Origin of the sequence: Streptomyces roseolus, from assembly GCF_014649855.1 — a bacterium.
In the GTDB taxonomy this organism is placed as follows: Bacteria; Actinomycetota; Actinomycetes; order Streptomycetales; family Streptomycetaceae; genus Streptomyces; species Streptomyces roseolus.
The window spans coordinates 60,065-114,973 of record NZ_BMTV01000021.1 but is presented as its reverse complement, the minus strand read 5'-3'; the positions used below and the strand labels follow the sequence as shown (position 1 = coordinate 114,973).

56 protein-coding genes and 1 tRNA gene (1 of these 57 running past the window's edge) are annotated in these 54,909 nt (G+C 73.1%); 29 read left to right on the top strand and 28 right to left on the bottom strand.

Annotation, left to right across the window (positions count from 1 at the left end; genetic code table 11):
* A protein-coding gene (locus IE245_RS24230; protein WP_189951058.1) for an NAD(P)-dependent oxidoreductase crosses the window boundary here: on the top strand, window positions 1-723 show its 3' portion. Its footprint begins 162 nt before the window's first position; only the last 723 of its 885 coding nucleotides appear in the window; its start codon lies off the left edge, out of view; it ends in the stop codon at window positions 721-723.
* Between the two features lie 100 nt (window positions 724-823).
* Here the strand turns inward: IE245_RS24230 and otsB are convergent, their stop codons facing one another.
* From otsB to IE245_RS24215, 3 genes are all read right to left on the bottom strand, one after another.
* A complete protein-coding gene (gene otsB / locus IE245_RS24225) occupies window positions 824-1,666 on the bottom strand; it encodes a trehalose-phosphatase (protein ID WP_189951055.1) in 843 nt (280 codons plus the stop codon).
* Window positions 1,667-1,731: 65 nt separating this feature from the next.
* Window positions 1,732-1,989: a DUF3263 domain-containing protein gene (locus IE245_RS24220; RefSeq protein WP_189951053.1), complete on the bottom strand. Its 258-nt coding sequence runs from the start codon at window positions 1,987-1,989 to the stop codon at window positions 1,732-1,734.
* Between the two features lie 67 nt (window positions 1,990-2,056).
* Entirely contained in the window at window positions 2,057-3,340 is a 1,284-nt protein-coding gene (locus IE245_RS24215) for an extracellular solute-binding protein (RefSeq protein ID WP_229851474.1), read from the bottom strand.
* A 229-nt stretch (window positions 3,341-3,569) separates the two neighbouring features.
* Here IE245_RS24215 and IE245_RS24210 point away from each other — a divergent pair, with 229 nt between their 5' ends.
* From IE245_RS24210 to IE245_RS24195, 4 genes are all read left to right on the top strand, one after another.
* Window positions 3,570-4,544, top strand: a complete 975-nt coding sequence (locus tag IE245_RS24210) for an ROK family protein (protein ID WP_189951049.1) — start codon at window positions 3,570-3,572, stop codon at window positions 4,542-4,544.
* Window positions 4,544-5,722, top strand: a complete 1,179-nt coding sequence (gene nagA / locus IE245_RS24205; protein ID WP_189951047.1) for an N-acetylglucosamine-6-phosphate deacetylase — start codon at window positions 4,544-4,546, stop codon at window positions 5,720-5,722. Before IE245_RS24210 ends, nagA begins: the two co-directional genes overlap by 1 nt.
* Window positions 5,723-5,895: 173 nt before the next feature.
* Window positions 5,896-6,822 (top strand): 1-phosphofructokinase family hexose kinase, encoded by a 927-nt coding sequence (locus tag IE245_RS24200; RefSeq protein WP_189951045.1) that lies wholly within the window; start codon window positions 5,896-5,898, stop codon window positions 6,820-6,822.
* Between the two features lie 74 nt (window positions 6,823-6,896).
* Entirely contained in the window at window positions 6,897-7,376 is a 480-nt protein-coding gene (locus IE245_RS24195; protein WP_189951043.1) for a hypothetical protein, read from the top strand.
* An 86-nt stretch (window positions 7,377-7,462) separates the two neighbouring features.
* On the opposite strand, the gene IE245_RS24190 is transcribed toward IE245_RS24195, so the two are convergent.
* From IE245_RS24190 to cdgB, 3 genes are all read right to left on the bottom strand, one after another.
* Window positions 7,463-8,446 (bottom strand): carbohydrate-binding protein, encoded by a 984-nt coding sequence (locus IE245_RS24190; protein ID WP_189951041.1) that lies wholly within the window; start codon window positions 8,444-8,446, stop codon window positions 7,463-7,465.
* 92 nt (window positions 8,447-8,538) lie between these two features.
* Window positions 8,539-9,738 carry an RNA-guided endonuclease InsQ/TnpB family protein gene (locus IE245_RS24185; RefSeq protein WP_189951039.1) on the bottom strand — a complete coding sequence of 400 codons (1,200 nt, stop codon included), beginning with the start codon at window positions 9,736-9,738 and terminating at the stop codon, window positions 8,539-8,541.
* Window positions 9,739-9,897: 159 nt separating this feature from the next.
* Window positions 9,898-11,637 carry a diguanylate cyclase CdgB gene (cdgB, locus tag IE245_RS24180; RefSeq protein ID WP_189951037.1) on the bottom strand — a complete coding sequence of 580 codons (1,740 nt, stop codon included), beginning with the start codon at window positions 11,635-11,637 and terminating at the stop codon, window positions 9,898-9,900.
* 250 nt (window positions 11,638-11,887) lie between these two features.
* Between cdgB and IE245_RS24175 the strand changes: the two genes are divergently transcribed.
* Window positions 11,888-12,451, top strand: a complete 564-nt coding sequence (locus IE245_RS24175) for a flavin reductase family protein (RefSeq protein ID WP_189951027.1) — start codon at window positions 11,888-11,890, stop codon at window positions 12,449-12,451.
* A 53-nt stretch (window positions 12,452-12,504) separates the two neighbouring features.
* Here the strand turns inward: IE245_RS24175 and arfB are convergent, their stop codons facing one another.
* Window positions 12,505-12,969 carry an alternative ribosome rescue aminoacyl-tRNA hydrolase ArfB gene (arfB, locus tag IE245_RS24170; RefSeq protein WP_373305389.1) on the bottom strand — a complete coding sequence of 155 codons (465 nt, stop codon included), beginning with the start codon at window positions 12,967-12,969 and terminating at the stop codon, window positions 12,505-12,507.
* A gap of 90 nt (window positions 12,970-13,059) precedes the next feature.
* Between arfB and IE245_RS24165 the strand changes: the two genes are divergently transcribed.
* Window positions 13,060-13,635: a TerD family protein gene (locus IE245_RS24165; protein ID WP_189951023.1), complete on the top strand. Its 576-nt coding sequence runs from the start codon at window positions 13,060-13,062 to the stop codon at window positions 13,633-13,635.
* 169 nt (window positions 13,636-13,804) lie between these two features.
* On the opposite strand, the gene IE245_RS24160 is transcribed toward IE245_RS24165, so the two are convergent.
* On the bottom strand, window positions 13,805-15,223 hold the full coding sequence (locus IE245_RS24160) for a M1 family metallopeptidase (protein ID WP_229851472.1): 1,419 nt from the start codon (window positions 15,221-15,223) through the stop codon (window positions 13,805-13,807).
* A gap of 90 nt (window positions 15,224-15,313) precedes the next feature.
* A complete protein-coding gene (locus tag IE245_RS24155; protein WP_229851471.1) occupies window positions 15,314-15,856 on the bottom strand; it encodes a GlcG/HbpS family heme-binding protein in 543 nt (180 codons plus the stop codon).
* A gap of 476 nt (window positions 15,857-16,332) precedes the next feature.
* On the opposite strand from IE245_RS24155, the gene IE245_RS24150 reads away from it, so the two are divergent.
* The 4 genes from IE245_RS24150 (at window position 16,333) to IE245_RS24135 (ending at window position 19,945) form a co-directional block, all read left to right on the top strand.
* Entirely contained in the window at window positions 16,333-17,460 is a 1,128-nt protein-coding gene (locus IE245_RS24150) for a sensor histidine kinase (RefSeq protein ID WP_189951144.1), read from the top strand.
* Complete coding sequence (locus tag IE245_RS24145; RefSeq protein WP_189951018.1) at window positions 17,457-18,077, top strand: response regulator; 621 nt, start codon at window positions 17,457-17,459, stop codon at window positions 18,075-18,077. Before IE245_RS24150 ends, IE245_RS24145 begins: the two co-directional genes overlap by 4 nt.
* A 47-nt stretch (window positions 18,078-18,124) precedes the next feature.
* Window positions 18,125-19,351, top strand: a complete 1,227-nt coding sequence (locus IE245_RS24140; protein WP_189951016.1) for an FAD-dependent monooxygenase — start codon at window positions 18,125-18,127, stop codon at window positions 19,349-19,351.
* Between the two features lie 93 nt (window positions 19,352-19,444).
* On the top strand, window positions 19,445-19,945 hold the full coding sequence (locus IE245_RS24135) for a hypothetical protein (RefSeq protein ID WP_189951013.1): 501 nt from the start codon (window positions 19,445-19,447) through the stop codon (window positions 19,943-19,945).
* 19 nt (window positions 19,946-19,964) lie between these two features.
* On the opposite strand, the gene IE245_RS24130 is transcribed toward IE245_RS24135, so the two are convergent.
* On the bottom strand, window positions 19,965-20,621 hold the full coding sequence (locus IE245_RS24130) for a pentapeptide repeat-containing protein (RefSeq protein ID WP_189951011.1): 657 nt from the start codon (window positions 20,619-20,621) through the stop codon (window positions 19,965-19,967).
* A 127-nt stretch (window positions 20,622-20,748) separates the two neighbouring features.
* Between IE245_RS24130 and IE245_RS24125 the strand changes: the two genes are divergently transcribed.
* Complete coding sequence (locus IE245_RS24125) at window positions 20,749-21,747, top strand: zinc-binding dehydrogenase (RefSeq protein ID WP_189951010.1); 999 nt, start codon at window positions 20,749-20,751, stop codon at window positions 21,745-21,747.
* A gap of 17 nt (window positions 21,748-21,764) precedes the next feature.
* On the opposite strand, the gene IE245_RS24120 is transcribed toward IE245_RS24125, so the two are convergent.
* The 3 genes from IE245_RS24120 to IE245_RS24110 are packed head-to-tail and all read right to left on the bottom strand — an operon-like array spanning window position 21,765 to window position 23,511.
* Complete coding sequence (locus tag IE245_RS24120; protein WP_229851470.1) at window positions 21,765-22,127, bottom strand: hypothetical protein; 363 nt, start codon at window positions 22,125-22,127, stop codon at window positions 21,765-21,767.
* Window positions 22,128-22,136: 9 nt separating this feature from the next.
* The gene (locus IE245_RS24115) at window positions 22,137-22,619 is read right to left on the bottom strand and encodes a GNAT family N-acetyltransferase (protein WP_189951008.1); all 483 of its coding nucleotides are present in this window, start codon (window positions 22,617-22,619) and stop codon (window positions 22,137-22,139) included.
* 4 nt (window positions 22,620-22,623) lie between these two features.
* On the bottom strand, window positions 22,624-23,511 hold the full coding sequence (locus IE245_RS24110; protein WP_189951006.1) for an aminoglycoside phosphotransferase family protein: 888 nt from the start codon (window positions 23,509-23,511) through the stop codon (window positions 22,624-22,626).
* Window positions 23,512-23,656: 145 nt separating this feature from the next.
* Here IE245_RS24110 and IE245_RS24105 point away from each other — a divergent pair, with 145 nt between their 5' ends.
* Window positions 23,657-25,051 (top strand): NAD(P)/FAD-dependent oxidoreductase, encoded by a 1,395-nt coding sequence (locus IE245_RS24105; protein ID WP_189951004.1) that lies wholly within the window; start codon window positions 23,657-23,659, stop codon window positions 25,049-25,051.
* Window positions 25,052-25,128: 77 nt separating this feature from the next.
* Here IE245_RS24105 and IE245_RS24100 read toward each other — a convergent pair.
* Both IE245_RS24100 and IE245_RS24095 read right to left on the bottom strand, forming a co-directional pair.
* Window positions 25,129-25,202 (bottom strand) — tRNA-Thr (locus IE245_RS24100).
* 35 nt (window positions 25,203-25,237) lie between these two features.
* On the bottom strand, window positions 25,238-26,116 hold the full coding sequence (locus IE245_RS24095) for a helix-turn-helix domain-containing protein (RefSeq protein WP_189951002.1): 879 nt from the start codon (window positions 26,114-26,116) through the stop codon (window positions 25,238-25,240).
* A gap of 196 nt (window positions 26,117-26,312) precedes the next feature.
* Here IE245_RS24095 and IE245_RS24090 point away from each other — a divergent pair, with 196 nt between their 5' ends.
* From IE245_RS24090 to IE245_RS24080, 3 genes are all read left to right on the top strand, one after another.
* A complete protein-coding gene (locus IE245_RS24090) occupies window positions 26,313-27,410 on the top strand; it encodes an ABC transporter ATP-binding protein (RefSeq protein WP_189951000.1) in 1,098 nt (365 codons plus the stop codon).
* A 235-nt stretch (window positions 27,411-27,645) separates the two neighbouring features.
* A complete protein-coding gene (locus IE245_RS24085) occupies window positions 27,646-28,062 on the top strand; it encodes a hypothetical protein (protein WP_189950998.1) in 417 nt (138 codons plus the stop codon).
* Window positions 28,063-28,108: 46 nt separating this feature from the next.
* Window positions 28,109-28,825 carry a nucleotidyltransferase family protein gene (locus tag IE245_RS24080; RefSeq protein WP_189950996.1) on the top strand — a complete coding sequence of 239 codons (717 nt, stop codon included), beginning with the start codon at window positions 28,109-28,111 and terminating at the stop codon, window positions 28,823-28,825.
* A gap of 78 nt (window positions 28,826-28,903) precedes the next feature.
* On the opposite strand, the gene IE245_RS24075 is transcribed toward IE245_RS24080, so the two are convergent.
* Window positions 28,904-30,469, bottom strand: a complete 1,566-nt coding sequence (locus IE245_RS24075; protein ID WP_189950994.1) for a DoxX family membrane protein — start codon at window positions 30,467-30,469, stop codon at window positions 28,904-28,906.
* Window positions 30,470-30,934: 465 nt separating this feature from the next.
* On the opposite strand from IE245_RS24075, the gene IE245_RS24070 reads away from it, so the two are divergent.
* The 3 genes from IE245_RS24070 to rfbD are packed head-to-tail and all read left to right on the top strand — an operon-like array spanning window position 30,935 to window position 33,436.
* Window positions 30,935-31,549, top strand: coding sequence for a dTDP-4-dehydrorhamnose 3,5-epimerase family protein (locus tag IE245_RS24070; RefSeq protein WP_189950992.1), 615 nt, complete (start codon window positions 30,935-30,937; stop codon window positions 31,547-31,549).
* A gap of 25 nt (window positions 31,550-31,574) precedes the next feature.
* Window positions 31,575-32,564 (top strand): dTDP-glucose 4,6-dehydratase, encoded by a 990-nt coding sequence (rfbB, locus tag IE245_RS24065; RefSeq protein WP_189950991.1) that lies wholly within the window; start codon window positions 31,575-31,577, stop codon window positions 32,562-32,564.
* The gene (gene rfbD, locus IE245_RS24060; protein ID WP_268256585.1) at window positions 32,561-33,436 is read left to right on the top strand and encodes a dTDP-4-dehydrorhamnose reductase; all 876 of its coding nucleotides are present in this window, start codon (window positions 32,561-32,563) and stop codon (window positions 33,434-33,436) included. The genes rfbB and rfbD overlap by 4 nt, the downstream gene beginning before the upstream one ends.
* A 115-nt stretch (window positions 33,437-33,551) precedes the next feature.
* Here the strand turns inward: rfbD and rlmB are convergent, their stop codons facing one another.
* From rlmB to IE245_RS24035, 5 genes are all read right to left on the bottom strand, one after another.
* Entirely contained in the window at window positions 33,552-34,508 is a 957-nt protein-coding gene (gene rlmB, locus IE245_RS24055) for a 23S rRNA (guanosine(2251)-2'-O)-methyltransferase RlmB (RefSeq protein ID WP_189950990.1), read from the bottom strand.
* A gap of 89 nt (window positions 34,509-34,597) precedes the next feature.
* Complete coding sequence (gene cysS / locus IE245_RS24050) at window positions 34,598-35,995, bottom strand: cysteine--tRNA ligase (protein WP_189950989.1); 1,398 nt, start codon at window positions 35,993-35,995, stop codon at window positions 34,598-34,600.
* 73 nt (window positions 35,996-36,068) lie between these two features.
* Window positions 36,069-36,566: a 2-C-methyl-D-erythritol 2,4-cyclodiphosphate synthase gene (ispF, locus tag IE245_RS24045; RefSeq protein ID WP_189950988.1), complete on the bottom strand. Its 498-nt coding sequence runs from the start codon at window positions 36,564-36,566 to the stop codon at window positions 36,069-36,071.
* Window positions 36,556-37,305 (bottom strand): 2-C-methyl-D-erythritol 4-phosphate cytidylyltransferase, encoded by a 750-nt coding sequence (ispD, locus tag IE245_RS24040; protein ID WP_189950986.1) that lies wholly within the window; start codon window positions 37,303-37,305, stop codon window positions 36,556-36,558. Before ispD ends, ispF begins: the two co-directional genes overlap by 11 nt.
* A 274-nt stretch (window positions 37,306-37,579) precedes the next feature.
* Window positions 37,580-38,062: a CarD family transcriptional regulator gene (locus IE245_RS24035; protein ID WP_003953493.1), complete on the bottom strand. Its 483-nt coding sequence runs from the start codon at window positions 38,060-38,062 to the stop codon at window positions 37,580-37,582.
* 612 nt (window positions 38,063-38,674) lie between these two features.
* Here IE245_RS24035 and IE245_RS24030 point away from each other — a divergent pair.
* Complete coding sequence (locus tag IE245_RS24030; RefSeq protein ID WP_189950984.1) at window positions 38,675-39,307, top strand: copper chaperone PCu(A)C domain-containing protein; 633 nt, start codon at window positions 38,675-38,677, stop codon at window positions 39,305-39,307.
* Between the two features lie 196 nt (window positions 39,308-39,503).
* Here the strand turns inward: IE245_RS24030 and phoP are convergent, their stop codons facing one another.
* Together phoP and phoR are read right to left on the bottom strand one after the other, a co-directional pair.
* Window positions 39,504-40,184: a two-component system response regulator PhoP gene (gene phoP / locus IE245_RS24025; RefSeq protein WP_043226173.1), complete on the bottom strand. Its 681-nt coding sequence runs from the start codon at window positions 40,182-40,184 to the stop codon at window positions 39,504-39,506.
* Complete coding sequence (phoR, locus tag IE245_RS24020; RefSeq protein ID WP_189950983.1) at window positions 40,181-41,410, bottom strand: two-component system sensor histidine kinase PhoR; 1,230 nt, start codon at window positions 41,408-41,410, stop codon at window positions 40,181-40,183. Before phoR ends, phoP begins: the two co-directional genes overlap by 4 nt.
* A 266-nt stretch (window positions 41,411-41,676) precedes the next feature.
* On the opposite strand from phoR, the gene phoU reads away from it, so the two are divergent.
* Complete coding sequence (gene phoU, locus IE245_RS24015) at window positions 41,677-42,357, top strand: phosphate signaling complex protein PhoU (protein ID WP_189950981.1); 681 nt, start codon at window positions 41,677-41,679, stop codon at window positions 42,355-42,357.
* A 117-nt stretch (window positions 42,358-42,474) separates the two neighbouring features.
* Window positions 42,475-42,627: a hypothetical protein gene (locus tag IE245_RS24010; RefSeq protein ID WP_189950979.1), complete on the top strand. Its 153-nt coding sequence runs from the start codon at window positions 42,475-42,477 to the stop codon at window positions 42,625-42,627.
* Window positions 42,628-42,685: 58 nt separating this feature from the next.
* Here IE245_RS24010 and IE245_RS24005 read toward each other — a convergent pair whose 3' ends face one another.
* Window positions 42,686-43,153, bottom strand: a complete 468-nt coding sequence (locus IE245_RS24005) for a GNAT family N-acetyltransferase (RefSeq protein ID WP_189950977.1) — start codon at window positions 43,151-43,153, stop codon at window positions 42,686-42,688.
* Between the two features lie 96 nt (window positions 43,154-43,249).
* Here IE245_RS24005 and IE245_RS24000 point away from each other — a divergent pair, with 96 nt between their 5' ends.
* The 3 genes from IE245_RS24000 to IE245_RS23990 all read left to right on the top strand — a co-directional run bounded on the left by IE245_RS24000 (window position 43,250) and on the right by IE245_RS23990 (window position 45,604).
* The gene (locus IE245_RS24000) at window positions 43,250-43,783 is read left to right on the top strand and encodes a hypothetical protein (protein WP_189950975.1); all 534 of its coding nucleotides are present in this window, start codon (window positions 43,250-43,252) and stop codon (window positions 43,781-43,783) included.
* A gap of 794 nt (window positions 43,784-44,577) precedes the next feature.
* Window positions 44,578-45,051, top strand: coding sequence for a hypothetical protein (locus tag IE245_RS23995; RefSeq protein ID WP_189950973.1), 474 nt, complete (start codon window positions 44,578-44,580; stop codon window positions 45,049-45,051).
* 256 nt (window positions 45,052-45,307) lie between these two features.
* On the top strand, window positions 45,308-45,604 hold the full coding sequence (locus tag IE245_RS23990) for a ribosomal protein L7/L12 (protein ID WP_189951138.1): 297 nt from the start codon (window positions 45,308-45,310) through the stop codon (window positions 45,602-45,604).
* A gap of 84 nt (window positions 45,605-45,688) precedes the next feature.
* On the opposite strand, the gene IE245_RS23985 is transcribed toward IE245_RS23990, so the two are convergent.
* Window positions 45,689-46,447, bottom strand: coding sequence for a phosphoglyceromutase (locus IE245_RS23985; protein WP_189950971.1), 759 nt, complete (start codon window positions 46,445-46,447; stop codon window positions 45,689-45,691).
* Between the two features lie 126 nt (window positions 46,448-46,573).
* Here IE245_RS23985 and IE245_RS23980 point away from each other — a divergent pair, with 126 nt between their 5' ends.
* Complete coding sequence (locus IE245_RS23980; protein WP_189950969.1) at window positions 46,574-47,878, top strand: MDR family MFS transporter; 1,305 nt, start codon at window positions 46,574-46,576, stop codon at window positions 47,876-47,878.
* On the opposite strand, the gene IE245_RS23975 is transcribed toward IE245_RS23980, so the two are convergent.
* Both IE245_RS23975 and mshA read right to left on the bottom strand, forming a co-directional pair.
* Window positions 47,799-48,452: a type III secretion system chaperone family protein gene (locus IE245_RS23975; RefSeq protein ID WP_268256584.1), complete on the bottom strand. Its 654-nt coding sequence runs from the start codon at window positions 48,450-48,452 to the stop codon at window positions 47,799-47,801. The two genes, IE245_RS23980 and IE245_RS23975, sit on opposite strands and share 80 nt — an antisense overlap.
* Window positions 48,445-49,815 (bottom strand): D-inositol-3-phosphate glycosyltransferase, encoded by a 1,371-nt coding sequence (gene mshA, locus IE245_RS23970; protein WP_189950967.1) that lies wholly within the window; start codon window positions 49,813-49,815, stop codon window positions 48,445-48,447. Before mshA ends, IE245_RS23975 begins: the two co-directional genes overlap by 8 nt.
* A 690-nt stretch (window positions 49,816-50,505) precedes the next feature.
* On the opposite strand from mshA, the gene IE245_RS23965 reads away from it, so the two are divergent.
* The 3 genes from IE245_RS23965 to IE245_RS23955 all read left to right on the top strand — a co-directional run bounded on the left by IE245_RS23965 (window position 50,506) and on the right by IE245_RS23955 (window position 54,283).
* Window positions 50,506-51,306, top strand: coding sequence for a class I SAM-dependent methyltransferase (locus IE245_RS23965; RefSeq protein ID WP_189950966.1), 801 nt, complete (start codon window positions 50,506-50,508; stop codon window positions 51,304-51,306).
* A 238-nt stretch (window positions 51,307-51,544) separates the two neighbouring features.
* Window positions 51,545-52,609: a C40 family peptidase gene (locus tag IE245_RS23960; protein ID WP_189950964.1), complete on the top strand. Its 1,065-nt coding sequence runs from the start codon at window positions 51,545-51,547 to the stop codon at window positions 52,607-52,609.
* 357 nt (window positions 52,610-52,966) lie between these two features.
* Window positions 52,967-54,283: a PP2C family protein-serine/threonine phosphatase gene (locus IE245_RS23955; RefSeq protein WP_373305388.1), complete on the top strand. Its 1,317-nt coding sequence runs from the start codon at window positions 52,967-52,969 to the stop codon at window positions 54,281-54,283.
* Window positions 54,284-54,365: 82 nt separating this feature from the next.
* Here the strand turns inward: IE245_RS23955 and IE245_RS23950 are convergent, their stop codons facing one another.
* Entirely contained in the window at window positions 54,366-54,713 is a 348-nt protein-coding gene (locus IE245_RS23950; protein WP_189951134.1) for a DUF2516 family protein, read from the bottom strand.
* Window positions 54,714-54,909: the final 196 nt, after the last annotated feature.

The window sequence follows — 54,909 nt, the reverse complement described above, 5'->3', positions numbered from 1 at the left end:
GCCGCGACCGCCGCGCAGGCCGTGGCCGCCGGCGACCTCGTGATCGTCTGCCTCCTGGACGACGCCTCGGTGGAGGAGGCCCTGAAGGACACCGACCTGACCGGCAAGGACCTCGTCAACCTCACCACCACGACCCCCGCCCAGGCCCGCGGGCGCGCCGCCTGGGCGACCGCCCGCGGCGCCCGCTACCTGGACGGCGGCATCATGGCCGTCCCACCGATGATCGGCGTCCCGGAGGCCGGCGGATACGTCTTCTACAGCGGCGCGCCGGACCTCTTCGAGACCCACGAGAAGACCCTCGCGGTCCCGGCGGGCACCCGCTTCGTCGGCGCGGACCCCGGCCACGCCGCCCTCCACGACGTGGCCCTGCTCAGCGCCATGTACGGCATGTTCGCGGGTACGGCCCACGCCTTCGCCCTGATCCGCGAGGAGTCCATCGACCCGATCGCGTTCGCCCCCCTCCTCGCCGAGTGGATCACCGCCATGGCCGACCCCCACATCGCCCAGACCGCCGACCAGCTCACCACCGGCGACTACACCACCAACGTGGTCAGCAACCTCGGCATGCAGACGGCCGGCACCCCCACCTTCCTCGCCACCGCCGCGGAACAGGGCGTGAGCCCCGAACTCCTCAACCCCTACTTCGCCCTGATGCGCCGCCGCCTCGCGGAAGGCTCCCCGTCGGAGGACCTGACGGGCGTGGTGGACCTGCTGCGCCGGTGACGGGGCGACCGCGGGCCGGCTCGGCCGGGTGACGTTCCGCGCCTCCGGCGTGACGGTGATCCGGAAGCGTCCGAGCCGGAGTGATCCGCCGGAAGGGCGCTCAGCCCTTCCGCACCGCCCTCGCCAGTTCCCCGAGGAAGGCGACGACGCCCGCCGGGCCGTCCACGGACAGGTCCGCGCGGTCGGCGAGCTCCGGGACCTCGCTGGACCCGGAGCAGACGAGGAGGCCCGGCAGGCCGTCGCCGCGGAGCTTCTCCACGGCGGCGAAGGCCGGCAGGTCGCCCAGGTCGTCGCCCGCGTACAGGACGGAACCCGCGCGCTTCTCGCGCACGAACTCCGCCAGCGCCACGCCCTTGTCCATGCCCGGGGGCCGCAGCTCCAGGACCAGCCGGCCCGGCTCCAGCACCAGGCCGTGCGCGGCGGCCAGGTCGCCGAGCGGGCCCTTCAGCGCCTCGAAGGCGCCCTCGGGGTCGCGGGCGCGGCGGGTGTGGACGGCGACCGCGCGGCCCTTCTCCTCGATCCAGACGCCGGGCCAGGCGCCGTGCCGGTCGAGGAAGCCGGGGAGCTCGGCGCGGACGGCGGCGACGCCGGGGTGCGGGGCGGCGGCCGTGACGGCGCCGGTGGCGGCGTCCCAGCGTTCGGCGCCGTAGTGGCCGAGGACGGTGAGGTGCTCCAGGCCCGGCACCCCGGCGAGGCCGCCGTGGCGGACGGCGACGCCCGCCGGGCGGCCGGTGACGATGACGACGGCGGCCAGGTGCGGGGCGAGGGCGACGAGGGCGGGGACGGCGCCGGGATGGGCGCGGGCCCGCTCGGGATCGGGGACGATCTCGGCGAGCGTCCCGTCGAAGTCGAGGGCGACGACGGCCTCGGAGGGACGCGCGAGGAGCGCGTCGAGGCCGTCACGGCCGGAGGGCGTGGCCGGGTGCGGAAGGCTGCTGACCATACGGCCGACCCTACCCACGCCTTCGCCCGGCGTCAGCGTGGCCGGACTCACCTCCCCGGACGGGTTTACCTCCGGCGCCGCTTCTCCTCCCGGACCCGGCGCAGCCGGTTGACGGTGACCGGGTCGTGGGCGAGGGCGCGCGGGTCGTCGAGGAGGGCGTTGAGGAGCTGGTAGTAGCGGGTCGGCGAGAGGCCGAGGCCCTCGCGGACGGCCCGCTCCTTGGCACCGGGGCCGGGCCAGGAGCGGCGCTCGACGGCGAGCACGGCCCGCTCCCGCTCCCCCAGCTCGGCGGGACCGGTGTCGGGCACGTGCTCTTCGGTCATACGACCAACCTATATAAGGGCGCCGCCCGGCCGCCTCCGCGGTCGCGGCCCCCTCCCGCCCCTCCGGCTACTCCGCCGCCTCCGCGGCCGTCGCCGTGCGGGCGATGGCGCCGAGGACGTCGGCGGGACGGCCGGCGGGGGTGACGGCCTTGCCGATGTCCTGCTTGATGGTCTCGCTGACCTTGGCCCAGGAGGTCTTGCCGACGGGCGGCAGCTGGGCGGTGGGCAGCGCCTTCAGGAACTCGCGGAGGTTCGCGTGCTCGGTCCCGGTCTCCATGCGGGCGGAGGCGCTGACGGTGACGGGCAGCAGGTCGTTGTCGCCGGCGAACTTGAGGACGTTCTCGTCGCTGAAGACGAAGTCGAGGAAGGTCCCGATCTGCTCGCGGTGCCCGTTCTGCTTGAAGCCCATGATCCAGTCGGCGACGCCCATGGAGACCTTGGCGGGGCCGTCGACGCCGGGCAGCGGGACCTGGCCGACCTTGACGCCCTGCTTGGCGGCCTCCTGGAGGAGGGAGGGGTGGCCGTTGAGCATGCCGACCTGGCCCTGCGCGAAGGCGGCGAAGGCGGCCTTGCGGTTGAGCTTGCCGGGGGCGACGGGGCCGGTGAGGCCCTGGCCGACCAGCTCGTCCTTGAGCCAGGTGAAGGTGGCGACGTTGGCCTCGGAGGCGATGTCGTACCGGTCGGAGTCGTCGGTCCAGCCGCCCCCGCCGGCGAACAGCCACATCAGGGACTCGGCCTGCGCCTCCTCCGGGCCGAGGGGGAGGGCGAAGGGGGTGCGGACGCCGTCCTCCTTGAGCTTCTTCGCGGCGGCAGCCAGCTCGTCCCAGGTGGTGGGGGGCTTCGCGCCGGCCTTCTCGAAGAGGTCGGCGTTGTAGAAGAGCGGGCGGGTGGAGGCGACGAACGGCAGGCCGTACTGGGTGCGGTCGTTCTCGCCGGCCTCGGCGAGCGCCGGGACGAAGTTGGCCTGCACGGGGATGGTGAGGAGGTCGTCGGCCGAGTAGAGCTGCCCGGCGGCGGCGTAGTCGGCGTAGGCGCCGATCTGGGCGACGTCGGGGGCCCGGCCGGCCTCGACCATCTCGGCGACCTTGCGGTCGACGTCGTCCCAGGACTCGACCTGCACCTGGACCTTGATCCCGGGGTGGGCGGCCTGGAAGGCGGCGACGAGGTCGTCCCAGTACTTCTGGGTGGTGTTGCCTCCGGTGAGGTCGTAGTCGGCGGCGACCAGGCGCAGGGTCACGTCGCCGCCGTCACCGCCGAGGGTGCCGCAGCCGGCGACCGTGGCGGTCAGGCCCAGGGCGGCGGCGGCCGCGGTCAGTCCAAGGAATCGTCGCCGCTCCACGGCTTCATCCACCTTTTGCTCGTCATTGAGCAGCAGTGAGCTGCACATTCACAGGTTCGGGGTTCGAAAGTCTCCCCCAGTGTCGAACTAGAGGTCTACACCAGTGGGGTATCACTTCCGCAACTCCCGGGCGACCTTCGCCACAAACCCCCCACGTCACCGGCCCGAATTTGTATCCGAGCGCAACAATCCTCGGCAGTGGACTAGACCTTTAGGGCGGTCTCGCGCGAGACTGTCCCCCGTGAGACACGTCATCGCCCTCGATGTGGGCGGCACCGGCATGAAGGCCGCCCTCGTCGGGGCGGACGGCACCCTGCTCCACGAGGCCCGCCGCGCCACCGGGCGCGACCGCGGCGCGGAAGCCGTCGTCGAGACGATCCTCGCCTTCGCCGAGGACCTCCGCGCCCTCGGCGAGGAGCGGTACGGGGAGCCCGCCGCGGCCGCCGGAGTCGCCGTCCCCGGCATCGTCGACGCCGACCGCGGCATCGCCGTCTACGCCGCCAACCTCGGCTGGCGCGACGTCCCCCTCCGCGACCTCCTCAGCGAACGCCTCGGCGGCCTCCCCGTCGCCCTCGGCCACGACGTGCGCACCGGCGGCCTCGCCGAGGGCCGCATCGGCGCGGGCCACGGCGCCGACCGCTTCCTCTTCGTGCCCCTCGGCACCGGCATCGCCGGCGCCATCGGCATCGGCGACCGCATCGAGGCCGGCGCCCACGGCTACGCCGGCGAGATCGGCCACATCGTCGTCCGCCCCGGCGGGACCGACTGCGGCTGCGGCCAGCGCGGCTGCCTGGAGCGGTACGCCTCCGCCTCCGCCGTCTCCCTCGCCTGGGCCGCGGCCTCCGGCGACCCGGGGGCGGACGCCGCCGACTGCGCCAAGGCGGTCGAGTCCGGCGACCCCGTGGCCGTACGCGTCTGGCAGGAGGCGGTCGACGCCCTGGCCGACGGACTGGTCACCGCCCTCACCCTGCTGGACCCCCGCACGCTCATCATCGGTGGCGGTCTCGCCGAGGCCGGGGAAACCTTGTTCACACCCCTTCGGGCCGCCGTGGAGGAACGCGTGACCTTCCAGAAGCTGCCCGTCATCGTCCCGGCGGCCCTCGGGGACACCGCCGGGTGCCTGGGCGCGGGGCTCCTCGCCTGGGACCTGCTCGCCGACCGGCGCCCCGCCGACCTCGCCGACCCGCGCACCACCGACCCGGAGGTTTCCGCCTGATGTCCGATCAGTCCGATCACAAGGTTCTCGCCGGCGCACGCGTCGTGCTGCCCACCGGGATCGTCGAGAACGGGCGCGTGATCGTCGACGGCGGCCGCATCGCGGGCGCGGCGCCCGAGGACGCCGAGGTCCTCGACCTCAGCGGCCACTGGCTGGTGCCCGGCTTCGTCGACATGCACAACCACGGCGGCGGCGGCGCCTCCTTCACGTCCGGCACCGTCGACGAGGTCCTCAAGGGCGTCCACACCCACCGGCTGCACGGCACCACCACCGTCGTCGCCTCCTTCGTCACCGGCGACATGGACTTCCTCACCGCCCGGGCCGGACTGCTCTCCGAACTGGCCGAGCAGGGCGAGATCGCCGGCCTCCACTTCGAGGGCCCGTTCATCTCCCCCTGCCGCAAGGGCGCCCACGACGAGACCCTGCTGCGCGACCCGCACCCGGCCGAGGTCCTCAAGCTGATCGACGCCGCCCGCGGCCAGGCCAAGATGGTCACCCTCGCCACCGAGCTGCCCGGCGGCCTCGACTCCGTACGCCTCCTCGCCGAGCACGGCGTCATCGCGGCCATCGGCCACACCGACGCCAGCTACGAGCAGACCGTCCAGGCCATCGACGCCGGCGCCACCGTCGCCACCCACCTGTACAACGCGATGCCCGGCCTCGGCCACCGCGCGCCCGGCCCGATCGCGGCCCTCCTGGAGGACGAGCGGATCACCGTCGAACTCATCAACGACGGCACCCACCTCCACCCGGCCGCCCTGGAGCTCGCCTTCCACCACGCGGGCCCCGAACGCGTCGCCCTCATCACCGACGCCATGGACGCGGCGGGCTTCGGCGACGGCCGCTACATGCTCGGCCCGCTGGAGGTCGAGGTGAAGGACAGCGTGGCCCGCCTCGTCGAGGGCGGCTCGATCGCCGGCTCCACCCTCACCCTGGACCGCGCCTTCAAGCGCGCCGCCACCGTCGACCGGCTCCCCGTCGAGTCCGTCGTCCAGGCCATCTCCGCCAACCCGGCCCGGCTGCTCGGCGTCTACGACCGGGTCGGCTCCCTGGAGCCCGGCAAGGACGCGGACATGGTCGTCCTCGACGCGGCGTTCGACGTGAAGGGCGTCATGCGCAGGGGCGAGTGGATCGTCGCCCCCCAGGGCGTCCCCACCCGGGTGCCGCAGACCGCCTGACACCGCCCTCCACCGCCGACACCGTCCGGCACACCGCCCTCCACCGCCCGGCAGACCGCCTGATCAGGCCGAAAGGGGACGGTAACCGGCCCAGGGACTGGGCCGATCGCCGTCCCTTTGGCATGATCGCGGCTGTCTCCGCAGGTCTTACCGGAAGTACGGGGGGTGGACAGGTGATCCTCACGGTCACCCTCAACACGGCGCTGGACGTCACCTACCGCGTCCCCGCCCTCGTCCCGCACACCAGCCACCGGGTCGCCGACCACGCCGAGCGGCCCGGCGGCAAGGGCGTCAACGTGGCCCGGGTGCTGGCCGCGCTCGGCCACGACACGGTCGTCACCGGCTTCGCCGGCGGCCCCACCGGGGACCGCCTCCGCGCGCTCCTCGCGCCCGTCCCGCGCCTCACCGACGCCCTGGTGACGGTCGGGGCGACGACCCGCCGCACCCTCGCGGTCGTCGACGCCTCGGCCGGCGACACCACCCAGTTCAACGAGGCCGGCGCCGCCGTCACCGCCGAGGAGTGGACCGCCTTCCGCGCCCGGTACGCGGAGCTGCTGCCCGGCGCGGCGGCCGTCGCCCTCTGCGGCAGCCTCCCGCCCGGCGTCCACGTCGGCGCCTACGCCGAGCTGATCCGGACGGCCCGCGCGGCCGGCGTCCCGGTCCTCCTCGACACCGGCGGCGAACCGCTCCGCCGCGGCATCGCCGCCCGCCCCGACCTGGTGAAGCCCAACGCCGACGAGCTCGCCGGCCTCACCGGCTCCCGCGACCCGCGCCGCGCCACCCAGGACGCCCGCCGCAGGGGCGCCCACGCCGTCGTCGGCTCGCTCGGCCCCGACGGCCTCCTGGCCGCCACCCCGGACGGCCTCTGGCGGGCGACGCCCCCGGCCCCGGTCCACGGCAACCCGACGGGTGCCGGCGACTCGGCGGTCGCCGCCCTCCTCGCCGGCCTGGTCGCCGGCGTCCCCTGGCCGGACCGCCTGGCCCGGGCGGCCGCCCTCTCGGCGGCCACGGTCGCCGCGCCGGTGGCCGGCGAGTACGACCCGACGGTCTACGCCGACCTGCTCCCGAGGATCCGCGTCACGTCCCCTTCGGCGGCGTGAGAATCTATTCTTTCACGCCAGAAAATGGCGCTTCGCGACCCATACCTGACTAACTGTCACCCTCCATTTGGCGCTTGTTCGATTACGTGAGCGAGGGTTGGATAACTCGACCCCACTCAACGAGGGATACGCACATACCGAAGAAAGTCATCACTGCTGCCAGCGTTCTCGTTTCTGCGCTCGCCTTGTCCATTTCGACGACCGGGTCAGCAAACGCCGCCACGGGCTTCACCGCCATCAGGGGCTGCGGCACGACCGGTGCCTACGGCGACATGTCTGCGACCAACTGGTACGGGCCCGACGCAACGATTAACGTCAAGTTCACTCTGACCGACACCGCTGCCGACGAGCTCAGCGTCCGGATACGACTGGTTTCCAAGGACACCTTCGGACGAATTCACTACTGGCCGTGGCGTACGAACGCGCAGGGAAACGGCACGACGAGCACCTGGCACACCACGGCCTCGCACACCAACGGTCTCTTCGACATCGGGATTCAGGTGGCTCGCGTCAACGGTGACGGCAGCACGAAGAACCACTGCACCGATTGGTAGGCGTCCGAACGCGACCCTCGCGCGGCCCAGGGTTACCGCCGGAAGGCCGCCGGGTCGCACGGGGCTGACGTCGGCGGCTGACACGGTCAGCTGCCGACCTTGCCCTCCACCAGGTACACCTGGTCGATGATCGCCTCGCAGGCGTTGCCCTGCTCGCAGGAGATCTTGAGGGAGTTGCTGCCCTTGTCGAGGGTGGTGTAGCCGTACGTGTTGGTCCAGCCCTTCTCCCAGTCGCCCTCCGGGGCGAGCGCGTAGTTCTTCATGTTGACCTTGTACGGTGCGTTGCCGTTGACCGTCAGCATGGCGTCCGCGTCCTTGCCGGGCACGCTGTAGATGATCTTGAGCGTGTAGTCGCCCGCCTCGGGGACGTCCACGGTCCAGCTCGCGGAGCCGCCGACGCCGTTGAGCGACACATAGGAGCCGCCCGGGCCCTTCGCGCCCTTGATCTCCGTGCCGACGCTGGCGACGCCGCCGAGCGTGAGCGACGCCGCGTCCTGCTTGGGCAGCGGGGCCTTGGTCGGCTCTTCGGTGGGCTCCGTGGAGGTGGTGGGGTCCTGGCTGGGGGGCACCGGGGCCGAGGAGGTCGTGGGGCCGCCCGCCGTCTGCTCCTTCTTGTCGCCCTGGTTCCCGATGATCGCCGCCGTGATGCCCGCGACGACGACCGCGACGACCGCCACCGCGCCGATCAGGAGGCCCTTGGTGTTCGGGCCGCGGCCGCCGCCACGCGGGGGCTGCGGGGGTGGGGTGTGCCGGGGCGGCTGCTGGCCGTTGCCGTACGTCTCAGGCGCCGCGTACTGCGGATGCGGCTGGTGCTGCTGGCCGTACGGTGCCTGCTGCTGCGGCGGTACGTACGGCTGCGCCGGCTGCTGGCCGTACTGGCGCTCGCCGACCGTCCTGACCTGGTTGTACGAGGTACGGGGCACACCCGGCTGCGCGGGCGCGGGGCGCGGGTAGCCGTAGCCGCCGCCCTGTGGGGCACGGCCGCCGGCCGGTGCCTGTCCGTCCGCGTACAGGTAGCCGAACGGATCGTCGTCCTCGGGCTTGTTCGCGCCGTCGTTACCGGCAGCCATCCGGGTCATCCTCTCCATGCTCGCCAGCCGTCGCCGACCCGGCGAGCCTACCCCGAACGATTGACGCTCTCCTCCTTGACGGGAGGGGATTCTCACGGCTCGCGCCGTGAGACTTCCTGCTTCGTCGCCGACTGCCCGCCCGGAGAACTCCGTTGAGGTCTTACACCAGCTCCACAGGCCGACACCGCCCGTCCGGCGGCCAGCAGGTTCTTCGCGGCGTTCCCGTCCCGGTCATGGGTCGTTCCGCAGCTGTCGCACGTCCAGGTGCGGACGTGCAGCGGCATCTTCCCCTGGAGGGTGCCGCAGGTGGAGCACAGCTTGGAGGAGGGGAAGAAGCGGTCGACCGCGATCACTTCCCGCCCGTACCACTGGGCCTTGTACTCCAGCAGGTTCCGGAACTCGCTCCACGCGGCATCGCTGATGGCGCGGGCCAGACTCCGGTTCTTGACCATGTTGCGTACGGTCAGGTCCTCGATCACGATCGTTTGGTTCTCACGAACGAGTCGAGTGGTCAGCTTGTGCAGGCCGTCACGGCGGCGGTCGGCGATCCGGGCGTGGATCTTGGCAACCTTACGCCGGGCCTTGGCCCGGTTCGCCGACCCCTTGGTCTTCTTCGCCAGGCGGCGCTGGGCCAGGGCGAGGCGGGCGCGGTCACGGCGCTCGTGCCGGGGGTTGGCGATCTTCTCCCCGGTCGAGAGGGTCAGCAGATGATCCAGGCCGACATCCACGCCCACGGCGGTATCCGTCACGGGGAGCGGCGTGACGGCAGGGTCCTCGCACAGCATGGAGACGTACCAACGCCCGGCCGCGTCCTGAGACACGGTCACCGTCGAAGGTTTCACCCCCTCGGGCAGGGGCCGGGACCACACGATGTCCAGCGGTACCGCCATCTTGGCCAACGTCAGCTTCCCATCACGGAAGCGAAACCCGCTGGTGGTGTACTCGGCAGACCTCCTCGACTTCTTCTTCGACTTGAAGCGCGGGTACCTGGCCCGCTTGCCGAAGAAATTTGTGAACGCCGCCTGCAGGTGCCGAAGGCACTGCTGGAGCGGAACCGACGACACCTCATTGAGGAACGCCAGATCCTCGGTCTTCTTCCACGCCGTCAGCATCGCCGACGTGGCGTTGTAGTTCACCCGCTCCTGCCGCGCCCACGCCTCAGTACGGGCGGCGAGCGCCATGTTGTAGACCTTGCGGACGCAGCCGAACGTGCGCGACAGCTCGGCTGCCTGCTCGTCCGTGGGATAGAAGCGGTACTTGAACGCCCGCTTCACATGCGTGGGCACGCTCACAAACTAGCGTCGCAACAGGTGAGGTACAAACTCGCTGATCAGAGCGCGGCCCATCAGTCCTACGGCGAAACCCCGCTCCGCAGGGCCTTCGTTCCCTTCCTCCACCCGAAGGTGGGGTGCCGACGAAAGGACTTCAGACGGCCATCACGCGGGAAGCGATCAACCGGCCCGCCGCTGCACCTTGGCACGGGACCGTTTCTCCACGTACATCCGCTGGTCGGCGGAGTTCAGGACCTCTTCGACGGTCATCCCGCATTCGGCCCAGCCGATGCCGAAACTGGCCCCGACCCGCACCGCCCGGCCGTCCACCCGGATGGGCGGGATGATCGCGTTCCGCAGCCGGACGGCGAGGTCGGCGGCGTCGGCGGCGCCCAGGCCGTCGGCGAGGACGACGAACTCGTCACCGCCCAGACGGGCGACCGTGTCACCGTCCCTGACGCCGGTGGTGAGCCGGCGGGCCACCTCGATGAGGACGGCGTCGCCGGTGTGGTGCCCGAAGCGGTCGTTGATCGACTTGAAGCCGTCGAGGTCGCAGAAGAGGACGGCGAGCCCCTTGGTGCCGTCGTCGACGTCGCCGCCGGTCGGCGCGACCGTGTGCACGTGGTGGTCGTACGCCCCGCCGCCGGCCGGTTCGAAACCGAAGCCGTGCTCGTGCTCGTGGCCGTACTCGTACCCGCCGTCGTGGCCCCCTTCGTACCCGCCCTCGTACGCCTCGTGGCCGCCGCCCCCGTACGCGGCGGGCAGCGGGTCGGGGCCGGGGCCCTGGTAGGCGCCGGCGTGCGCGGGGCGTTCGCAGAGCCGGGCGGAGAGCCGGGAGCGCAGCTCGGCGCTGTTGGGCAGGCCGGTGAGGGCGTCGTGGGAGGCCCGGTGGGCGAGCTGGAGCTCGTGCCGCTTGCGCTCCTCGATGTCCTCGACGTGGGTGAGGAGGAAGCGGGGCCCGTCGGCGGTGTCGGCGACCACCGAGTTCCGCAGCGAGACCCACACGTAGGTGCCGTCGCGCCGGCCGAGCCGCAGTTCGGCGCGGCCGCCCTCGGCGGAGGTGCGGAGGAGGGTGCCGATGTCCTCGGGGTGGACGAGGTCGGCGAAGGAGTAGCGGCGCATCACCGAGGCGGGGCGGCCGAGGAGCCGGCAGAGGGCGTCGTTGGTGCGGAGGAGCCGGCCGTGCTGGTCGCCGCCGAGCTCGGCGATGGCCATGCCGGAGGGGGCGTACTCGAAGGCCTGCCGGAAGGACTCCTCGCTGGCGCGGAGGGCCTGCTGCTCGCGCTCCAGGCGGATGAGGGCGCGCTGCATGTTGGAGCGGAGACGGGCGTTGCTGATCGCGATGGCGGACTGGGAGGCGTACATCTGGAGGGCTTCCTGCCCCCAGGGCCCGGGGTGCCGGCCGTTGCGCGGCCGGTCGACGGATATGACGCCGAGCAGTTCCCGGCCGGTGCCCCGGGGCTCCCCGGGGTGGGCGGAGCGGGCTCCGGGGGCGTACATGGGGGCGTACAGCCGGTCGTGGGGGTGCCACTCGTCCTCGAAGCGGGGCGCGGGGCCGTCGGTGTGCCACTGGGGCACGTCGTCGTCCATGAGGACCCAGCCCTCGGTGTGCGGTATGAACCGCAGGTCGCCCCAGGGGACGGCCATGGCGAGCCGACGCTCCCAGGACTCGCGGGAGCCGACGCGGCCGGTGATGAGGGCCTCGGCTGCGGGGTCTCCGGCGAAGGCGGCGACGACCAGGTCGCCGTCGGGCCGGACCAGGTTCACGCAGGCCAGCTGGTAGTTGAGGCCGGCGACGACGCCGTCGGCGACGGTCTGCAGGGTGTCCGCGAGGCTGCGGGCGGTGTTCAGGTCCGCCACGACCTGATGCAGCTGCCGCAGGGTCGAGAGACGGACGTAAGGCTCCGACTCGGTCTCCATCGCTCGCTCTCCCCGAGACCTCGACAGCAACTCCAGGGTTCTCATCGGCTTCGTGCTGTACTGTCCCCGCCACTGAATCACAGCGAGCTGCGCACCCGGTACACAGGGTCAGCAAATACTGCCCTCTGTGACTTAAGTCACAGGCTTGGGTGCGTCCGGTCCCCGGTCCGGGTCCTAGGACCCTTGCCGGGCGCCGCTCTGGTCCCCCGGCCCGATGCGGCCCGCGCGGACCCCGGAATAGCGTTCCGGTGTGCTGCAGAAGACCCCGCCCTCACCTCCCGTCACCGACCTCGCCATCCCTCATGCTGAGGGGGTGAGCGACGACGAGTTCCGGGCGGCCATGTCCCGCCTCGCGGCCGGAGTGGTCCTGGTGACCGCGCACGACCCCGACGACGGCCCGCGCGGCGAGGACGTCGGCATGACCGCCACCGCCTTCCTCTCCGTCTCGCTGGACCCGCCGCTGGTCCTGGTGAGCCTGCGCAACGGCTCCCGGATGGACGACCTCCTGGAGGAGGTGCCGGTCTGGGCGGTGTCGGTCCTCGCCGAGGAGCAGCGGCAGGTCGCCGGCCGCTTCTCGATGAAGGGCCGCGTCTCGGACCGCCTGCTCTTCGCCGACCTGCCGCACACGCGCGGCACGGAGAGCGGGGCGCCGCTGCTCGACGGGGCGCTCGCCACCCTGGAGTGCCGCACGGAGAACCGGGTGGTGGCCGGCGACCACACCCTCGTCGTCGGCCGCGTCCTCTCGGTCGGCCTGCCCGCGCCGGACGGCGCGCCCCTCACCTACTTCCGGGGCCGCTACCGCCACCTGGGCTGAACGCGCGGGCCCGCCGGGCGATCAGCCCGTCGGCCCATCGGTACGCCGCCCCGTCAGCCCCAGTCGCGGCCCTGCCGGCCGCGCTTCGTCTCGGCGCGCTGCTTCTTCTCCCGCAGCCGGCGCTCGTTGATGCCCCGGGGGATCTTCGTCGCGCGGCGCGGCTTCGGCGGCGGGGCGGTCGCCTCGGCGAGGAGCGCGGCGAGCCGGACGGCGGCCGTCTCGCGGTTGCGCCACTGGGAGCGGTGCTCCGAGGCCCGTACGGTCAGCACCCCGTCCACGAGGCGGGAGGCGAGCCGTTCCAGGGCGCGGGCCTTCCACACCTCGGGCAGGGCCTGGGTCGCGGCGAGGTCGAAGAGCAGCTCGACGCGGGAATCGGACGTGTTCACGTGCTGGCCGCCGGGACCCGAGGAGCGCGAGAAACGCCACTGGAGCTCGGCCTCGGGCAGCGAGACGGAGCCGCGGATCTGATACGGACCTGACATGCCTCCATGTTCCCCGGGACGGGCGCGGACCGTCATCCTGTTTTCGCCGACGGGAACCGTGGAGCGCCGTTCCGCGTTTCTCCCGGCGAAGAGAACGTGATGAACCGCGATGAAAGGGTCTCCCCCATGGCTGTGAGCCTCACCAAGGGCGGCAACGTCTCCCTCACCAAGGAGGCGCCGGGTCTGACCGCCGTCACCGTGGGCCTCGGCTGGGACGTCCGCACGACGACCGGCACCGACTTCGACCTGGACGCCTCCGCGATCGGCGTCGACGCCGCCGGCAAGGTGGCCTCGGACGCCCACTTCGTCTTCTTCAACAACAAGTCCACCCCGGACCAGACGATCGTCCACACGGGTGACAACCGCACGGGTGAGGGCGGCGGCGACGACGAGCAGATCAACGTCAACCTCGCGGGCCTCCCGGCGAACGTCGACAAGATCGTCTTCCCGGTCTCCATCTACGACGCGGTCTCCCGCTCGCAGAACTTCGGCCAGGTGCGCAACGCGTACATCCGCATCGTGAACCAGGCCGGCGGCGCCGAGATCGCCCGCTACGACCTCTCCGAGGACGCCGCCACCGAGACCGCCATGGTCTTCGGCGAGCTGTACCGCAACGGCGCCGAGTGGAAGTTCCGCGCCGTCGGCCAGGGCTACGCCTCCGGCCTGGAGGGCATCGCCCGCGACTTCGGCGTGAACCTCTGACACACGGCTCGTGGAGCCACCGGGCCCCGGCCGGGTTTCGACCCGCCGGGGCCCCGCCCTTGCCCCGTGACCGTCGAGACCCTCGCGCCCGGGGCCCTGGAGGACGGCGCCCCGCCGCCCGGACCCGGCCCACGGCCGGCCCGTGCGTGGTCCTCGGGAAGGCCCTGGTCTAGGGCGTGCGCGGCCGCCCGTCGCCGTACAGCCAGACGTCCCACACCGCGTCCAGACCGCGGCCCGCCACCGACTCGGCGTAGGCCGTGAAGTCCTCCGTGGAGGCGTTGGCGTGGCGGTGCTTCGCGGCCCAGCCGCGCAGCAGCTCGTCGAAGACGCGGTCGCCGACGGTCTCGCGGAGCTTGTGGAGGACCATCGCGCCGCGCTGGTAGACGGGCCGGTCGAAGAGGTTCTCCGCGGAGGGGGGATCGGCGGGCGGGAAGGCCCAGTTGGCGTCCTCGGCGAAGGCCGCCGCGAAGCTGTCGGCGGCGGGCACGGAGCCGTGCTCCTCCGCGTACAGCCACTCGGCGTAGGTGGCGAAGCCCTCGTTGAGCCAGATGTCCTGCCAGGACGCGGGGGTGACGGAGTTCCCGAACCACTGGTGGGCCAGTTCGTGCACGAGCGTCGTGCGGTCGAAGGAGCCGGCCGGGAAGACGGGCCGGGTCTGGGTCTCCAGGGCATAGCCGAGGGACCCGTCGGCGGTGACGACGGCACCGGCGGCGGAGAAGGGATAGGGGCCGAAGCGGTCCCGCTGGCGGGCGAGGAGCACGGGGAGTTCGGCGCGGAGCCCGGCCGTCGCGGAGACGAGCGCGGGATCGACGGCGGTGACCACCGGGACCTCGCCGAGCGCCGTGCCGGTGGTGGTCTCGTACCGGCCGATCACCACCGTCGCGAGATAGCTCGCCATCGGCTCCGGCTGGCGCCAGACCGTGCGGGTGCGGCCGCCGGAGACGGGCTCGGCGGAGACCCGGACGCCGTTGGAGAGCGCCGCCAGCCCGCTGGGGGCGGTCAGCGCGATCTCGTACGCCGCCTTGTCGGAGGGGTGGTGGTTGCCGGGGAACCAGGTCATGGAGCCGGCCGGTTCGCCGACCGCGAGGGCCCCGCCGGCGCTCCGCAGCCAGCCCTCGACCGACCCGTCGGGGTCGGTGAGCGGCTCGGGCACCCCCGCGTACTCGACCGTGACGGTGAACTCCCGTCCGCGCGGCAGCTCGTCGCGCGGACGGAGCGTCAGCTCGGTGCCGGCGCGGTTGACGGCGGCGGGCGCGCCGTCGACGGTCGCGCCCGTGACGGTCAGCCCGGACAGGTCGAGGTTGAACGCGGAGAGGTCCTGGGTGGCGCGGGCGGTGATCCGCGCGGTGCCGTCGAGCCGTCCGGTGTCCGGGTCGTAGGCGAGGTCGAGGGCGTAGCGGCCGACGTCGTAACCGCCGTTGCCGAGCTTCGCGAAGTACGGGTCGCGCAGCCCGGACGCGCCGGGCGTGCCCCGCACCCCGCCGGTCTCCGGCGCGCAGCCGGCGAGGAGGCCGCCGAGCACGGCGAGGGCCGCCGCCAGGGAGGCGGCGGCCCGGGGGGACCGTCCGGTCCGGCGGGTCGGGATCACGGTACGGATCCTAGACAAGTCGGACAGGAGGCGGCGGTGAGGGCGTCCGTCGGGGGGAATCGGAGGCCCCCACCGGTCGAGGGGCCCGGCCTACTTCGCGAGCTCGGCGACGCCGGCGCGGGCGAACTTCTCGTCCAGGTCGCCGGAGGGGGCGCCCGCGACGCCGATGCCGGCGATCGGGCCGCCCTTGGCGGTGACCGGGGCGCCGCCGCCGAGGAAGAGGGTGCCCGGGATGTCCTTGAGGTTCGGGGCCTGCTCCAGGCGCTTGACCAGCTCGGAGGTCGGGGCGTTCCAGGAGACGGCGGTGAACGCCTTCTTCACGGCCGACTCGTAGGACTGCGGGCCGGCGCCGTCGCCGCGCAGGGTGACGATGGTGTTGCCGTTGCGGTCGACGACGGCCACGGAGACCCGCTGGTTCTCCTTCGCGGCGGCGTCCAGGACGGCCTCGGCGGCGTCGGTGGCGGCCTCGACGGTGAGGTGGTTCGTCTGGAACAGGTTGTCGTTGCCCGCGTCGGCCTTGACGACGGCGGCGGGGGCGGCGGCCGGGGCGGAGGCGTTCGCGGAGACGGCGCCGAAGGTGCCGGCGGCCAGGACGGCGGCGACGGTGGTGCCGAGGACGAGCTTCTTCTTCATGGTGGGCTCCCGAGGAGGTCGTGAGGAGGAGGAGGGCGGGTGCTGCGTTCGCTCTGCGTCCATCCTGGGTCCGGGTCCCGCCCCGTACGGTCGACGGTCCGGCTGCCCTCCCGGCGCGCACCGGACGATGCCGGGGTCAGCCGATCGGCTGATGCCCGCGTGGTCCTCGCGGGTCAGCATGGATACGTACACCCAGGTCAGCGCGGCCCCGCGTGGGCGCGCCACCGAGGGCGGCCCGCGAAGGAGACGAGACGGTGGACCGGACCGGCCGGCACGCACGGCACACCCCAGACCCGACACCCGCTCCCCACGGGCGGGCCCCGCAGGACCGGGACCCACACGGGCGGGCCCCGCACGGCCGGGCTCCGTACGCCCCTCCCCCGTACGGCCAGGCCCCGTACGGCCAGGCCCCGTACGGCGGCGGCGCGCGCGGCGGGCAGCCGCACGACCCGGACGCCGGGTGGCTGGCGCGCGTCATGCACGTCGCGTTCTTCCTGCTGCTCGGCGCCTCCCTGGTCCGCTTCCTCATCCGCCACGAGTGGGAGGACCGCGGTCTGTGGATCGTCGCGCTCTCCGTCGCGCTCGCCGCGCTCTACCTCCTCGGCCCGGTCCTCGGCACCCGCGCCACCCCCGGCCGGATCGCCTGGCTGTGCACGGTCGTCGCCGTCTGGGTGGTCCTCGTCGTCCTCGCGCCCAGCTTCGCCTGGTGCGCGGTCCCGCTCTTCTACACCGGCCTGCGGACCCTCCCGGCGAGGGCCGCCCTCGTCCTCGTCACCCTCCTCACCGCCTTCGTCGTCTTCGCGCAGGTGCAGCTCTCGCACGGCGGCTGGGACCCCAACCTGATCGTGGCCCCGCCGGCCGTCGCCGCCATCGCCACCGGCGTCTTCGTCCACGCCGACCGGCAGGCGGCCCGCCAGCGCGCCCTCATCGACGACCTGATCCGCACCCGCCGCGAACTCGCCGCGATCGAGCGGCGCGAGGGCACCCTCGCCGAGCGGCAGCGGCTCTCCATGGAGATCCACGACACCCTCGCCCAGGGCCTGTCCAGCCAGCAGATGCTGCTCCAGGCCGCCGACCGCACCTGGGACGGCGACCCGGCGACCGCCCGCCGGCACGTCCGCACCGCCGAGTCGATCGCCGAACGGAACCTCGCCGAGGCCCGCCGCTTCGTCCACGACCTGGCCCCCGCCGACCTCGCCGAGGGCGGCGGCCTGGAGCAGGCGCTGCGCGGGCTCGCGGAGCGCGAGTCGGCCGCCTTCCGGGTCGACGGCACGCCGGTGCCGCTGCCGGACCGGGCGCAGTCGGCGCTGCTGCGGATCGCGCAGGGCGCGCTCGCCAACATCCGGGAGCACGCCGGCGCGACCTCCGCCGCCCTCACCCTCACCTACCTCGACGACCAGGTCGTGCTGGACGTCGCCGACGACGGCAGCGGCTTCGACCCGTCGGCCGCCCGCGACGGCGGCGTCCGCGGCCACGGCCTGCCCGCGATGCGGGTCAGGGCCCGGCAGCTGGGCGGCACGCTTACGGTGGAGTCGACCCCCGGCGAGGGCACGGTGCTCTCCGCCGCCATCCCCCTCGCGCCCCCCGTGGAGGCCCGCCCGTGACCGTACGCATCCTCCTCTGCGACGACCACGTCGTCGTCCGCGCCGGGCTGCTCGCCCTCCTCGGCTCCACCCCCGACATCGAGGTCGTCGGGGAGGCCGGCAGCGGCGAGGAGGCCGTCGCGATGGCCGCCAAGCTGAAGCCGGACGTGGTCCTGATGGACCTCCAGCTCGGCCCCGGCATCGACGGCGTGGAGGCGACCCGGCGGATCGCGCCCACCGGCGTCCACGTCCTCGTCCTCACCACCTACGACACCGACGCCGACATCACCCGCGCCATCGAGGCGGGCGCCACCGGCTACCTCCTGAAGGCCGAGCGGCCCGAGGAGCTGTTCGCCGCCATCCACGCCGCCGCCCAGGGGCGCACGGCCCTCTCCCCGCCGGTCGCGAGCCGGGTCATGGACCGGATGCGCGGCGCCGCGGGCCCCTCCCTGACCGACCGGGAGCGCGACATCCTCGGCCAGCTCGCCCACGGCCTCGGCAACAAGGAGATCGCCCGCGCCCTCTTCATCAGCGAGGCCACCGTCAAGACCCACCTGGGCCGGATCTACGCGAAGCTCGGCGTCGACACGCGGGCCGGCGCCGTGGCGGTCGCGAAGGAGCGGCGCCTGCTCCCCTGAACCCCCGGCGACTGCTACCGTGCGCTGTCGTTCCACTGCACCGTGTCATGTTCTCCTCGGGAGCGCACGTGAAGATCGCCGTCGTCGGTGGCGGGCCCGCCGGCCTGTACCTCTCGATCCTGCTCAAGCGCCAGGACCCGTCGCACGAGATCGCCGTGTACGAGCGGAACGCGGCCGGCTCTACCTACGGCTGGGGCGTCACCTACTGGGCCGGGCTCCTCGACAAGCTGCGGGCGGGCGACCCGGAGTCCGCGGCGGCCGTCGCCGAGGCCTCGGTGACGTGGACGGACGGCCTCGCGATCGTCCGCGACGAGCGGACCGTGCACCGCGGCGACGCCGGCTTCGGCATCGGCCGCCGCCGGATGCTCGGGCTCCTCGCGGACCGGGCCGCCGGGCTGGGCGTCGAGATCGCGCACGAGCACCCGATCGCGGGCCCGACCGCCCCGGAGCTGGCCGGCGCGGACCTGGTCGTCGCGGCCGACGGCGTCCACAGCACGCTGCGCGAGGCGGACCCGGAGCCCTTCGGCGCCGCCTTCACCACCGGCCGGAACCCGTACATCTGGCTCGGCACCAGCAAGGTCTTCGACTCCTTCAGCTTCGCCTTCAAGGAGACCGGGCACGGCTGGATCTGGTGCTACGCCTACGGCTTCAGCGGCGAGCGCTCCACCTGCGTCGTGGAGTGCGCCCCCGGCACCTGGACGGGCCTGGGCCTGGACACCATGCCCGAGGGCGACTGCCTCGCCCTCCTGGAGAAGCTCTTCCACGACCTCCTCGACGGCCACCCGCTCATCGGCCGCGACCGGGGCGCGGACCCCGCCCAGTGGCTGCGCTTCCGCACCCTCACCACGCGCGCCTGGCACCACGGCCGGACCGTCCTCCTCGGCGACGCCGCCCACACCACGCACTACTCGATCGGCGCGGGCACCACCCTGGCCCTGGAGGACGCCCTGGCCCTGGCCGACGCCCTCCGCACCCACCCGGGCGACCTGGACACGGCCCTCGGCACCTACGGCCGGCGCCGCCGTGCCGAACTCGTCTCCGCGCAGAGCGCGGCCCGCCTGAGCGCCCAGTGGTACGAGAACCTCCCCCGCTACATGGCCCTGGAGCCGGACCGGATGTTCGCCCTCCTCGGCCAGCGCCACTCCCCGCTCCTCCCCCACGTCCCCCCGCAGCTCTACTACCGCCTCGACCGCGCCGCCGGCAGCCTGGAGCCGCTGCGCCGCCTCAAGCGCTGGCTCGGCCCGCGGCTGGCCCGGGCGACCCACCGCGTCTGATGCCGGGCCCGGGGACCCACCACGTCCGGCGCCGAACCCGGGGGACGCCGAACCCGGGGGACGCCGGGCCCGGGGGCGTGACACCATCAGTGGGTGCTCGACATCGGCTACTCCCTCTCCCGGCGCTTCCCCGACCCCCCGCAGACCGACTACCGGGCGGCGGACGTCCACGCGCTGCGGCACGACCTCTTCTGCGGCGACGTGTACCTCGCGGACACCGAGGAGGACCGCGAGGTGTCCACGGCCTGGGGATGGGTGCCGGTCCTCGACTTCGCGTGGGCGCTCTGCGACATCATCGAGCAGCTCGACCGGGACCCGGCCGGCAGCCGCGCCTCCCGCCCCCAGTACGCCGAGCTCGACTTCACCGAGTCCTCGGACCGGATGCTCTTCGAGCGCCGCTTCGGCTGGGTCGACGTCGAGGCGGACTGGATGCCCGGCGACGAACGCCCGCTCACCTTCTCGCACGCCGCACTCCGCCGCGAGGCCCGCGACTTCCTCCACGACCTGATCGCCGACCTCACCGACATGCACGAGGGCCTGGCCGACAACCCGGCCGTCTGGGCCCTCCAGTCCCGCTTCCCCCGCGTGAAGTGACCCCCGGGGCCCGCCGGCCTCAGTCCTCCACCCGCACCCCCAGCCGCGCCGCGAGCACCGGCGCCAGGTCGAGCAGCTGCACCGAGGAGATCACCGCGCCCGCCAGGGACTCCACCCCGCGCGCGATCTCCAGGCGTCGCACCCCGCGCAGGTCCGCGTCCGTCAGCCTCGCCCCGGCGAGGTCCACCCCGACCAGCTCGCAGTCCACGAACGCGACCCGCTCGAGGACCGCCCCGCCGAAGTCCGGCTCCACCAGGACGCACCCCTCGAAGACGACGTCCCGCAGGGTCGCCGACCGCAGGTTCGGGTAGTCCCACTTGCCGCCCCGGACCAGCACCCTCTCCCACGCCGAGCCGTGCAGCTGCGTCCCCCCGAACCGCGCCTCCCGCACCTCCGCGTCCCGCAGCTGCGCCCCCGACAGGTCGGTCCCCACGCCCCGTACCGCCTCCAGGCGCGAGTCCAGGAACCGCGCCCCCGTCAGCCGCGCCCCGTCCAGCGCGCACTCCCGCACCAGGCAGTCCAGGAACCGGGCGCCCTCCCCCGAGGCGCCCGCCAGATCGAGCCCGGCCAGCTCCAGGCCGTCGTAGTCCCCGTCGGGCTCCAGCCCGCCCCCGTACGGCTCCAGGGGCGGCAGCCGCAGCTCCACCCGGCGGGGCGCCCTGGTCTTTCGCTTCATGCGCCCATCGTGACGCACACCACCGACAGCCACCCGCCCTTGACCTCAAGCGAGGTTCAGGTACGAACGTGGTCCCGCAAGCCGGCACAGCCGACCGCACACCCGCCACGACGTCAGGGGAACCGTCATGCACGCCATCCGCCTCCACGCCTTCGGCCCCGCCGAGAACCTCACCCACGAGGAGGTCCCCGACCCCGTCCCCGGGCCCGGCCAGGTCCGCATCGCCGTCGCCGCCGCCGGCGTCCACCTCCTCGACACCGCCCTCCGCGAGGGCGCCCCCGGCCCCTTCCCCGCCCCCGCCGAACTCCCCACCGTCCCCGGCCGCGAGGTCGCCGGCACCGTCGACGCCGTCGGCGAGGGCACCGACCCGTCCTGGCTGGACCGGCGCGTCGTCGCCCACCTCGGCATGAACCCCGGCGGCTACGCCGAGCTCGCCGTCACCGACGCCGCCCGCCTCCACGCCCTCCCCGACCACCTCGGCGAGGCCGAGGCCGTCGCCATGATCGGCACCGGCCGCACCACCCTCGGCATCCTCCAGTTCACCGAACTCGGCCCGGAATCGGTCGCGATCGTGCCCGCCGCCGCCGGCGGCATCGGCACCCTCCTCGTCCAGTACGCCAAGAACGCCGGCGCCACCGTCATCGGCCTCGCCGGCGGCCCCGCCAAGGTCGCCCGCGTCCGCGAGAACGGCGCCGACCTCGCCGTCGACTACACCCTCCCCGACTGGCCCGCCGAGGTCCGCGCCTTCCTCGGCGACCGCACCGCCACCGTCGTCTTCGACTCCGTCGGCGGCGACACCGGCCGCGCCGCCGTCGACCTCCTCGGCAAGGGCGGACAGCACCTCGTCTTCGGCTGGTCCGGTGCCGGACTCCACGACGGCGAACCCCTCACCTACACCGAGGAGGAGCTGACCGCACGCGGCATCACCTCCGGCTCCATCCTCGGCCCCGTCATGATCCAGAAGGCCGGCGGCGACGTCCGCGCCCTCGAACTCGCCGCCCTCGCCGCCGCGGCCGACGGCACCCTCCGCCCCGCCGTCCACCGCTTCCCCCTCGCCGAAGCGGCACGAGCCCACCGCGCCCTGGAGAACCGGGGCACGATGGGCAAGGTGGTGCTCGTCCCGTAGGGACACGGACCGGGGCCTCAGACGCCGAGGACGTCCCAGGAGTGCGCCTTGAACTCCTTCCGGAAGTCCTCGTGGTCCTCCCACATCCGGGCGATGGAGCGCAGCGCGTCCCAGTTGTGCTCCAGCGCCTGGTCCACCACCTGGCGCAGCTCCGGCGCCGTCTCCCGCTTCTCCACCAGGCCGGAGACCTGCGAGGCCGCCTGCACCGTGTAGCGCAGCGCCCGCAGGGCGCGGGAGGTGTCGTCCATCCCGAAGCCGTGGTCGCTGCCGTTCGCGGGGTCGAAGAGCGGGGTCAGCCGGGCCTCGATGAAGTCGGTGATCCGCCGGAAACGGGCCTCGACGCCCATGTCGTGACCGTGGTCCTTGTCGTCATTGCACATGGGGACTTCCTACACCCCGCCCCGCGCGCCGAGTGCCGCCAGGGCCCCGTCCGTGAGCCGGTACACCGACCACTCGTCCTGCGGGCGGGCGCCCAGCGACTCGTAGAAGTCGATCGACGGCTTGTTCCAGTTCAGCACCGACCACTCCAGGCGCTCGTAGCCGCGCTCCACGCAGATCCGCGCCAGCTCGGTCAGCAGCGCCTTGCCGTGGCCGCCGCCGCGCGCCTCCGGACGGACGTACAGGTCCTCCAGGTAGATGCCGTGGACGCCGCGCCAGGTCGAGAAGTTGAGGAACCAGAGCGCGAAGCCGACCGGCTCGCCGTCCTCGGTCTCGGCGATGTGGGCGAAGGCGGCCGGCCGCTCGCCGAAGAGCGCCTCGTGGAGCTGCTCGGGCGTGGCGCGGACCTCGTCGAGGGCCTTCTCGTACTCCGCGAGGTCACGGATCAGGGCGTGGACGACGGGCACGTCGGCGGGTGTGGCGGTACGGATCATGACGTCAGCGTGCCAGCAGGGCCCGCGCGATGACCACCTGGTCGGCGTCGAGCGCGGGTTCGCCGTCCTCGACGTCCCAGAGGCCGTTCTGGAGCACCCGGCCCAGCGTCCACGCCAGCGCCCGCTCCCGGTCGAGGCCGAGCCGCTCGGTCAGCAGGTCGAACCGCCAGCGGATCTCCGCCGGATCCGGGTTCCACAGGTCCGTGAGGGCGGGCAGCAGCTCGAAGCCGGGGTCGCCGGCGAGCGGCTTCGGGTCGATCGCCAGCCAGGGCTCGCGCTCCGCGCCCAGCACGTTGTCGTAGTGCAGGTCCCAGTGGAGCAGCCGGTCGCCGGGCTCGGCCGCGACCTCCCGCACGGCGGCGGCGCAGTCCGCGAGCAGCGCCGCGTCCCCGGCGCCCAGCCGGGCCGTCGCGGCCGGCACGCGCGCGAGCATCCGCCCGGCGATCGCGTCGAGCCGCCGCAGCCCGGGAGGCGCCGGGAGGGCGGACAGCCGGGCGAGCAGCCCCGCCAGGACGCGCACGGCTTCCCGTTCGTCGCCGTGGCGGGACAAGTGCCGCCGCTCGTCGGCCCGTTCGAGGAGCATCGTGCCCGTCTCCGGATCGTGCTCCAGGAGCCGCACCGCCCCGTCGCCGCCCCACGCGCGGAGCGCGACCGGCTCGCCCTCGCTCTCCTCGTCGAGGAGCTGGAGCTTGAGCGCGGCGGGCGTGCCGTCGGCCCGCCGCACCGGCAGCACCAGCGACGCCACACCGTGCATCGAGGGGCCCGCGAGCCGCAGCCCCCACCGGCCGAGGAACTCCTCGGCGCGTCCCGGCAGCGCGGCGACGAACGCCCGCCCCGCCTCACCGTTGTACTTCGCCTGACTGGCCGCGAGTTCCTCGGGTACGTCGATCACCCACCCGAGCCTACGACCCGGGCTCCTCGTCCCGCAGCCCCCGGAGCCCACCGCGCCTCCGGCCGCCCCCGCCCGCCGGAAGACCCGTTTCCAGGGGACCGGCGCCCCCGGTACCCTCCCGCCACGCACCGGGAAGAGGGACAACATGAACACCAGCACGGTCAATGGCGGCATCTCCTTCTGGTTCGCCCAGGAGGGCCTGCCGGAGCCGCAGGAGCCGCTCCCCGGCGACCGGACCGCCGACGTCTGCATCGTCGGCGGCGGCTACACCGGCCTGTGGACCGCCTACTACCTGAAGAAGGCGGTGCCCTTCCTCGACATCGTCGTCCTGGAGGCCCGCTTCTGCGGCTACGGCGCCTCCGGCCGCAACGGCGGCTGGCTCTACAACGGCATCGCCGGCCGCGACCGCTACGCCAAGCTGCACGGCCACGACGCCGCCGTCCGCCTCCAGCAGGCGATGAACGCCACCGTGACCGAGGTCCTCGACGTCCTCGACGCCGAGAAGATCGAGGCCGACCAGCACCGCGGCGGCGTCCTGGAGGTCGCCCTCACCCCCGCCCAGCTGGCCCGCCTCAAGGAGTTCCACGCGGTCGAGCACGCCTTCGGCGAGACGGACCGCGAGATCCACGGCGCCCGCGAGACCGCCGCACGCATCCGCGTCGCCGGCGCCGTCGGCTCCTCCTGGACCCCGCACGGCGCCCGCGTCCACCCGGTGAAGCTGGTCAACGGCCTGCGCGCCGCCGTCGAGGCCCTCGGTGTCACCATCCACGAGTCGACCCCGGTCACCGAGATCAAGCCGAAGCACGCGGTCACCCCGTACGGCACGGTCCGCGCCCCGTACGTGCTCCGCTGCACGGAGGGCTTCACCGCCTCCCTCGCCGGCCGGCGCCGCACCTGGCTCCCCATGAACTCCTCCATGATCGCCACCGAGCCGCTCACCGACGCCCAGTGGGAGTCCATCGGCTGGAACGGCCTGGAGACCCTCGGCGACATGGCCCACGCCTACATGTACGCCCAGCGCACCGCCGACGGCCGCATCGCCCTCGGCGGCCGGGGCGTCCCGTACCGCTACGGCTCGAAGACCGACAACGACGGCCGCACCCAGCCGCGGACGATCGAAGCCCTCCGCGACGTCCTCGTCCGCTTCTTCCCCCAGCTCGCGGGCGTCCGCGTCGACCACGCCTGGTCCGGCGTCCTCGCCGTCCCCCGCGACTGGTGCGCCACCGTCTCCCTCGACCGCTCCACCGGCCTCGGCTGGGCCGGCGGCTACGTCGGCTCCGGCGTCGCCACCACCAACCTCGCCGCCCGCACCCTCCGCGACCTCATCCGCCAGGACTCCGGCCAGTCCGGCCCCACCGACCTCACCACCCTCCCGTGGGTGAACCACAAGGTCCGCACCTGGGAGCCGGAACCCCTCCGCTGGCTCGGCGTCCACACCCTCTACACCGCCTACCGCGCCGCCGACCACCGCGAAGCGACCACCCACGCCCCCACCACGGACCGCGCGGCCCGCTGGGCCAACCGCGTCGCGGGCCGCTGACGGCGCGAGCACGCCGGGCGCGCCGCACGTGACGAAGGCCCCGAACCCCTCGCGGGGGCCGGGGCCTTCGTCGTACGAGCCGCCTGTCGGAATCGAACCGACGACCTCAAGATTACAAGTCAAGCGCTCTAGCCAACTGAGCTAAGGCGGCGGGCGCGCGCGTCGGGCACGCGCGCGTGGCCCACTCTACACAGGGTCCCGAAATCGGTCGGGGGCGAAGTCCGGGGGAAGGCCGGGGCGAAGGCCGGCGGCGGGGCCGTCCGGGATGTAGATGCTGAGGTTGAGGCGCGCGCCGGGGGCGACGATCGGTTCGGCGAGGCAGGTGGTGAGGCGGCCGGGGCCGTGGACGGCGTGGTGGACCGGGAGTTCGGCGCCGTCCTCGTACGGGAGGGGGACGGCCGCGAGGTCGCGGTAGAGGGGCCCGGCCACCGGGTCGGCGAGGACGTCCCGCTCCAGGCGGGCCAGCGCCGCGTTCCGGGGGCGCGACTCCACCGTCTGCCGCAGGTGCGGCATGACGGCCGGCGCCCAGCGGTCCGTCCAGTCCACCAGGACCTCGGCGCGGGCCTCCGGGTCCAGGAGCAGCCAGCGCATGACGTTGGCGGGCGCCTGCCGGCGGGGGAAGAAGGCGCGGAACTCCTCGTTGTGGGCGACGATGCCGTACTCGACGTCGCTGAGGTACACGAGGGTGCCGGTGATCCCTTCGACGATCCGCCGCCACACGCCGGCGACGTCGGTGCCCGCGCTGCCGTGCAGGGCGCCGGGCGGGTTCTCCTTGCGCGTCACCCGCCAGAGGAAGGTCCACTCGTGCTCGTCGAGGCCCAGCGCCCGCGCCACGGCGGTGAGGAGGTCGGCGCCCGGGTGGGCGAGCCGGCCGTTCTCCAGACGGTTGTACGTGCCCCGGGCGCGCGCGAGGAGCTCGTCCATCTGCTCCTGGCTCAGCCCCTCGGCCCGTCTCCCCGGACCCGGAAGCCGAGGGGGGAAACCCCTGGTCACCGGGGGTATCGCGGCCCGGCGACGCTGGAGGAGCCGCTTCAGGGAGCGCCGGTCGTCGGCGGAGAGCCGCATGGGACGCCTCCATCGGTGGGGGGGAGCGGCAGGGCGGTGCCGGACGATTATCCGAAAAAGTCACCGCCTGCGACTACTGACAGACCCGACATCGCCGGGGTAGCGTCAAGCGGAGTTCACCCTGGTGGACTAGACCTCAATCCTTCCTTTACTCGGATCGTCCGGCACGTTCCTGCCGGTGAAGGGACACATCACCATGGCTTCCGTCACTTTCGACAAGGCGACCCGCATCTACCCGGGTGCCACCAAGCCCTCCGTCAACCAGCTCGACATCGAGATCGCGGACGGCGAGTTCCTCGTCCTCGTCGGTCCCTCGGGCTGCGGCAAGTCCACCTCGCTGCGCATGCTCGCCGGCCTGGAGGACGTGAACGCGGGCGCCATCCGCATCGGTGACCGCGACGTCACCCACCTGCCGCCCAAGGACCGGGACATCGCCATGGTGTTCCAGAACTACGCGCTGTACCCGCACATGACCGTCGCCGACAACATGGGCTTCGCGCTCAAGATCGCCGGCGTCAACAAGGCCGAGATCCGCGCCAAGGTCGAAGAGGCCGCGAAGATCCTCGACCTCACCGAGTACCTCGACCGCAAGCCGAAGGCGCTCTCCGGCGGTCAGCGCCAGCGTGTCGCCATGGGCCGCGCGATCGTCCGCGAGCCGCAGGTCTTCCTCATGGACGAGCCGCTGTCGAACCTCGACGCCAAGCTCCGCGTCTCGACCCGTACGCAGATCGCCGGCCTGCAGCGCCGCCTCGGCATCACCACGGTCTACGTCACCCACGACCAGACCGAGGCCCTCACCATGGGCGACCGCGTCGCCGTCCTCAAGGACGGTCTGCTCCAGCAGGTCGACACCCCGCGCAACATGTACGACAGGCCCGCGAACCTCTTCGTCGCCGGCTTCATCGGCTCCCCCGCCATGAACCTGATCGAGGTCCCGATCACCGAGGGCGGCGTGAAGTTCGGCAACAGCGTCGTCCCGGTCTCCCGTGACGCGCTCGCCACCGCCGCCGCCAACGGCGACACCACCGTCGTCGTCGGCGTCCGCCCGGAGCACTTCGACGTCTCCGGCGCCACCAGCAAGGACGGCGTGGCCGTGACCGTCAACGTCGTCGAGGAGCTCGGCTCCGACGGCTTCGTCTACGGCTCCACCCGCGTCGGCGGCGAGGACAAGGACATCGTCATCCGCGTCGGCGGCCGCGAGATCCCCGCCAAGGGCTCCACGCTGCACGTCGTCCCGCGCGCCGGCGAGATGCACGTCTTCTCCAAGTCCACGGAGCAGCGCATCAGCGAGTGACCCGCCGGGCCGGAAACGGCCCGTGGCGAACGGCCCCGTGTCCCTGGCGGATGCGGGGTCGTTCGTTTAAACGGGATCGCCCCACGGATAAGCGGTCTTACCCCGGAAAACCCCGGCATTCGGGGCCCGCCCCACCGCTCCGCGTCAACACGGGATTCGAAAAGCCGCGTCGAACCATCCCTCGCGAGAGTGACTAAATGTCGCCATATCACTACCGCCCGCTACGCTCGCCTGCGTGACGCACACTGCCCGCCGAATCGGCCGCTCCCTCGCCCTCGTCCTCCCCGTCGTCCTGGTCCTGTCGGGAACGCTCGCGGTGTCCGCCGTCCCGTGGGCCGGCCAGGACGCCGACGGCCAGATGCTGACCGCCTCCTCGGCGGACGTCTCCACCCGCGCCAAGTCCCGCGCCCCGCAGGACGTCCTGCGCGACCGGCTCCTCGCCGAGCTCCAGGAGAAGGACCCCGGCGTCGCCCTCACCCACCTCCAGCGCGAGGTGGAGAACCGCCCCTCGCTCGCCGAGCACTGCGTGTCGATCGCCCGCGCCCTCGGCCGCGCCGCCGTCGAGCACTACGGCCCGGCCCGCGCCCAGTCCTTCTCCCGCCCGGTCTGCGACACCGCGTACGCGACCGGCGTGATGCGCGCGACGGCCTGAGCGCGCTCGCCGCGCCCGCGCACGCGGGGCACCTATCGTTCCCCGTATGCACACCACTCCGACGCAGGCCGTGGTCCTGGCGGGCGGCCAGGGCTCGCGGCTGCGCCCCTACACCGACGACCGCCCCAAGCCGATGGTCGAGATCCCGGGCACCGGGACCCCGATCATCGGCCATCAGCTGTCCTGGCTGGCCGCCGAGGGCGTCACCGACGCCGTCGTCTCCTGCGGGCACCTCGCCGAAGTCCTCCAGGAGTGGCTGGACTCGGCCGACCTCCCGCTCAAGGTGACCACGGTCATCGAGACCGAGCCGCTGGGCCGGGGCGGCGGCCTCAAGTACGCCGCCGCGCACCTGCCCGAGCCGGACCGGCCGTGGTACGCCACCAACGGCGACATCTGGACCCGCTTCTCGCTGCGCGAGATGGCCGCCTTCCACGACGAGCGCGACGCCACCGCCACCCTCGCCCTGGCCCGCCCCCGCATCCCGTGGGGCGCCGTCGAGACCGACACCTTCGGGCACATCACCGACTTCGTCGAGGCCCCGCCGTCGCCGTTCCTCATCAACGCCGGCGTGTACGTCTTCTCCCCCGCCTTCACCGAGCTCCTCCCCGACCTCGGCGACCACGAGCGGACCACCTTCCCCCGCCTCGCCCGCGAGCGGCGCCTGGCCGGCTTCCCGCTGCCCCAGGGGGCGTACTGGAGGGCCATCGACACCGCGAAGGACCTCACGGAGGCCGCGAAGGAGCTCGCCGCCCAGGGCCTCTGAGACGCCACGGCCACGACGAAGAGGCGGCACCGTCCGGTGGGACGGTGCCGCCTCTTCCGTAGGCGTACGGCTCCGGGCTCAGCCCAGCAGGCCGCCGATCGGGTTCCGCGGGGCGTCGCCGCCCGTCGGGGCCTCCTCGGTCGGCGGCTGCTCGCTCGTCGAACCGGTGGAGCCGGACGAACCGGTCGTCCCGCCCGTGGTGGCCGGGGCGTCACTGGTGGACGGCGGCGGCGCGGGCTTGGTCTGGGCCGGCGAGGAACTGCCGCTGGTGGCGCCGCCGGTGGTGCGCGGGGCCGTCGGACGGGTCTCCTGCGTCGGCGAGGAGCTGCCGCTGCCGGTCTCCGTCGGCCGGGTCGTCGCCTCCTCGGTCTCCTCCGCCTCCTCGCGGGCCTCGGCGCTCGTCGACGCGGACGGCTCCGGGCGCTCGCCGCGCGGCGACTCCGACGGGGTCCGGCGCCGCTCCGGCTCGGTGGGGAGCGGCTGGCCCGGCAGGTGGTTGACCGGATCGTTGTTCGGACCGGGCACGGTCACCATCTCGGTGGAGCGGACGGCACCGCCGAGGACCGAGCCGATCAGCAGGGTGAGGCCGACGACGACGGAGGCGAAGAGGGTCGAACGGCGCACCACCCGGCGGCGCAGCTCCCACAGTTCGGCGCGCGGCCCGAGGGTCCGCCAGGCCTCGCCCGCGAGGCGGGCGTCGAGGGAGTAGACGGGGGCGCCGGCGATGATCAGCGGCGACCAGGCGGCCAGGTAGATGATGTCGGGCGCGTCGTAGACGGGCACGGTCCGCCAGCTGACGGTGAGGATCAGCGCGGCCGACAGCAGCGCGCCGACGACGGCGGCGGCCCGCTGCCAGAGACCGAGCACGGTGAGGACGCCGACCACGACCTGGAGGAAGGCGACGGTGAGTCCGGCGCCGACCGGGTGCTGGAGGGCGAAGTCCCGCAGCGGCTCGGCGAGCGGCCACGGGTGCAGCTGGGTCAGCCACTTGACCATGGAGCCGCGCTCGCCGCCGTCGAAGTAGACGGGGTCGCAGAGCTTGCCCATGCCGGCGTAGATGGAGATGAAGCCGAGGAAGACGCGGAGCGGGAGGAGCACGACGCCGAGGTTCATCCGGCGGCCCGGGTAGTAGGCGTGCCGGACCGCGTCGCCGCCCTGCCGGTGCGGGGCTCGGCCCTCCTCGTACGGCTCCGGCTCGGGCCGCGGCTCGTACACCTCGTCGTAGGCGCCCTCGGCGCGCCGCATGGGCGGCAGCAGGGGGCCGGCGGCCTCCGCCGGCACGACGGGCGTGGGCATCGTGTCGTCGATGCGCGGGATGGTCTGGGTGGCCGGCTCCAGCGTGGAGACCGCGGCGCCCGGGGCGGCCTCGGCCTCGCGCACGGCCTGCAGGAGCCCGGTGGCGCCCGGCGTCGCCTTCCCGCTCCACACGACGGGGCGGCGCCGCGGCGCTCCCGCGCCCCCGGCACCGGAGAGCCCGGCCAGGCGCGGGTTCCCGGCGGACCTCGGCGGCTGGGCAGGCGCGAGCCGCACCCGGAAGCTGGCGTGGTTCACGATCACCTGGGCGGGATCGGAATCCACCTTGACCATGCTCAACGCCGGCTGATCGTCGAACCCCGGCCGGGGCGTTCTGGTGTCCACACTCATCTAACCGAGTGACGCGGGGTTAGGACACTGCCTTGACACGCGGGAAATGTCCGAGACCCGTCAAGATCGCCGACGGCGAGGGTGACGCACCCGGGGGAACCATTGTTCACTGATGAGACGTCAGTTCTCTTCGAGCACTACGCGATGCGAGTCGAAGGGAGTGACACGGCTTGACCGACCGCAGGCGGACGACCGCCCTCGACGGCCGACGACGGCCGATGGAGGAAACCGGCACCGGAATGCGTGGAATCATACGTGCAGGCGGTATCGGATCTCGGTTGCGGCCCGCGACCGGAGCGGTGCCGCAGCAACGCCTACCCGCCTTCGACAGACGCACGCGAGGAGCGCCGGGGGAACAGAGCCGGCCGCGCGGAAGAAGCGGCCCGGTGCTCGGGCCGGTTCGACGACGATCGACCGGCGCGCCTCGCAGCGCCCTTGGTCGGCGGCGGGGCGAGGGGAGCATCCGTGCGCATACGTGAGCTCGGCATCCCCGGGTCGCTTCGAGTGGCGCCCCGTCACCACACCGATGAGCGCGGCACCTTCTTGGAGTGGTACCGACCCGACCTCCTCTCCGAGGCGCTGGGGCACCGCGCCGCCCCCATGGTCCAGGGGAACCTGTCGACGTCCGCGCGAGGCACCATCCGCGGAATCCATTTCGCGGAAGTGCCGTACGGGCAGGCGAAATACGTGACCTGCGTCCGCGGCGCGGTGCTCGATGTCCTCGTCGACCTGCGGGTGGGTTCTCCCGCGTTCGGACGATGGGAGGCCGTGGAACTCGACGACATCCGACGGGAAGCGGTCTACGTCCCCGAAGGCATGGGGCACGGCTTCTGCGCCCTCACCGAGACCGCGACGGTCAGCTATCTGGTGTCCCGCACGTTCGAGCCCGAGCGCGAACACTGCGTGAACGCCTTCGATTCGGGACTCGGCATTCCTTGGCCGTCCCGGGAGGCCATACGGTCCGAGCGTGACCGGGCGGCTCCGCCGCTCTCCCACCTGCTCGACCGAGGTCACCTGCCACGTTACGAGGACTGCCTTTCGCTTGTACGGGAAAGGCACGAACCCCACCAGAACCAGTAAAGGATCCGCCGGACACGGAGGCCTCATGAGAATTCTCGTCACGGGTGGCGCCGGCTTCATCGGGTCGCACTTCGTCCGCTCCACGCTCTCGGGAGCGCTGCTTTCCCCCGCCGACACCCACGTCACGGTGCTGGACAGGCTGACCTACTCCGGGAACCTGGCGAATCTGCAACCCGTTGCCGACCACCCCGGGCTGACCTTCGTCCGCGGTGACGTCACGGATGCCGAGCTCGTCGATTCCGTGATCCCCGGTCACGACGCGGTGGTGCACTTCGCCGCTGAATCCCACGTGGACCGTTCCCTGACGGGCGCTCGAGATTTCGTCACCACCAACGTCCTCGGAACGCAGACGTTGCTGGAGAGCGCCCGCAGGCACCGGGTGGGCCGCTTCGTCCACGTCTCCACCGACGAGGTGTACGGTTCCGTCGAGTCGGGGTCATGGACCGAGGGCCAGCCGCTCTCCCCCCGCTCCCCCTACGCCGCCAGCAAAGCGAGCTCCGATCTCATGGCTCTGGCTGAACACCACACCCATGGGACGGACGTGGTGATCACCCGCTGCTCGAACAACTACGGCCCCTATCAGTTCCCCGAGAAATTCATACCGTTGTCCATCACGCGGCTCATGGAGGGGCGCAGGATCCCGCTCTACGGTGACGGCGGCAACGTCCGAGACTGGCTGCACGTCTCGGATCACTGTGCGGGAATCGACCTGGTCCTCCACCACGGCAGGGCAGGCGCGGTCTACCACATCGGTGGCGGTGCGGAGTTGACCAACAAAGAACTGACCGGACTGCTCCTCGACGCTTGCGGGGCCGACTGGGAGAGCGTCGAGTTCGTGTCCGACCGAAAGGGCCACGATGCCCGCTACTCCCTCGACAGCACACGAATCCGCGAGGAACTCGGCTATCGGCCCGTGGTCCCCTTCGAGGAAGGACTCGCCGATACGGTCCGGTGGTACCACGACAACCGAGACTGGTGGAAACCGCTCCTCGCCCGCTCGGAGTTCACCAGGTGACGCGTTGGCTGGTCACCGGCGCGACCGGAATGCTCGGCCGTGATGTGGTCACGGCGCTGCGTCAGGCCGGGGAGGCGGAGGTCACCGCACTGGGCCGCGACGCCCTCGACATCACAGACGCCACCCGGGTGCTGGACGCGGTGACGGGACACGAATTGGTGATCAACACGGCAGCCTGGACCGACGTGGACGGTGCCGAGACCGACGAAGCCGCGGCCTTCGCCGTCAACTCCACGGGGGTGCACCACCTCGCGACCGCCTGCGCCCGTCACCGCGCTCGGTTGCTGCACATCTCCACGGACTACGTGTTCTCCGGCACCAACGCGGTGCCCTGGGCGGAGGGGGCCGTGCCGGCACCGGTCAACGCGTACGGCCGTACCAAACTGGCGGGGGAACGGGCGCTGCACGCGGTCCTGCCCGACCACGGGTACACGGTCCGCACCGCCTGGCTCTATGGTGCGCACGGGCCCAACTTCGTCGAGACCGTGCTCCGCCTGGCCGCCGACCGGGAGGTGTTGGAAGTCGTCCGTGATCAGACGGGGCAGCCGACGTGGAGTCACGCGCTGGCCACACGGCTGGTGGCGCTCGGGCGAGCCGCAGCTGCCGGCACCGCGCGCCCCGGTGTGTACCACGGCACCGCGACGGGCCGGACCACCTGGTACGCGCTCGCCCGGGAAGCCTTCACCCTGGCCGGGCTCTCCCCGGGACGGATCGAGCCGGTGGACTCGGACCGATTCCCTCGGCGGGCCCCACGGCCGTCGTGGAGCGTCCTCGGCCATCAGGGCTGGGGACGTGCCGGCATGGCTCCCCTCGCCCCTTGGCGAGCGATGCTCTCACATGCCTTCGCCGCGGGCGTTTTCGCCTTCGAGTGACGCCCGCCCGAGGCTGACCGCGCCGGGCGGCCCCGGGAGCGGTTCCCCGGGCCCGGCCGGCCGGGCCCGGCGGGCCCGGCGGGCTGAGGTGCCCGTCGGGCCGTGTCGGTTGCGGTCAGGCCATGCGGCGGCGGGCCGCCTCGTACAGCACGACGCCGGCGGCGACGCCGGCGTTGAGGGACTCGGCGCCGCCGGGCATCGGGATGCGGACGAGGAAGTCGCAGTTCTCGCCGACGAGGCGGGAGAGGCCCTTGCCCTCGGAGCCGACCACGATGACGACCGGGCCGGCGAGCGCCTCCAGCTCGTGGACCTCGGTGTCGCCGTCCGCGGAGAGGCCGACGACCGTGAGCCCGGCCTTCTGGTACTCCTGCAGGCAGCGGGTGAGGTTGGTGGCGCGGGCGACCGGGGTGCGGGCGGCGGTGCCGGCGGAGGTCTTCCAGGCGCCGGCCGTCATGCCGGCGGCGCGCCGCTCGGGGACGACGACGCCGTGGCCGCCGAAGGCGGAGACGGAGCGGACGACGGCGCCGAGGTTCCGCGGGTCGGTGACGCCGTCGAGGGCGACGATCAGCGGGTCCTCGTGCTCGTCGTAGGCGGCCGCGGCGAGGTCCTCGGGGTGCGCGTACTCGTACGGCGGGACCTGGAGGACGAGGCCCTGGTGGTTCAGGCCGTTGGTCATCCGGTCCAGCTCGGGGCGCGGCGCCTCCATGATGTTGATGTTGCCGCGGCCGGTGGCGAGGTTGAGGGCCTCGCGCACGCGCTCGTCGTTGTCGATGAACTGCTGGACGTAGAGGGTGGTGGCGGGCACGCCGTCGCGCAGCGCCTCGAAGACCGGGTTGCGGCCGACGACCATCTCGGACTGGCCCTTGCCGCCGCGGCGTGCGACGGGCTTGCGCTTGGCCGCGTTGCGGGCCATCGCGTTGGAGACGCGGAACGCCTTGTGGCCCTTGCGGTCCTCGGCCTTCGGCGTCGGACCCTTACCCTCCAGGGCGCGGCGTCGCTTGCCACCGCTGCCGACCGTCGCGCCCTTCTTGTTGGACGTGCGACGTCCCCTGCGCTGGCTGTTCCCGGCCATGACTGCTACCTGTTCCTCTGGCGTACGTGCGGAAGTCTTCAAGTGAAGTGTGCCGCCCGGGGCTCCGGGCGGCACGTCTTCGGGGCGTTCTATCGGTTGGCGAGGGTCCAGCGGGGGCCGTCGGGGCTGTCCTCGATCACGAGGCCGGACTGGGTGAGCTGGTCGCGGATCGCGTCCGCCGTGCCCCAGTCCTTGCGCTCGCGGGCGGCCTCGCGCTGCTGGAGCACGAGCCGGACGAGGGTGTCGACGACGCCGTGGAGCTCCTCGCCGCCGCCGGATCCGTCGGCCCACTGGGGGTCGAGGGGGTCCAGGCCGAGGACGCCGAGCATGGCGCGGACCTCGGCGAGGCGGGCGATGGCCTCGTCCTTGTCGTCGGCGCCGAGCGCGCTGTTGCCCTGGCGGACGGTGGTGTGGATGATCGCCAGCGCGTGCGGGACGCCCAGGTCGTCGTCCATGGCCTCGGCGAAGGCCGGCGGCACCTCGGCGGCGGCCGGGACGGTCCGGCCGGCCTTCTCGGTGGCGCGCTGGACGAAGCCCTCGATGCGGCCGAAGGCGGCCTCGGCCTCGCGCAGGGACTCCTCGCTGTACTCGATCATCGAGCGGTAGTGCGGGGTGCCCAGGTAGTAGCGGAGGACGATGGGGCGCCAGTTCTTCACCATCTCGCTCACGAGGACCGAGTTGCCGAGCGACTTCGACATCTTCTCGCCGCTCATGGTGACCCAGGCGTTGTGCACCCAGTAGTGCGCGAACTCGTCGCCGAAGGCCTTGGCCTGGGCGATCTCGTTCTCGTGGTGCGGGAAGATCAGGTCGAGGCCGCCGCCGTGGATGTCGAAGGCGGAGCCCAGGTACTTGTGGGCCATGGCCGAGCACTCCAGGTGCCAGCCGGGACGGCCGCGGCCCCACGGGGTCTCCCAGTCGGGCTCGCCGGGCTTGGTCGCCTTCCACATGGCGAAGTCGCGGGGGTCGCGCTTGCCGGAGACGCCCTCGTCGGGCTGGCGGAGGTCGTCCAGGTCCTGGTTGGAGAGCTCCAGGTAGCCGGGGAAGGAGCGGACGTCGAAGTAGACGCTGCCGTCGGCCTCGTAGGCGTGGCCGCGCTCGATGAGGCCGCGCATCATCTCGATCATCTCGGGCACGTGGCCGGTGGCGCGGGGCTCGTAGGTGGGCGGCAGGCAGCCCAGGGCGTCGTAGCCGGCGTTGAACGCGCGCTCGTTGTCGTAGCCGATCGACCACCAGGGGCGGTTCTGGTCCTTGCCCTTGGCGATGATCTTGTCGTCGATGTCGGTGACGTTGCGGACGAAGGTGACGTCGTAGCCGCGGTAGGCGAACCAGCGGCGCATGATGTCGAAGTTCAGCCCCGACCGGATGTGGCCGATGTGCGGGGCCGCCTGGACGGTGGCGCCACAGAGGTAGATCGAGACGCGGCCCGGCGTGAGCGGGGTGAAGTCACGGATCTGCCGCGCGCTGGTGTCGTACAGGCGAATAGTCACGGGTCCAGGGTAGTGGGCGCGTGGTGGTGCCCCGCGACCGATTGCCGGTCCCGGGGCACGTTTTCTCCCCGGCCTAGCGCGATACGGGGTACACCAGCGCGGTCGCGAGGGCGGCGAGGCCCTCGGCGCGTCCGGTGAGCCCGAGTCCGTCGGTGGTGGTGCCGGAGACGGAGACGGGGGCGCCGGCGGCCTCGCTCAGTGCCTTCTGGGCCTCGTCGCGCCGCTTGCCGACCTTGGGGCGGACGCCGACAACCTGGACGGCGATGTTGCCGATCTCGTACCCCTCGGCGCGGACGATCCGGGCGGCCTCGGCGAGCAGGGTGGTGCCGGAGGCGCCGGCCCACTCGGGGCGCGAGGTGCCGAAGTGGGCGCCGAGGTCGCCGATGCCGGCGGCGGAGAAGAGGGCGTCGCAGGCGGCGTGGGCGGCGACGTCGCCGTCGGAGTGGCCGGCGAGGCCGTACTGCTCGTCCTCCCAGAGGAGGCCGGCGCACCAGAGCTCGCGGCCCTCCTCGAAGGCGTGCACGTCGGTGCCGATGCCGGTGCGGGGGATGACGGGGGACTCAGAAGCCATCGTTGGCCCTCCTGCGGGCGAGTACGGCCTCGGCGAGGACGAGGTCGAGGGGACGGGTCACCTTGAAGGCCTCTTCGTGGCCGGGCACGACGACGACGGGGGCGCCGAGCTTCTCGACCATGCCGGCGTCGTCGGTGGCGCCCTCGCCGGCGAGGGCGACGGTGGCGTGCGCGTCGACGAGGGTGGCGCGGTCGAAGCCCTGCGGGGTCTGGACGGCGCGGAGGCGGGCGCGGACCGGGGTGGCGACGACCTGCTCGGGTCCGCCGGGCTCGGCGGCCGGCTCGACCTCCTTGACGGTGTCGGCGACGGGCAGCGCGGGGACGACGGCGACGGCGCCGTCGCGGACGGCCTCGATGACGGCGTCGACGGTGTCGACGGGCACGAGCGGGCGGGCCGCGTCGTGCACCAGGACGATGTCGTGGTCGTCGGGGACCGCCTCGAGGCCGAGGCGGACGGACTCCTGGCGGGTGTCGCCGCCGGCGACGACGAGGTAGTCGGTCCTCTCGGGCAGGGCGTGGTCGTCGAGGAGGTGCTTGACCTCGGCGACTCCGTCGGCGGGGGCGACCACGACGACGAGCCGGACCGCGCGGGAGGCGGCCATGGCGCGGACGGCGTGGACGAGCATGGGGGTGCCGTTCAGCGCGCGCAGCGCTTTGGGGGCGCCCGGGCCGAGGCGTACGCCCCGTCCTGCGGCCGGGATCACCACGGCGGTACGAGGAGGACGCGCTTCGTCTGACATCGGTTGCACTCCGGCAGGTTTGTTTCCGCGGGCGACGTGGGTATGGCGTCAGCAGGCTGAGATGCGACGCCTCGACCGGGCCCTTTCCGTGACGACGGTCGAGGCGTCGACATGCAGCAGGCGTGGAGCTCGCAGAGCTCGGGGGAGGGAAAGAAGAGACGAACATGCCGCAGTGCCCGGCGACGGCACTGTGGAATCGTGGGATTCACAGCGCGTCAGCGGGCACCGCGGCATTGCTGCTGGGATCGCTTCCCGGCATGGCGTGAGCCATGGATCAGGACGCGAGCACCTCGTCGAGGAGGGCCTCGGCCTTGTCCTCGTTGGTGTTCTCGGCAAGCGCCAGCTCGCTCACCAGGATCTGGCGAGCCTTGGCGAGCATGCGCTTCTCACCTGCGGAGAGACCGCGCTCGCGCTCTCGGCGCCAGAGGTCCCGGACCACTTCGGCGACCTTGATGACATCGCCGGAGGCGAGCTTCTCGAGGTTCGCCTTGTAGCGGCGGGACCAGTTCGTCGGCTCCTCGGCGTACGGCGCGCGCAGCACCTCGAAGACCCGGTCCAGCCCGTCCTGCCCGACAACGTCGCGCACGCCTACGAACTCCGCGTTGTCCGCCGGTACGCGAACCGTCAGGTCGCCCTGCGCGACCTTGAGCACCAAGTAGGTCTTGTCCACGCCTTTGATCTGGCGAGTTTCGATGGCCTCGATCAGCGCGGCCCCGTGATGGGGATAGACCACGGTGTCGCCAACCTTGAACGTCATGTGACAGGTACCCCTTCCGTGGCTATCCAGGGTAACACGGAAACGGCTTCTTCTGAATGGCGTTTCCGCAGGTCAGGGCATATCTCAGGGCTTGACAAGTGCCTCGCCCCCATGCTGCGGAGGACTTCCGGAAGGCGGTATTCGCAGGTCGGAGCGGCTGCGTCGACGGAGAGAAACGCGCACGTTACACACATCCGGGACCCGCCCAAGGGGGCGATATGCCCCGTTTCATCCGGTCAGGAGTGGTCCTCTTCACGTACTCCGTTCGAGGATCGGCCACCCGTACGGAGGGATCATGCCGGGATTCCCGAATTGATCAGCGAGCGATCCGGTGGTGCTTTTCCGTAAGGGACGACATGCGGAATGCGACGCCGCCCCCGAATTGATCACGTCGGTTATGTGAACGCCGGGCCAATGGGGTGTGTTCCGGCCACGCGCGGACCGCGCGCGGGCGCCTCCCACACCGCGGCCCCGCGGGGCGGCGGACGCTAAGGGGCGGGTCGGGTGCGGGACGGAGAGTCAGGCTCGGTAACCTAAGCGCGCTGACGCACCTTTAGCTGGTCCTTAGCCGTTTCCGTCCGTAGTCCGTACGTCCTAGGAGTTGCCGCCGCCGTGAGCCGCAGCCTTCGACGCGGCGCCCTCGCCGCCACCGCCATCGTTTTCTCGATCGCCGCGCTGTCCGCCTGCGGTGCGGGCAACGACGCCCAGACGCTCGGCATCCGCCCGGACAACGCCGCCGTCTCGGTGGACGACGTCAAGATCCAGAACGCGCTCGTCATCACCCAGCCGACGCCCGGCGCCAAGGGCCCGGCCGTCGTCTCGGCCACCGTCTTCAACAACGGCCGCGCCCCGCAGACGCTGGAGTCGATCAGCCTGCCCGGCAGCAACGCGTCGGTCACCCTGAAGTCCGCGAAGGGCTCCGGCCCGGTCGTGGTCCCGGCCGGCGGCTCCGTCGTCATCGGCGGCGAGGGCAACGCCACCGCCACCATCGCCAACGGCAGCGAGGCCGCGAAGAACGGCGACGCGCAGAAGGTCGTCTTCACGCTCAGCGAGACCGGCGACGTCGCCCTGGAGGCCTTCGTCGTCCCGTCGACGAGCTACTTCAAGGACTTCGGCCCGTCCGAGGTCCCGCTCCCGCCCGGCGCCACCCCCTCCGCGACCGCCTCGGCCGAGGCCGGCGAGCACGCGGAGTCCGGCGGGCACGGCACCGAGGGCAGCGACGCCGGCCAGGCCGCCGGCCACTGAGCCGCGGCCACGCCCGTACGACGTCGAGAGGGGCGCCCCCGCGGGGGCGCCCCTCTCGACGTACGACGACCCTGCACGGCCCGAACCCGCCGCGGAGCCCGCGGACCGTCACCGGGTGGCGCGGGACACGCGGGCCCGGCTCGAACCGCCCCCGCGCGCGCCCGGCTCCGTCCGGCGCCCGCGGAGCCGGCGGATCCTACGGCTCGAACTTGTAGCCCAGGCCCCGGACCGTGACCAGGTAGCGGGGGGCGCCGGGGTCGGGCTCAATCTTGGCGCGGAGGCGCTTGACGTGGACGTCGAGGGTCTTGGTGTCGCCCACGTAGTCGGCGCCCCAGACCCGGTCGATGAGCTGCATGCGGGTGAGGACGCGGCCCGCGTTGCGGAGCAGCATCTCCAGGAGGTCGAACTCCTTCAGGGGGAGGTCGATCTTTCCGCCGCCGACCGTCACCACGTGGCGGTCGACGTCCATGCGGACCGGGCCGGCCTCCAGGGCCGCCGGGGTGACCTCCTCCGGCTCGCCGCGCCGGCGCAGCACCGCGCGGATGCGGGCGACCAGCTCGCGCGAGGAGAAGGGCTTCGTCACGTAGTCGTCGGCTCCTATCTCCAGGCCGACGACCTTGTCGATCTCGCTGTCCTTGGCGGTCACCATGATGACCGGCACGTTGGAACGCCCCCGCAGCTGGCGGCAGACCTCTGTGCCGGGCAGGCCCGGCAGCATCAGGTCGAGGAGGACGAGGTCCGCTCCGTTGCGCTCGAACTCGTCGAGGCCGTCGGGCCCGGTCGCCGCCACGGCGACCTCGAAGCCCTCCTTGCGGAGCATGTACGACAGGGCGTCGCTGAAGGATTCCTCATCCTCGACGACAAGGACTCGGGTCACGGAAGGACCTCCGGTGCGGGAAGCGGTTCGGTCATGAGATCGGGGGTGAGGGAGGCGGCGGTCCGGCGGTCCCGTGCGGAGCCCGCCTCGGGCAGCCGCAGGGTGAACGTGGAGCCCTGCCCCTCGGTGCTCCACACCGTGACCTCCCCGCCGTGCGAGGCGGCCACGTGCTTGACGATCGCGAGCCCGAGCCCCGTACCGCCGGTGGCACGCGAGCGTGCCGGGTCGACGCGGTAGAAGCGCTCGAAGATCCGCTCGCGGTCCTTCTCCGGGATGCCGATGCCCTGGTCGGTCACGGCTATCTCGATGAGGTCCCCGCCGGGGGCCGCGACGCGGCGGGCGGCGATGCCCACGCGGGTCCGGGCCGGCGAGTAGTTGACGGCGTTCTCGACGAGGTTGCCGAGGGCGGCGGCGAGCTGGCCCCGGCTGCCCCAGACGAACAGGTCGGCCGAGCCTCCGGAGGCCATGGTGATCTGCTTGGTGGAGGCCGGGTGCCGCGAGCGGTCGATCGCCTCGGCGACCAGCTCGTCCACGGACACCGGCTCGGAGTCCTCCAGCGGGTCGTCGTTCTGCACCCGCGAGAGGTCGATGAGCTCCTGGACCAGGTTGGTCAGCCGGGTCGCCTCGATCTGCATCCGGCCCGCGAAGCGCATGACCGCCTCGGGGTCGTCCGAGGCGTCCATGACGGCCTCGGAGAGCAGCGAGAGCGCCCCGACCGGGGTCTTCAGCTCGTGGCTCACGTTCGCGACGAAGTCGCGCCGTACCGCTTCGATACGGCGGGCCTCCGTCAGGTCCTCGACCAGGAGCAGCACGAGCCGCGACCCGAGCGGGGCCACCCGCGCCGAGACCGCGAGGGCCTCGCCGCGTCCGCCGCCGCGCCGGGGGAGGTCCAGCTCGACCTGGCGTATCTCCCCGTCCCTGCGGGTGTCGCGGGCCATGTTGAGCATCGGCTCCACGGCCAGCTTCCCGCCGCGGACGAGCCCGAGGGCGTACGCCGCCGAGCTGGCCTTCACCACGGAGTCGCTCTCGTCGAGCACGACCGCGGAGGAGCGCAGCACGGAGAGCACCGTGTCGACGCCGGGCGGCAGCACGGCGTCGGTGTGCAGGGAGGTACGGGTGGGTCGCGCCTGGTCGCGTTCGCTCCAGCGGAACGCCAGCATGGCGATCACGCCGGTGCACACGCCGGCGATCGCTGCCAATGCGGCGACCGCCGCGTTCACGTCCATGCCATCCAGGTTATGCGTGGTCACGGACACTCTCCCAGCCGTCCGAGTGCCTGCTCGAACACTCGTCGCTCAGAGTTCACCCTGGAGACGGGACCGGTTCATTTGCCCTGGAAGGGGCGAGGGGCCGCGTCGCCCAGAGTTCACCTTCAGGCCAGAGGTGGTTCACACGAGGGGATGGAGCCGGACGCACAGGGGGCCGAACGTGGGAGCGTGGGGGTGCAGAGCGACCCCCTGAAGAAGAGGCACTCCCGGAGAGAGGGACATCCATGCGGGACGCGTACCACGAGGAACTTGATTCGATCGGCGAGGGCCTGGTCGAGATGGCCCGCCTGGTCGGATCGGCGATCGGGCGCGCCACCACGGCGATGCTCGACGCGGACCTGAAGCTCGCGGAGAGCGTGATCGCCGCGGACCAGAAGGTCGACGACCTCCAGCACGACCTGGAGGCACGGGCGATAGCGCTGCTCGCGCGCCAGCAGCCGGTGGCGACGGACCTGCGGATCGTGGTCACCTCGCTGCGGATGAGCGCCGACCTGGAGCGCTCCGGCGACCTGGCCCAGCACGTGGCCAAGCTGACCCGGCTGCGCTTCCCGGACCGCGCGGTCCCCAACGACCTGCACGCGACAATCCTCCAGATGGGCCAGCTGGCGCAGCGCCTGATGGCGAAGGCCGCCGAGGTCATCATCACCAAGGACGTCGACCTGGCGATGCAGCTGGAGCAGGACGACGACGAGATGGACCTGCTGCACCGGGCGCTCTTCCAGCACCTGATGGACGACCGGTGGAAGCACGGCATCGAGACGGCCGTGGACGTGACGCTGCTCGGCCGGTACTACGAGCGGTTCGCCGACCACGCGGTGTCGGTGGCGAAGCGCGTCGTCTACCTGGTGACGGGCGAGCACGCGGACGAGCTCCAGCCGCAGGACGCCCCGGTCGAGGGCGCGTAAGGCGCGCGGAGAGGGCGCACGGGCGCACGGGGCTTCCGTGCGCCGTTGATGCGCCGGTCCGGGCGGGCATGGAATGGGGGACGAGGGACGATCCGCGTCCCGTCAGGGAGGGACCCCATGGCCGATTCCCCCATCACCACCGAGACCGCGGCGCAGGCCCCGCGCGAGCGGACGCACCTGCCGGTCCTCGGCGCCTGCGGCTGCGGCTCGGGCTGCGGCTGCGGCTGCCAGTCGGGCGCGCCGTGCCAGTGCGGCGGCTGCTCGGGCTGAGGCCTACGGGCCGGGGGAGGGGCTCCCGGGAGCCCCTCCCCTCGCCCTCTCCCCCTCATCACAGCTCCAGCACGCCGACGACCTGCCCGCCGCTCTCCTCCCCCGTGGTACGGAACCCGAGCCGGCGGTAGAACGCGCCGGGCCCGTCCTCGTCGGGCTCCCAGGTCACGTACATCCGTCCGGCTCCCCTGCGGCGCAGCTCCTCGGCGACGGCGTCGACGGCGAAGCGCCCGTACCCCTCGCCCTGCACGTCGGCGGCGATGTTCAGGCGCCACAGCCCGCTGCGCCGGTCTCCGGGGTCCTTCTCCTCGTCCCAGACGATGTCGAGGAAGGCCATGAGGAAGCCGACGGGCCGGTCGCCGTCGAAGACCAGGCGGGGCCAGGCGGTCTCCCCGTGGACGTACGCCTCGGCCAGCGACGTCACGACGGGCGCGACGTTCTTCTCCTGATGGGGGTGGACCCGCAGGGCGAGGGCGGCGTCCAGGGTGGCGGGGGTGACCGGCTCCAGGCGTGGTGATCGTGGCATGGACAGGACGGTAGCGACGGCCCGCCCCGGCCCACCTCGAATTACCGCCGGTCACCCCCTGGGCAGGCCGCCCCTCGGCCCGCCAGAATTGCGGCCATGCCCTCCGCGCGAGCGACCCTCCTCACGGCGGCAGCGGCCGGTGCCGCCGCCCTGCTGCTCACGGGCTGCGCGACGACCCCGGCCGGCCTCGCGGGCGTCTCGGTGGCGGAGGACGGCACCCCGCTCGGCGTCCTCCTGATGTGCCACGACCACGTGGACGGGGCGATGCTCTACCCCGACGACGTGCCGAAGGAGTCCCGGGAGATCACCGGCGACTGGCGCCACGACGGCCCGGTCACCGGCTTCACCTCCTGGCCCCTGATGCAGACCGCGGGCGCCCCCGAGGCGGAGCGCTGGACCCCGGAGACCCGGACCGCCCGCCTGGAGAAGGGCCGCAGCTACCGCCTCGCCGGCTGGACCGAGGACGGCTCCTGGTCGGCCACCCCGGTGAGCTTCACGCCGGAGGACCTGGCCCGCCTGAAGCCCGGCCAGGTCCGCTACACCCTCGACGACGAGATCCGCGTCTCCTCCCTCGACGACTTCCGCGACCGCGCCTGCGACGAGGCCGCGGGCGGCACCCAGCAACACTGACCCGCCGCCTTCACCCGTACGGCGCTTCGCGGCCGCCCCGGGGGCCCGTTCCCCGCCCCCGCCGTCCCCCGTCCCCGCCGATGCCCGGCCCTTGCGGCCGCACTCCTCCCCCCGCCTCTATTCTGAACGCGTTCAGTCGGAGTCGGGGGCGGACGCGAGGCGAGGGGGCGGGGGCGGTGCGGATGACTCGGACGGCCTTCCCAGGAAGGCGAGGGGCCGCGACGGCCACCATGCTCGCCCGGGCGTGTACGGGCTGCGCGCACGCCGGCGGCGAGGGAGCCCTCGCGGGGAGCTGGAGCGACGCGGGCCCAGCGGCCGGCTACTTCTTCTTCGCCTTGCGCTTCTGGACCTCGTAGGAGGACCACTCGCCGCGGTGACGGTCACACCGGGACGCTCCGATCATGGCCAGGCGCTGACACCGGGTCCCCTTCTGCGTGAGCGCTCCGCACGTGGACTGCGTTCGAGCCACTACTCCCCCTGGTGCCATCGGACGGACAGACCAGCAGAGTGTGTCGAGCGCTCCTGGCTCCGCGGAAGGCGCATGCGGGTGCATGCCCCCTGTCCGCAGGGGCGTGGGGGCGCACAACAGCTGAGAACACCTCTTTAGGAGTTCGATCCGGGCCCGCTGCGGCGGCTTCCGTCGACTGTGCGACGGCTGGGCAGAGGCGCTGGTGTACGCACCCGTCCAGCGTCGTTGATGTCAGCCGCTGACATCAGCCCCGCACACGGTCTTCGCAGGGTGCGGCGCTGTTGGGTGAGGGGGGCCGCCCCTGGCGTGGCGGAGGATGGTGCTCATGTGCGCTCTCTTCGACCCCCCTGAGCCTCGCCGCGTCTCGCCGGGCGAGTACCCGGTGTGGGACCAGGCTCTCGCCCTTCTGAACCGGGACCTGGCGGTGACGCTTCCCCAGCTGGAACCCCTGCGGCTGCTGGCCCTTCCGTCCTACGACGCGGAGGAGCCGGAGAACGTCTACGTCGCCATGGCCAACGGCGAGTGGCAGGGCAACCACTTGGACCCGGACTCACAGGACAGCCTTGCCTCCGCACTGGCGAGCGTCGCCGATGCCGCGCAGGAGACCGTCATGGAGCTTCTGTGGCAGGTGTGGCCCCTGTGTCCCGAACACGGCCTGGGCATGCATCCGAGGGAGGACGCGGAAGAGCGACCGTCCTGGTGGTGCGCGGGCGAACGGTTGCGTCGCGGCCCGGCTCACATCCACGCGGCCGTGGGTGCACTCGACGCTGTGGGAGCGTCGATCCGTACACGGTCTTGAAAACCGTCGTGGCACGAGCGCCGTGGGTTCGAATCCCCCACCCGCCGCGCAGACGGACGGCCCCTGACCAGTTAGATCGGTCAGGGGCCGCCTTGATGAGGCAGAGAAACCTGTGACAGGCCCTCCGCCTCTGACGCCGCGGGTGTACGCCCACCTCGTGCCGAGCAGCCGGGGGCGCACGCGAAAAGCCGTGGCCGGCGTCTTCGAGGGTGTCTACGCTCCCCGTCACCGAGGAACCGAGGAACCGGGGGACGTGATGGACGACGGGGACGAGACCGTGTACGTCACCTTGATCTGCGATGAGCGGGCCTACGACGTCGCGCTCCTCGACTGCGGGCCGCGCGAGATGGACGTGGTCCAGGCCGTACGTCGGCTGACGGGGCTCAGCCTCTGGCACAGCCGGGTGCTCACGCGGCAGGCTCCCGTCACCGTCATGAAGTCCTGGCCCCAGGACGACGCCGACGATGCCGTCACCGCGCTGCGAAGCGCCGGCGCCCAGGCCGAAGCCAGAGAGGAACCGAAGTCCGGCGAGAGCACGGCCCCGCCCCCCTGACGGGCCCACAGGCGGCCCGAGCCCACGAAGAAGCCCCCTCCCTACGGAGAAACCGCAGGGAGGGGGCTCTTTCGCAAGGAGTGACTACTTCTTGCCCTGGTTCTTGACGGCCTCGATGGCGGCCGCGGCGGCCTCCGGGTCGAGGTAGGTGCCGCCGGGGTTGAGGGGCTTGAAGTTCTCGTCGAGCTCGTACGAGAGGGGGATGCCGGTGGGGATGTTGAGGCCCGCGATGTCGGCGTCGGAGATGCCGTCGAGGTGCTTCACCAGGGCGCGGAGGCTGTTGCCGTGGGCGGCGACCAGGACGGTGCGGCCGGCGAGGAGGTCCGGGACGATGCCGTCGTACCAGTACGGGAGCATGCGCTCCACGACGTCCTTGAGGCACTCGGTCTGCGGGCGCAGCTCCGGCGGGATGGTGGCGTAGCGGGCGTCGCCGGCCTGGGAGTACTCGGCGTCGTCGGCGAGCGGCGGCGGCGGGGTGTCGTACGAGCGGCGCCAGAGCATGAACTGCTCCTCGCCGAACTCGGCGAGGGTCTGGGCCTTGTCCTTGCCCTGGAGGGCGCCGTAGTGACGCTCGTTCAGGCGCCAGGAGCGGTGCACCGGGATCCAGTGACGGTCCGCGGACTCCAGCGCGAGCTGGGCGGTGCGGATGGCGCGCTTCTGGAGGGAGGTGTGCAGCACGTCGGGGAGCAGGCCGGCGTCCTTGAGCAGCTCGCCGCCGCGCGTCGCCTCCTTCTCGCCCTTCGCGGTGAGGTTCACGTCCACCCATCCGGTGAACAGATTTTTCTCGTTCCACTCGCTCTCGCCGTGGCGGAGGAGGATCAGCTTGTACGGTGCGTCGGCCATGCGCACGAGCCTAATGGACCGCTGACGATTGACGCGCGTCGTCAATTCGCTGGCGTCCGCCTGCCGAGATGCGTAAGTTTCGAGAACTGTTGGAGGGTCTTACAGTACGCGGGGGGAGCACCTCACATGTCCATCGAATCGCTCAGACGGTCGGCGCACGCCACCGTCTCCGGCCTTCCGCAGGGCTTCTGGTGGCTCTGGCTGTCGACCCTGGTCAACAGGACCGGGGCCTTCGTCCTCACCTTCCTCTCGTACTACCTGACCGTCGAGCTCGGGTACTCCGCCTGGTTCGCCGGTCTCGTCGTCGCCCTCCACGGCCTCGGCGGCGTCGCCGGCTCCCCGCTCGGCGGCATGCTGACCGACCGCTGGGGCCGCCGGCCCACCATGATCACCATGCACCTGGGGGCCGCCGCCTGCGCCGCCGCGCTCGCCTTCGTCACCAGCGCCTGGGGCGTGGCCGCCGTCGTGCTGCTCATGGGCGTCGCCATGCAGGCCGTCCGCCCCTCCATCAACGCGACGATCGCCGACATGGTCCCGGCCGACGACGTGCGCCGCGCCTACGCCCTCAACTACTGGGCGCTCAACCTCGGCTTCGCCGTCGCCTCGATCGCGGGCGGCGCCGCCGCCTTCCTCGGCTACCGCACCCTCTTCCTCGTCGACGCCGTCGCCACCACCCTCTGCGCCGTGATCGTCTTCCTGCGGCTGCCGGAGACCCGGCCGGAGCGGACCGCGGGGAAGACGGCCGGGCGGAGCGGGGCCGCGGAGAAGGTGTCGATGCTCGACGTGCTGCGCGACGCGCCCTTCCGGACGCTCGTGCTGCTCAACCTGCTGGTCTGCCTGGTCTTCACCGCGCCCTGGATCGGCCTGCCGCTGACCATGGCCGAGCAGGGCCTGCCCCCGTCCTCGTACGGCCTGGTCATCGCCGTCAACGGCGTCGTGATCGTCGGCTTCCAGCTGCTGGTCAACAAGGTGACCGAGCGGCGCTCGCCGGTCGTCCTGCTCACCGTCTCCTCGCTGCTCTTCGCCGTCGGCACCGGCGCCACCGCGCTGGCCGGCTCGTCCGTCGCCTTCGCCGCCACGGTCGTCGTGTGGACGGTCGGCGAGATGGTGCACGTGCCGACGAACGCCGCCGCCACCGCCCGGCTCGCCCCGGAGCACGCCCGCGGCCGCTACCAGGGCGTGATGGGCATGTCGTGGGCCGTCGCCGGTTTCGTCGCGCCGATCCTGGCCGGCGCGATCGTCGACGGGCCGGGCTCGGACGTCCTGTGGGCCGGAACCTTCGGCGTCGGCGTCCTCGCCGCCGTCGGCTACACGCTGCGGCTGCGGAAGGCGCTGGCCGAGGAGGAGACCGTCAGTCCCGTTCCGGCGGAGCCGGAGCCGAAGGAGCCGGAGCAGAGGCGGAAGCGGCCGACTCCCGCGTCAGGTTCCTGAACGCGTCGAGGTTCCGCGTCGACTCGCCCCGGGAGACCCGCCAGGCGTACTCCCGGCGGATGGCCGACGCGAAGCCGAGTTCGAGCAGCGTGTTGAAGTCGCCGTCCGCCGCCTCCAGGACCGAGCCGAGCAGCCGGTCCAGCTCCTCCGGCGTGACGGCGGCCAGCGGGAGCTTGCCGGCGAGGTAGATGTCGCCGAGCGGGTCGATCGCGTACCCCACCCCGTACAGCCTGAGGTTCCGTTCGAGGAGCCAGCGGTGGACGCCGGCCTCGTTCTCGTCCGGGTGGCGGACGACGAAGGCGTTGAGGGAGAGGGAGTGGCGGCCCAGGCGCAGCGACAGCGTGGTGAACAGCTTGCGGGTGCCGGGGAGCTTGACCACGTACGAACCGGGCGCGGGGCTCTCCCACTCCAGCTCCGCCTCGGTGAGGGTGTCCTCGACGGCCCGCCGGGCCTCGGCCTGCCGTGCGTCGGTCCGCCGGGGCTCGGCCCGCTGCGCGTCGGTCTTCCGGGGCTCGGTCTGCCGTGCGTCGGTCTTCCGGGGCTCGGTCTGCCGTGCGTCCTGAGCGTCAGCCATGGTGGGAGCGTACGCGACGGTGGTGCGCGCGCTGGCGGTGGTCGTGCATGGCGGCCGTGTACACGTCGGCGGTGCCCGACGCGGCCGTGTCCCAGCCGAAGGAGCCGGCGTGCCGCGCCGCCGCCTCGCCCATCCGGACCGTGAGGCCCGGGTCGGCGGCGAAACGGTCCAGCACCCGGGCGTACTCCGCCGGGTCGTGGCCCCGCACCAGGAAGCCGGTCCGCTCGTCCCGCACGGCGACTGGCAGGCCGCCCACCGCGGCCGCGACAACCGGGGTGCCGGCCGCCTGCGCCTCTATCGCGACCAGGCCGAAGGACTCGCTGTACGAGGGCATGACGAGGACGGACGCGGCCCGGAACCAGTCCGCGAGCCGCTCCTGGCCCACCGGCGGGTGGAAGCGGACGAGGTCCGCGATGCCGAGGCGGGCGGCGAGCTTCTGGAGCTGCTCGGGCTTGGCGAGGCCGCTGCCGCTGGGGCCGCCGACGACCGGCACCACCATGCGGGAGCGCAGCGAGGGGTCCCGGTCCACCATCAGGGCGGCGGCGCGCAGCAGGATGTCGGGGGCCTTGAGGGGCTGGATCCGGCCGGCGAAGACCGGCACGAAGGCGTCCTCCGGCAGGCCGAGGCGGGCACGGGCGGCGGCACGGCCGTCGGCCGGCCGGAAGCGGTCGAGGTTGACCCCGGGGTGGACGACCGCGATCTTGCCGGGGTCCGCGTCGTAGAAGCGGGCCAGCTCGTCGGCCTCCTCGGTGGTGTTGGCGATCAGCCGGTCGGCGGCGGCGACGATCTGGGTCTCGCCGATGACCCGCGCGGCCGGCTCGGGGGTGTCGCCCTCGGCGAGCGCCGCGTTCTTGACCTTGGCCATGGTGTGCATGGCGTGCACGAGCGGGACGCCCCACCGCTCGGCGGCGAGCCAGCCGACGTGGCCGGAGAGCCAGTAGTGCGAGTGGACCAGGTCGTAGTGGCCGGGGCGGTGACCCGCCCACGCCTGCATCACGCCGTGCGTGAAGGCGCAGAGCTGGGCCGGCAGCTCCTCCTTGGCGAGGCCCTCGTACGGGCCGGCGTCGACGTGCCGCACCAGGACGCCGGGTGCCAGCTCGACCACCGGGGGGAGGCCACCGGTGGTGGCGCGGGTGAAGATCTCGACCTCGATGTCGATGGCGGCGAGCCGCCTGGCGAGCTCGACGATGTAGACGTTCATGCCGCCCGCGTCGCCGGTGCCCGGCTGGTGGAGCGGGGAGGTGTGCACGGAGAGCATGGCCACCCGGCGGGGGGTCCGGGGGCGGCCCGGAAGCCGGAGCCGGGAGGCCGCTGCCGGGTGCCGGTGCCGGGTGCCGGCGAACCGGGACACGTACTGGCTCACGTCGGCGGTCCTTCCGCGAGAGGGGCCTGGCGTGCGGACATGACAGGCGGAGGGCGCGGTCCACGTCCTCCGCCCCGCACAACGCCGGAACGACCTCCTTCATTTCCGCCCTTTCCGTCACGTCCGGCGTTTTGCCAATTCATTACCCGAAGGACGGCCGGGGTTACGCGGACGGACGCGGACGGTTACGCGAAGCGTGCCGGGAGCGGGAGCGGGGCGGGTGCCGGGCCGGGCCTGGGCGGGGGGCCGCCGCCGGGGCCGGGGCGGGGCGGAGGCCGGTGCCGGGGCCGGCCCGGGGCGGGGCCCCGGGCCGAGGCGGGGCCGGAGGCCGCTTCCCGGCCCTCCCAGGGCCGGGGGCCGCCCCCGGGAGGGCCAGGACCGGAGACCCCGGCAGGCCGGGACCGGGGCGGGCCACTCCCCGGGCGGGCCGGGCCTGGGGCCGCTCCCCGAGGCGGGACGGGACCGAGGCGGGCCCGGACCGAGGCGGGGTCGCTCCCCCGGCAGGCCGGGGCCTGGGCGGGGTCGGAGGCCGCTTCCCGGCCCTCCCAGGGCCTGGGGGCCGCCCCCTGGGCGGGCCGGGACTGGGGCCGCTCCCCCAGGCGGCCCGGGGCCGGGGCAGGGGCCGCTCCCCGGGCAGGGCCGGACCGAGCCGGGGGCCGCTCGCCGGGCCCCGCTCCGTATCCTCGTCCCATGGCCCCGCGCACCACCCGCCCCGTCGGCACCCCGACCCGCGGGACCACCAACCCCAACCGGCTGCGCCGCATGGACCGCTGGATCGCCGCCGTCCACGGGCCGGCCCTGCGCCGCTCCCCCGAGCCGCCCGTCGCCGTCGACCTCGGGTACGGCGCCGCCCCCTGGACCGCCGTGGAGCTGCTCGCGCGGCTGCGCACCGCCGAGCCCCGCACCCTGCTGTACGGGATCGAGATCGAGCCGGCCCGGGTCGAGGCCGCGAGGCCGTACGAGGACCGGCACGAGGGCCTGCGCTTCGTGCACGGCGGCTTCGAGGTGCCGGTGCCCGGGGCGCCCGCGCTGATCCGGGCCGCGAACGTGCTGCGCCAGTACGACGAGGAGCAGGTCGCGGCGGTGTGGGAGCGGCTGTGCGGGCGGCTCGCGCCGGGCGGCCTGCTGGTCGAGGGGACCTGCGACGAGATCGGGCGCCGGCACGTGTGGGTGGCGCTCGACCGGGGCGGGCCCCGCACGGTCACCCTCGCGACCCGGCTCGGCTCCCTCGACCGCCCCTCGGACCTGGCCGAACGCCTCCCGAAGGCGCTGATCCACCGCAATGTGCCGGGCGAGCCGGTCCACGCCTTCCTGCGGGACTTCGACCGGGCCTGGGCGGCGGCGGCGCCGTACGCCTCCCTGGGCGCCCGGCAGCGCTGGATCCGCGCCGTCCGGGACCTGGCGGCGGACTGGCCGGTCACGGACGGCCCGAAGCGCTGGCGGCAGGGCGAGGTCACGGTCCGCTGGGACGCGCTGGCGCCCCGCGCCTAGCCGGGCGGCCGGGCGGCCGACCAGGGAGGCAGGCGGCCGGACGGGCGGGCGCGGGGCGCGCGGGCCCTTCGGATCATGAGGCCCGGACGGGGAACGTCAGCCGGTTCCCGGGCGTCACTCTGGTGGGGTACCTGTCGTTTTCCGGATTCACGTGGCACTATCGCCAGGACCACACAAGTTACTGACGGTAAATCAGAAAGCGGCCCAGGGGGGACACCCGGGCCGTGAGGGGGAGCCAGTGAACCGACGACGCCGACGTCCGTACGCCGCCGCCACGGTCACCGTGGCCTGCGCCCTGGCCGTCCTGGCCACCCCGGCGCTCACCCTCCAGGCCGCCGCCGCCCCGCTCCCCCCGCCGCCGCCCGCGCCGAAGAAGACCCTCGAAGAGGTCCGGACGGAGATCGAGGAGCTCTACCACCAGGCGGCCGCCGCCACCGACGCGTACAACCTCGCCGAGGAGCGCACCGCGACCCAGTCCGCCGAGATCGTCCGGCTCGCCCGCATGATCGAGGGCGGCCGCGAGCGGATCGACACCCTCAAGGCCGAGGCCGGCGCCGCCGCCCGCGCCCAGTACCGCAGCGGCGGCATCCCCCGGAGCGCCCAGCTCGCCCTCGCCGGCGACCCGCAGCTCTACCTCGACACGGCCGGCCGGCTCCGCGAGAGCGCCAAGGCCACCACCGACCTCCTCGGCGAACTCACCCGTGCCCAGGCCGAGCTGGACACCTACGCCTCCGAGGCCGGCGACAACTGGACCAAGCTGGAGGCCGACCGCGTCCGGCAGGCCGCCGCGAAGAAGGAGATCAACGAGAAGATCGCCGCCGCGAAGAAGCTGGAGAGCGAGCTCGCCGCCGAGGAGCGTGAGCGGCTGCGCCGCCTGGAGGAGCAGGCCCGGCAGCGGGCCCAGACCAAGTGGCTGGACACCGGCATCCTCGACGAGCTCGGCGCCGACTCCACCGCCGAGGGCCGCAAGGCGGTCGAGGCCGCCCTCGCGCAGGTCGGCAAGCCGTACGTGTGGGGCGCCGAGGGCCCCGACTCCTTCGACTGCTCCGGCCTCACCCAGTCCGCCTGGGCCGCCGCCGGCGAGCGCATCCCGCGCACCTCGCAGGAGCAGTGGCGGCTGCTCCCCCGCGTGCAGCCGAAGGACATGCGCCCCGGCGACCTGATCGTCTACTACAAGGACGCCAGCCACATCGGCATGTACATCGGCGACGGGAAGATGGTCCACGCCCCCCGGCCCGGCCGGGACGTGACCGTGGCCGGCGCCGGCTCGATGGAGATCCTCGGCATCGTCCGCCCGTCCTGACGTCCGGCCCCGTCCCCCGGCCCACAGCGCGGCCCGGCGCCCACCCGGCGCGCGGCCCGGCACCCGCCCGACGCGCGGCCGGGCCCGAGTGACCTTTCTCATGGGTCCCGGGCCCGCCCGCGCCCGATCGGAGCGCAACTACCTCCCCTTCCGCGGCATATGCCAAGGAAGACCCCGGCGCCCGCGGAGTGATCGCCATTCCGCCGGGCGCCGCACTGCCGCTATGGTCCCGGACGGGCGGGACGCCACCCGGCGCCCGGCGCACCCTCGGGGGAGGGAAGGAAACCCGGACCGATGCCCGTATCCGTACCGCGCCAGAGAATCGTCTCTGCTGCGGGGCCATGCGACACCGCCGCCATGGACGCCACCGCCGCGACCGACGCGGGGGCCGGCACCGTCACAGGAGCCGGCACACCCGCCACGGGAGCCGGCACAGGCGCAGGAACCAGCACGACCACAGGCACAGGAACCGACCGCGACCGCACCGACCTCACCCTCCTGGTCGTCGAGGACGACCCGGCGGGTGCCCTCGCCGTACCCGAACTGCTCGACGCCGTCGGCGCCGCGGGCACCCGCATCCGCATCCGCACCGCCCGCAACCTCACCGAGGCCGAGCGGCTCCTCACCGACGACGTGCACTGCGTGCTCGTCGACCTCTCGCTGCCCGTGCCCCGGGGCGCGGCCGACGAGGACCCGCTCGCCCCGCTGCGGCACATCCTGCGCCTCGCGCCCCGGCACGCCGTCCTGGCCCTCGCCCCCTCCGCGGACGCGGGGCTCGCCGCCGAGGCGGTGCGCGTCGGGGCCCAGGACCACCTCTTCCGCGAGGAGCTCGACGGCCGGCTCCTCAGCCGCGCCATCCGGTACGCGGTCGAGCGCAAGCGCAACGACGCCGCCAAGGTGAAGCTCGCCGAGTCCCGGCTGCGCGCCCAGGAGAACGCCCGCCTGGAGCGCGGCCTGCTGCCCACCCCGCTCCTGGAGGGCTCCGACCTCCGCTTCGCCGCCAGCTACCGGCCCGGCCGCTCGCGCGCGCTGCTCGGCGGCGACTTCTACGACGTCGTCCGCACCCCGGACGGCACCGTCCACGCCATGATCGGCGACGTCTGCGGCCACGGCCCCGACGAGGCCGCCCTCGGCGTCGAGCTGCGGATCGCCTGGCGCGCCCTGACCTTCGCCGGGCTCTGCGGCGACGAGCTGCTCTCCACCCTCCAGCAGGTCCTGGAGCACGAGCGGGAGAGCGAGGAGATCTTCGCGACCCTCTGCACGGTCGACATCGCGCCCGACGGCCGCCGCGCCGGGCTCTGCCTGGCCGGCCACCCGGCGCCGCTGGTCGCCCAGCACGGCGGGACGGCGCGGCTGCTGCCGTACGAGGACGGGGGCCCGGCCCTGGGCCTGCTGCCGCGCGCCCGCTGGCCGCGCCGCCAGGTCGAGCTGGGCGGCGCGTGGAGCCTGCTGCTCTACACCGACGGCCTGATCGAAGGACGGACCGCGGGACCGGGTTCGCCGCGGCTCGGGCAGGACGGCATGGTCGGCATGATCAACCGGCAGCTGGCCGGGGGCCTGCGCGGCGAGGCGCTCCTGGAGGCGGCGATGGCGGAGGCCCGCACGCTCAACGGCGGCGAGCTGACCGACGACGTGGCCCTGCTGGCCCTGGAACGCGGCGGGGCCCGGGGGTGAGTCCCCCGGGCCCCGCGCCCGACGCCATGACGGCCACCGGCCGCCGTACGTGACGGCCACCGGTAGCCATCACACGTGACGGCTACCGGCCGCCGTTGTAGGGGCCGTACGGGCCGTCGCTGCTGGAGCCGCCGCGGCGGCCCCCGCCTCCGCCGCCCATGACCTGCTTGAGGGCCGGGCGGACGTCCACCATGAACACGATGGCGGCGATCAGGCCCGCGATGAGGAGGAAGAAGAGGCCGGGGAGGAAGAGGTTCAGGGCGAGGTTGACCCCGAGGAGGATCAGCCAGAACTTCTTCGTCTGCTTGTCCGCGGCCCGGTACGCGTCCTCCCTGACCATCGCCGCGATGACGAACGAGGCGATGGCGAAACCGGTGAAGACCAGGAACATCAGCAGGTTGAGGGTGTTGTCGAACCGGTCCATCAGCATGCTGAACACCGCCTAGGGGTCATGGGGTACGTACGCGCCTCGCGGTCAAGGTACCCGTTCCCACGCGTCGGACCCCAGGAATGGTGCCCGGATCCGCTATTCGGCGGTCACGTCCGCCTTGGCGGCGGCCGCCTTCTTGGCGGGGGCCTTGCGGGTGGAGGCCTTGCGGGCCGCGGGCTTGGGCGCGGCCTCGGTC

Excerpts from the sequence above, each read along its gene's own strand:
- otsB (WP_189951055.1), bottom strand. The coding sequence starts at position 1,666 with ATGGTCAGCAGCCTTCCGCACCCGGCCACGCCCTCCGGCCGTGACGGC.
- IE245_RS24220 (WP_189951053.1), bottom strand. The coding sequence starts at position 1,989 with ATGACCGAAGAGCACGTGCCCGACACCGGTCCCGCCGAGCTGGGGGAG.
- nagA (WP_189951047.1), top strand. The coding sequence starts at position 4,544 with ATGTCCGATCAGTCCGATCACAAGGTTCTCGCCGGCGCACGCGTCGTG.
- IE245_RS24190 (WP_189951041.1), bottom strand. The coding sequence starts at position 8,446 with ATGGCTGCCGGTAACGACGGCGCGAACAAGCCCGAGGACGACGATCCG.
- cdgB (WP_189951037.1), bottom strand. The coding sequence starts at position 11,637 with ATGGAGACCGAGTCGGAGCCTTACGTCCGTCTCTCGACCCTGCGGCAG.
- arfB (WP_373305389.1), bottom strand. The coding sequence starts at position 12,969 with ATGACGGTCCGCGCCCGTCCCGGGGAACATGGAGGCATGTCAGGTCCG.
- IE245_RS24165 (WP_189951023.1), top strand. The coding sequence starts at position 13,060 with ATGGCTGTGAGCCTCACCAAGGGCGGCAACGTCTCCCTCACCAAGGAG.
- IE245_RS24155 (WP_229851471.1), bottom strand. The coding sequence starts at position 15,856 with ATGAAGAAGAAGCTCGTCCTCGGCACCACCGTCGCCGCCGTCCTGGCC.
- IE245_RS24150 (WP_189951144.1), top strand. The coding sequence starts at position 16,333 with ATGCACGTCGCGTTCTTCCTGCTGCTCGGCGCCTCCCTGGTCCGCTTC.
- IE245_RS24140 (WP_189951016.1), top strand. The coding sequence starts at position 18,125 with ATGTTCTCCTCGGGAGCGCACGTGAAGATCGCCGTCGTCGGTGGCGGG.
- IE245_RS24130 (WP_189951011.1), bottom strand. The coding sequence starts at position 20,621 with ATGAAGCGAAAGACCAGGGCGCCCCGCCGGGTGGAGCTGCGGCTGCCG.
- IE245_RS24125 (WP_189951010.1), top strand. The coding sequence starts at position 20,749 with ATGCACGCCATCCGCCTCCACGCCTTCGGCCCCGCCGAGAACCTCACC.
- IE245_RS24120 (WP_229851470.1), bottom strand. The coding sequence starts at position 22,127 with ATGTGCAATGACGACAAGGACCACGGTCACGACATGGGCGTCGAGGCC.
- IE245_RS24115 (WP_189951008.1), bottom strand. The coding sequence starts at position 22,619 with ATGATCCGTACCGCCACACCCGCCGACGTGCCCGTCGTCCACGCCCTG.
- IE245_RS24105 (WP_189951004.1), top strand. The coding sequence starts at position 23,657 with ATGAACACCAGCACGGTCAATGGCGGCATCTCCTTCTGGTTCGCCCAG.
- IE245_RS24095 (WP_189951002.1), bottom strand. The coding sequence starts at position 26,116 with ATGCGGCTCTCCGCCGACGACCGGCGCTCCCTGAAGCGGCTCCTCCAG.
- IE245_RS24090 (WP_189951000.1), top strand. The coding sequence starts at position 26,313 with ATGGCTTCCGTCACTTTCGACAAGGCGACCCGCATCTACCCGGGTGCC.
- IE245_RS24080 (WP_189950996.1), top strand. The coding sequence starts at position 28,109 with ATGCACACCACTCCGACGCAGGCCGTGGTCCTGGCGGGCGGCCAGGGC.
- IE245_RS24075 (WP_189950994.1), bottom strand. The coding sequence starts at position 30,469 with ATGAGTGTGGACACCAGAACGCCCCGGCCGGGGTTCGACGATCAGCCG.
- rfbB (WP_189950991.1), top strand. The coding sequence starts at position 31,575 with ATGAGAATTCTCGTCACGGGTGGCGCCGGCTTCATCGGGTCGCACTTC.
- rlmB (WP_189950990.1), bottom strand. The coding sequence starts at position 34,508 with ATGGCCGGGAACAGCCAGCGCAGGGGACGTCGCACGTCCAACAAGAAG.
- ispF (WP_189950988.1), bottom strand. The coding sequence starts at position 36,566 with ATGGCTTCTGAGTCCCCCGTCATCCCCCGCACCGGCATCGGCACCGAC.
- ispD (WP_189950986.1), bottom strand. The coding sequence starts at position 37,305 with ATGTCAGACGAAGCGCGTCCTCCTCGTACCGCCGTGGTGATCCCGGCC.
- IE245_RS24035 (WP_003953493.1), bottom strand. The coding sequence starts at position 38,062 with ATGACGTTCAAGGTTGGCGACACCGTGGTCTATCCCCATCACGGGGCC.
- phoR (WP_189950983.1), bottom strand. The coding sequence starts at position 41,410 with ATGGACGTGAACGCGGCGGTCGCCGCATTGGCAGCGATCGCCGGCGTG.
- phoU (WP_189950981.1), top strand. The coding sequence starts at position 41,677 with ATGCGGGACGCGTACCACGAGGAACTTGATTCGATCGGCGAGGGCCTG.
- IE245_RS24010 (WP_189950979.1), top strand. The coding sequence starts at position 42,475 with ATGGCCGATTCCCCCATCACCACCGAGACCGCGGCGCAGGCCCCGCGC.
- IE245_RS24005 (WP_189950977.1), bottom strand. The coding sequence starts at position 43,153 with ATGCCACGATCACCACGCCTGGAGCCGGTCACCCCCGCCACCCTGGAC.
- IE245_RS24000 (WP_189950975.1), top strand. The coding sequence starts at position 43,250 with ATGCCCTCCGCGCGAGCGACCCTCCTCACGGCGGCAGCGGCCGGTGCC.
- IE245_RS23995 (WP_189950973.1), top strand. The coding sequence starts at position 44,578 with ATGTGCGCTCTCTTCGACCCCCCTGAGCCTCGCCGCGTCTCGCCGGGC.
- IE245_RS23990 (WP_189951138.1), top strand. The coding sequence starts at position 45,308 with ATGGACGACGGGGACGAGACCGTGTACGTCACCTTGATCTGCGATGAG.
- IE245_RS23985 (WP_189950971.1), bottom strand. The coding sequence starts at position 46,447 with ATGGCCGACGCACCGTACAAGCTGATCCTCCTCCGCCACGGCGAGAGC.
- IE245_RS23980 (WP_189950969.1), top strand. The coding sequence starts at position 46,574 with ATGTCCATCGAATCGCTCAGACGGTCGGCGCACGCCACCGTCTCCGGC.
- IE245_RS23975 (WP_268256584.1), bottom strand. The coding sequence starts at position 48,452 with ATGGCTGACGCTCAGGACGCACGGCAGACCGAGCCCCGGAAGACCGAC.
- IE245_RS23965 (WP_189950966.1), top strand. The coding sequence starts at position 50,506 with ATGGCCCCGCGCACCACCCGCCCCGTCGGCACCCCGACCCGCGGGACC.
- IE245_RS23955 (WP_373305388.1), top strand. The coding sequence starts at position 52,967 with ATGGACGCCACCGCCGCGACCGACGCGGGGGCCGGCACCGTCACAGGA.
- IE245_RS23950 (WP_189951134.1), bottom strand. The coding sequence starts at position 54,713 with ATGCTGATGGACCGGTTCGACAACACCCTCAACCTGCTGATGTTCCTG.